General features: G+C 70.3%; 57 protein-coding genes and 1 tRNA gene (2 of these 58 cut by a window edge). 24 read left to right on the top strand and 34 right to left on the bottom strand.

The window, feature by feature from the left end; translation table 11 throughout:
* From purN to P5G46_RS11955, 3 genes are all read right to left on the bottom strand, one after another.
* Positions 1–274 carry the beginning of a phosphoribosylglycinamide formyltransferase gene (gene purN, locus P5G46_RS11965; RefSeq protein WP_408905776.1) on the bottom strand. It extends 326 nt beyond the left edge of the window, so 274 of the gene's 600 nt are visible here — the first part of the coding sequence; it begins with the start codon at positions 272–274; its stop codon lies beyond the left edge, outside the window.
* Positions 275–279: 5 nt separating this feature from the next.
* Positions 280–1,836, bottom strand: a complete 1,557-nt coding sequence (locus tag P5G46_RS11960; RefSeq protein WP_408905775.1) for a cell division protein PerM — start codon at positions 1,834–1,836, stop codon at positions 280–282.
* 162 nt (positions 1,837–1,998) lie between these two features.
* A complete protein-coding gene (locus tag P5G46_RS11955) occupies positions 1,999–2,436 on the bottom strand; it encodes a nitroreductase family deazaflavin-dependent oxidoreductase (RefSeq protein ID WP_239274899.1) in 438 nt (145 codons plus the stop codon).
* Positions 2,437–2,502: 66 nt separating this feature from the next.
* Here P5G46_RS11955 and P5G46_RS11950 point away from each other — a divergent pair, with 66 nt between their 5' ends.
* The gene (locus tag P5G46_RS11950) at positions 2,503–3,954 is read left to right on the top strand and encodes an NCS2 family permease (protein ID WP_408905774.1); all 1,452 of its coding nucleotides are present in this window, start codon (positions 2,503–2,505) and stop codon (positions 3,952–3,954) included.
* Between the two features lie 177 nt (positions 3,955–4,131).
* Here the strand turns inward: P5G46_RS11950 and sucD are convergent, their stop codons facing one another.
* From sucD to P5G46_RS11930, 4 genes are all read right to left on the bottom strand, one after another.
* On the bottom strand, positions 4,132–5,034 hold the full coding sequence (sucD, locus tag P5G46_RS11945; RefSeq protein WP_239274897.1) for a succinate--CoA ligase subunit alpha: 903 nt from the start codon (positions 5,032–5,034) through the stop codon (positions 4,132–4,134).
* Between the two features lie 11 nt (positions 5,035–5,045).
* Positions 5,046–6,209, bottom strand: a complete 1,164-nt coding sequence (gene sucC, locus P5G46_RS11940) for an ADP-forming succinate--CoA ligase subunit beta (RefSeq protein ID WP_228162458.1) — start codon at positions 6,207–6,209, stop codon at positions 5,046–5,048.
* A gap of 116 nt (positions 6,210–6,325) precedes the next feature.
* On the bottom strand, positions 6,326–6,928 hold the full coding sequence (locus tag P5G46_RS11935) for a response regulator transcription factor (RefSeq protein WP_408905773.1): 603 nt from the start codon (positions 6,926–6,928) through the stop codon (positions 6,326–6,328).
* Positions 6,925–8,106, bottom strand: a complete 1,182-nt coding sequence (locus P5G46_RS11930) for a sensor histidine kinase (RefSeq protein WP_239274896.1) — start codon at positions 8,104–8,106, stop codon at positions 6,925–6,927. Before P5G46_RS11930 ends, P5G46_RS11935 begins: the two co-directional genes overlap by 4 nt.
* A 151-nt stretch (positions 8,107–8,257) precedes the next feature.
* Between P5G46_RS11930 and P5G46_RS11925 the strand changes: the two genes are divergently transcribed.
* Positions 8,258–8,758: a small multidrug efflux protein gene (locus tag P5G46_RS11925; RefSeq protein ID WP_239274895.1), complete on the top strand. Its 501-nt coding sequence runs from the start codon at positions 8,258–8,260 to the stop codon at positions 8,756–8,758.
* Between the two features lie 136 nt (positions 8,759–8,894).
* Positions 8,895–9,161 carry a DUF1653 domain-containing protein gene (locus P5G46_RS11920; RefSeq protein WP_408905772.1) on the top strand — a complete coding sequence of 89 codons (267 nt, stop codon included), beginning with the start codon at positions 8,895–8,897 and terminating at the stop codon, positions 9,159–9,161.
* Here the strand turns inward: P5G46_RS11920 and P5G46_RS11915 are convergent.
* Entirely contained in the window at positions 9,109–9,435 is a 327-nt protein-coding gene (locus tag P5G46_RS11915; protein ID WP_239274893.1) for a transcriptional regulator, read from the bottom strand. The two genes, P5G46_RS11920 and P5G46_RS11915, sit on opposite strands and share 53 nt — an antisense overlap.
* Positions 9,436–9,727: 292 nt before the next feature.
* On the opposite strand from P5G46_RS11915, the gene P5G46_RS11910 reads away from it, so the two are divergent.
* From P5G46_RS11910 to P5G46_RS11895, 4 genes are all read left to right on the top strand, one after another.
* On the top strand, positions 9,728–10,396 hold the full coding sequence (locus P5G46_RS11910; protein WP_239274892.1) for a TetR/AcrR family transcriptional regulator: 669 nt from the start codon (positions 9,728–9,730) through the stop codon (positions 10,394–10,396).
* A 370-nt stretch (positions 10,397–10,766) separates the two neighbouring features.
* On the top strand, positions 10,767–12,008 hold the full coding sequence (locus P5G46_RS11905) for an acyl-CoA dehydrogenase family protein (RefSeq protein WP_408905771.1): 1,242 nt from the start codon (positions 10,767–10,769) through the stop codon (positions 12,006–12,008).
* A gap of 91 nt (positions 12,009–12,099) precedes the next feature.
* Complete coding sequence (locus P5G46_RS11900; RefSeq protein ID WP_408905770.1) at positions 12,100–13,281, top strand: AI-2E family transporter; 1,182 nt, start codon at positions 12,100–12,102, stop codon at positions 13,279–13,281.
* Positions 13,282–13,285: 4 nt separating this feature from the next.
* The gene (locus P5G46_RS11895) at positions 13,286–14,329 is read left to right on the top strand and encodes an ATP-dependent DNA ligase (RefSeq protein ID WP_239274889.1); all 1,044 of its coding nucleotides are present in this window, start codon (positions 13,286–13,288) and stop codon (positions 14,327–14,329) included.
* A gap of 16 nt (positions 14,330–14,345) precedes the next feature.
* On the opposite strand, the gene ligD (P5G46_RS11890) is transcribed toward P5G46_RS11895, so the two are convergent.
* Complete coding sequence (gene ligD / locus P5G46_RS11890) at positions 14,346–15,371, bottom strand: non-homologous end-joining DNA ligase (RefSeq protein WP_375094670.1); 1,026 nt, start codon at positions 15,369–15,371, stop codon at positions 14,346–14,348.
* Between the two features lie 152 nt (positions 15,372–15,523).
* Here ligD (P5G46_RS11890) and P5G46_RS11885 point away from each other — a divergent pair, with 152 nt between their 5' ends.
* Complete coding sequence (locus P5G46_RS11885; protein ID WP_408905769.1) at positions 15,524–16,141, top strand: DUF1684 domain-containing protein; 618 nt, start codon at positions 15,524–15,526, stop codon at positions 16,139–16,141.
* A gap of 16 nt (positions 16,142–16,157) precedes the next feature.
* Here P5G46_RS11885 and P5G46_RS11880 read toward each other — a convergent pair whose 3' ends face one another.
* From P5G46_RS11880 to P5G46_RS11870, 3 genes are all read right to left on the bottom strand, one after another.
* Positions 16,158–17,246: an SseB family protein gene (locus P5G46_RS11880; protein WP_408905768.1), complete on the bottom strand. Its 1,089-nt coding sequence runs from the start codon at positions 17,244–17,246 to the stop codon at positions 16,158–16,160.
* A 50-nt stretch (positions 17,247–17,296) separates the two neighbouring features.
* On the bottom strand, positions 17,297–19,732 hold the full coding sequence (locus tag P5G46_RS11875) for an ATP-dependent helicase (RefSeq protein WP_408905767.1): 2,436 nt from the start codon (positions 19,730–19,732) through the stop codon (positions 17,297–17,299).
* Positions 19,733–19,855: 123 nt separating this feature from the next.
* Complete coding sequence (locus tag P5G46_RS11870) at positions 19,856–20,332, bottom strand: YflT domain-containing protein (protein WP_408905766.1); 477 nt, start codon at positions 20,330–20,332, stop codon at positions 19,856–19,858.
* A 133-nt stretch (positions 20,333–20,465) separates the two neighbouring features.
* Here P5G46_RS11870 and P5G46_RS11865 point away from each other — a divergent pair, with 133 nt between their 5' ends.
* The gene (locus P5G46_RS11865) at positions 20,466–20,873 is read left to right on the top strand and encodes a YccF domain-containing protein (RefSeq protein ID WP_239274883.1); all 408 of its coding nucleotides are present in this window, start codon (positions 20,466–20,468) and stop codon (positions 20,871–20,873) included.
* 3 nt (positions 20,874–20,876) lie between these two features.
* Here the strand turns inward: P5G46_RS11865 and P5G46_RS11860 are convergent, their stop codons facing one another.
* Positions 20,877–21,827 (bottom strand): hypothetical protein, encoded by a 951-nt coding sequence (locus tag P5G46_RS11860; RefSeq protein ID WP_239274882.1) that lies wholly within the window; start codon positions 21,825–21,827, stop codon positions 20,877–20,879.
* A gap of 104 nt (positions 21,828–21,931) precedes the next feature.
* On the opposite strand from P5G46_RS11860, the gene P5G46_RS11855 reads away from it, so the two are divergent.
* The 3 genes from P5G46_RS11855 to P5G46_RS11845 all read left to right on the top strand — a co-directional run bounded on the left by P5G46_RS11855 (position 21,932) and on the right by P5G46_RS11845 (position 23,728).
* The gene (locus P5G46_RS11855) at positions 21,932–22,840 is read left to right on the top strand and encodes a DMT family transporter (RefSeq protein ID WP_408905765.1); all 909 of its coding nucleotides are present in this window, start codon (positions 21,932–21,934) and stop codon (positions 22,838–22,840) included.
* Positions 22,821–23,558, top strand: a complete 738-nt coding sequence (locus tag P5G46_RS11850; protein WP_408905764.1) for a GntR family transcriptional regulator — start codon at positions 22,821–22,823, stop codon at positions 23,556–23,558. Before P5G46_RS11855 ends, P5G46_RS11850 begins: the two co-directional genes overlap by 20 nt.
* Before the next feature lie 94 nt (positions 23,559–23,652).
* Positions 23,653–23,728 (top strand) — tRNA-Met (locus P5G46_RS11845).
* A gap of 14 nt (positions 23,729–23,742) precedes the next feature.
* On the opposite strand, the gene P5G46_RS11840 is transcribed toward P5G46_RS11845, so the two are convergent.
* The 4 genes from P5G46_RS11840 to ykgO all read right to left on the bottom strand — a co-directional run bounded on the left by P5G46_RS11840 (position 23,743) and on the right by ykgO (position 26,092).
* Entirely contained in the window at positions 23,743–25,218 is a 1,476-nt protein-coding gene (locus tag P5G46_RS11840; protein WP_408905763.1) for a Fic family protein, read from the bottom strand.
* 79 nt (positions 25,219–25,297) lie between these two features.
* Positions 25,298–25,594 (bottom strand): hypothetical protein, encoded by a 297-nt coding sequence (locus P5G46_RS11835; RefSeq protein WP_239274878.1) that lies wholly within the window; start codon positions 25,592–25,594, stop codon positions 25,298–25,300.
* On the bottom strand, positions 25,591–25,899 hold the full coding sequence (locus P5G46_RS11830) for an ArsR/SmtB family transcription factor (protein WP_239274877.1): 309 nt from the start codon (positions 25,897–25,899) through the stop codon (positions 25,591–25,593). Before P5G46_RS11830 ends, P5G46_RS11835 begins: the two co-directional genes overlap by 4 nt.
* A 70-nt stretch (positions 25,900–25,969) precedes the next feature.
* Positions 25,970–26,092 carry a type B 50S ribosomal protein L36 gene (gene ykgO, locus P5G46_RS11825; protein ID WP_077050572.1) on the bottom strand — a complete coding sequence of 41 codons (123 nt, stop codon included), beginning with the start codon at positions 26,090–26,092 and terminating at the stop codon, positions 25,970–25,972.
* A 78-nt stretch (positions 26,093–26,170) separates the two neighbouring features.
* Between ykgO and P5G46_RS11820 the strand changes: the two genes are divergently transcribed.
* The 3 genes from P5G46_RS11820 to P5G46_RS11810 are packed head-to-tail and all read left to right on the top strand — an operon-like array spanning position 26,171 to position 28,246.
* Positions 26,171–27,172 (top strand): GTP-binding protein, encoded by a 1,002-nt coding sequence (locus P5G46_RS11820; protein ID WP_408905762.1) that lies wholly within the window; start codon positions 26,171–26,173, stop codon positions 27,170–27,172.
* Between the two features lie 58 nt (positions 27,173–27,230).
* Positions 27,231–27,416 carry a hypothetical protein gene (locus tag P5G46_RS11815; protein WP_239274875.1) on the top strand — a complete coding sequence of 62 codons (186 nt, stop codon included), beginning with the start codon at positions 27,231–27,233 and terminating at the stop codon, positions 27,414–27,416.
* Entirely contained in the window at positions 27,413–28,246 is an 834-nt protein-coding gene (locus tag P5G46_RS11810) for a DUF72 domain-containing protein (RefSeq protein ID WP_408905811.1), read from the top strand. Before P5G46_RS11815 ends, P5G46_RS11810 begins: the two co-directional genes overlap by 4 nt.
* A 23-nt stretch (positions 28,247–28,269) precedes the next feature.
* Here the strand turns inward: P5G46_RS11810 and P5G46_RS11805 are convergent, their stop codons facing one another.
* The 4 genes from P5G46_RS11805 to P5G46_RS11790 all read right to left on the bottom strand — a co-directional run bounded on the left by P5G46_RS11805 (position 28,270) and on the right by P5G46_RS11790 (position 32,433).
* A complete protein-coding gene (locus tag P5G46_RS11805) occupies positions 28,270–29,349 on the bottom strand; it encodes an ABC transporter permease (protein WP_408905761.1) in 1,080 nt (359 codons plus the stop codon).
* Positions 29,346–30,311: an ABC transporter ATP-binding protein gene (locus P5G46_RS11800; protein WP_408905760.1), complete on the bottom strand. Its 966-nt coding sequence runs from the start codon at positions 30,309–30,311 to the stop codon at positions 29,346–29,348. Before P5G46_RS11800 ends, P5G46_RS11805 begins: the two co-directional genes overlap by 4 nt.
* A gap of 121 nt (positions 30,312–30,432) precedes the next feature.
* Positions 30,433–31,362: an NAD(P)/FAD-dependent oxidoreductase gene (locus P5G46_RS11795; RefSeq protein WP_408905759.1), complete on the bottom strand. Its 930-nt coding sequence runs from the start codon at positions 31,360–31,362 to the stop codon at positions 30,433–30,435.
* Between the two features lie 81 nt (positions 31,363–31,443).
* Positions 31,444–32,433, bottom strand: coding sequence for a glycerophosphodiester phosphodiesterase family protein (locus tag P5G46_RS11790; protein WP_408905758.1), 990 nt, complete (start codon positions 32,431–32,433; stop codon positions 31,444–31,446).
* A 143-nt stretch (positions 32,434–32,576) separates the two neighbouring features.
* On the opposite strand from P5G46_RS11790, the gene P5G46_RS11785 reads away from it, so the two are divergent.
* Both P5G46_RS11785 and ligD (P5G46_RS11780) read left to right on the top strand, forming a co-directional pair.
* Entirely contained in the window at positions 32,577–33,452 is an 876-nt protein-coding gene (locus P5G46_RS11785) for a Bax inhibitor-1/YccA family protein (RefSeq protein WP_239274870.1), read from the top strand.
* Positions 33,453–33,950: 498 nt separating this feature from the next.
* Positions 33,951–35,174: a non-homologous end-joining DNA ligase gene (gene ligD / locus P5G46_RS11780; RefSeq protein ID WP_408905757.1), complete on the top strand. Its 1,224-nt coding sequence runs from the start codon at positions 33,951–33,953 to the stop codon at positions 35,172–35,174.
* A 216-nt stretch (positions 35,175–35,390) separates the two neighbouring features.
* On the opposite strand, the gene P5G46_RS11775 is transcribed toward ligD (P5G46_RS11780), so the two are convergent.
* The 6 genes from P5G46_RS11775 to P5G46_RS11750 form a co-directional block, all read right to left on the bottom strand.
* Positions 35,391–36,746, bottom strand: a complete 1,356-nt coding sequence (locus tag P5G46_RS11775) for a glycosyltransferase (RefSeq protein WP_408905756.1) — start codon at positions 36,744–36,746, stop codon at positions 35,391–35,393.
* A 92-nt stretch (positions 36,747–36,838) separates the two neighbouring features.
* A complete protein-coding gene (gene guaA, locus P5G46_RS11770) occupies positions 36,839–38,419 on the bottom strand; it encodes a glutamine-hydrolyzing GMP synthase (RefSeq protein WP_408905755.1) in 1,581 nt (526 codons plus the stop codon).
* The gene (locus P5G46_RS11765) at positions 38,416–38,937 is read right to left on the bottom strand and encodes a DUF3817 domain-containing protein (RefSeq protein ID WP_239274866.1); all 522 of its coding nucleotides are present in this window, start codon (positions 38,935–38,937) and stop codon (positions 38,416–38,418) included. Before P5G46_RS11765 ends, guaA begins: the two co-directional genes overlap by 4 nt.
* Before the next feature lie 10 nt (positions 38,938–38,947).
* On the bottom strand, positions 38,948–39,817 hold the full coding sequence (locus tag P5G46_RS11760; protein WP_408905754.1) for an SURF1 family protein: 870 nt from the start codon (positions 39,815–39,817) through the stop codon (positions 38,948–38,950).
* Positions 39,818–39,830: 13 nt separating this feature from the next.
* Entirely contained in the window at positions 39,831–40,946 is a 1,116-nt protein-coding gene (locus P5G46_RS11755) for a GuaB3 family IMP dehydrogenase-related protein (protein WP_375095376.1), read from the bottom strand.
* Positions 40,947–40,992: 46 nt separating this feature from the next.
* Complete coding sequence (locus P5G46_RS11750) at positions 40,993–41,607, bottom strand: TetR/AcrR family transcriptional regulator (RefSeq protein ID WP_239274864.1); 615 nt, start codon at positions 41,605–41,607, stop codon at positions 40,993–40,995.
* Positions 41,608–41,680: 73 nt separating this feature from the next.
* Here P5G46_RS11750 and P5G46_RS11745 point away from each other — a divergent pair, with 73 nt between their 5' ends.
* Positions 41,681–43,114 carry a DHA2 family efflux MFS transporter permease subunit gene (locus P5G46_RS11745; RefSeq protein ID WP_408905753.1) on the top strand — a complete coding sequence of 478 codons (1,434 nt, stop codon included), beginning with the start codon at positions 41,681–41,683 and terminating at the stop codon, positions 43,112–43,114.
* A gap of 21 nt (positions 43,115–43,135) precedes the next feature.
* Here P5G46_RS11745 and P5G46_RS11740 read toward each other — a convergent pair whose 3' ends face one another.
* Positions 43,136–43,810 (bottom strand): TMEM175 family protein, encoded by a 675-nt coding sequence (locus tag P5G46_RS11740; protein WP_239274862.1) that lies wholly within the window; start codon positions 43,808–43,810, stop codon positions 43,136–43,138.
* Between the two features lie 74 nt (positions 43,811–43,884).
* Entirely contained in the window at positions 43,885–45,387 is a 1,503-nt protein-coding gene (gene guaB / locus P5G46_RS11735; protein ID WP_239274861.1) for an IMP dehydrogenase, read from the bottom strand.
* Between the two features lie 250 nt (positions 45,388–45,637).
* On the opposite strand from guaB, the gene P5G46_RS11730 reads away from it, so the two are divergent.
* The 5 genes from P5G46_RS11730 to P5G46_RS11710 are packed head-to-tail and all read left to right on the top strand — an operon-like array spanning position 45,638 to position 50,516.
* A complete protein-coding gene (locus P5G46_RS11730; protein ID WP_408905752.1) occupies positions 45,638–46,978 on the top strand; it encodes a branched-chain amino acid ABC transporter permease in 1,341 nt (446 codons plus the stop codon).
* Positions 46,979–46,989: 11 nt separating this feature from the next.
* Positions 46,990–47,970: a branched-chain amino acid ABC transporter permease gene (locus tag P5G46_RS11725; protein ID WP_239274859.1), complete on the top strand. Its 981-nt coding sequence runs from the start codon at positions 46,990–46,992 to the stop codon at positions 47,968–47,970.
* On the top strand, positions 47,963–48,895 hold the full coding sequence (locus tag P5G46_RS11720; protein WP_239274858.1) for an ABC transporter ATP-binding protein: 933 nt from the start codon (positions 47,963–47,965) through the stop codon (positions 48,893–48,895). Before P5G46_RS11725 ends, P5G46_RS11720 begins: the two co-directional genes overlap by 8 nt.
* A complete protein-coding gene (locus tag P5G46_RS11715; protein ID WP_239274857.1) occupies positions 48,895–49,677 on the top strand; it encodes an ABC transporter ATP-binding protein in 783 nt (260 codons plus the stop codon). Before P5G46_RS11720 ends, P5G46_RS11715 begins: the two co-directional genes overlap by 1 nt.
* Before the next feature lie 35 nt (positions 49,678–49,712).
* Positions 49,713–50,516: a hypothetical protein gene (locus P5G46_RS11710; protein ID WP_408905751.1), complete on the top strand. Its 804-nt coding sequence runs from the start codon at positions 49,713–49,715 to the stop codon at positions 50,514–50,516.
* 144 nt (positions 50,517–50,660) lie between these two features.
* On the opposite strand, the gene P5G46_RS11705 is transcribed toward P5G46_RS11710, so the two are convergent.
* From P5G46_RS11705 to groES, 3 genes are all read right to left on the bottom strand, one after another.
* Complete coding sequence (locus P5G46_RS11705) at positions 50,661–51,944, bottom strand: ABC transporter substrate-binding protein (RefSeq protein ID WP_408905750.1); 1,284 nt, start codon at positions 51,942–51,944, stop codon at positions 50,661–50,663.
* Positions 51,945–52,081: 137 nt separating this feature from the next.
* Positions 52,082–53,020 (bottom strand): EamA family transporter RarD, encoded by a 939-nt coding sequence (rarD, locus tag P5G46_RS11700; protein WP_408905749.1) that lies wholly within the window; start codon positions 53,018–53,020, stop codon positions 52,082–52,084.
* A 116-nt stretch (positions 53,021–53,136) separates the two neighbouring features.
* Positions 53,137–53,433 carry a co-chaperone GroES gene (gene groES, locus P5G46_RS11695; protein WP_239274853.1) on the bottom strand — a complete coding sequence of 99 codons (297 nt, stop codon included), beginning with the start codon at positions 53,431–53,433 and terminating at the stop codon, positions 53,137–53,139.
* A 131-nt stretch (positions 53,434–53,564) separates the two neighbouring features.
* Between groES and P5G46_RS11690 the strand changes: the two genes are divergently transcribed.
* Entirely contained in the window at positions 53,565–54,755 is a 1,191-nt protein-coding gene (locus tag P5G46_RS11690; RefSeq protein WP_408905748.1) for a class I SAM-dependent methyltransferase, read from the top strand.
* 6 nt (positions 54,756–54,761) lie between these two features.
* Here P5G46_RS11690 and P5G46_RS11685 read toward each other — a convergent pair whose 3' ends face one another.
* Both P5G46_RS11685 and tsaD read right to left on the bottom strand, forming a co-directional pair.
* A complete protein-coding gene (locus P5G46_RS11685) occupies positions 54,762–55,196 on the bottom strand; it encodes a hypothetical protein (protein ID WP_408905747.1) in 435 nt (144 codons plus the stop codon).
* Positions 55,193–55,285 carry the end of a tRNA (adenosine(37)-N6)-threonylcarbamoyltransferase complex transferase subunit TsaD gene (tsaD, locus tag P5G46_RS11680; RefSeq protein ID WP_408905746.1) on the bottom strand. It continues 1,008 nt past the right edge of the window, so 93 of the gene's 1,101 nt are visible here — the last part of the coding sequence; its start codon lies beyond the right edge, outside the window; the stop codon is at positions 55,193–55,195. Before tsaD ends, P5G46_RS11685 begins: the two co-directional genes overlap by 4 nt.

Genomic DNA, 55,285 nt, shown 5'->3' with positions numbered 1-55,285 from the left:
GCAGGCGCATGAGTCCGCTCAGCACGACGAGATCGGGCTGCCACACGCGCAGCTGCGCGCCGAGCTCGGCGCCCCACTCGGCCCGCGACCCGAAGGCGTCGAACGGCACCAGGAAGGTCGGGATGCCGAAGTGCTCCGCGTGGGCAAAGCCCTCGGCTTCGCGGTCGGCACCGACCGCGATCACGCGCGCCGGGAAGTCGGAGGCGGCAGCCGCCTCGAGCAGGGCGCGGAGGTTGGAGCCGGTGCCGGAGATGAGAACGGCGACCGTGAGCACGGAGGTCAGTCTACGGGGCGCGGGTCGCGGCCGTCGGTCGCGTCGCTTCCGGAGCCGTCGCCCCACTCGCGGGGAAGCGGCTCCATGCGCGCCCAGGCCTCGCGGATCCGCGCCTGCACGTCGTCGTCGGCGTGCGGGCCCGGGGGTGGATCGGCCTCCGCGGCGTGCGCGAGGTCACCCGCCGGATTGTCCTCGGCGTCGGTGTGTGCGCGGTCATCCGCCGCTTCGACGGCCCAGGCGAACGGTGCCGCGGGCGCGGAGCCGGACCATCGCATCCGCGCCTCGTCGTGGTCGAGCTCCCGCTCGCGCTCGAGCTCGCTCGTGAGTGAGCCGCTGGGGACCTCCGCCGACCCGCGCCACGACCGCGGCGGGCGCGGCGAGAGCAGCAGGATGGAAAGGCCGACCAGCACCTCGAGGCCGAGGGCGAGCGCGAGCGGCCCCGGCTCCGGACCCGTCGCGGCCAGGCGGCCGGGGCCGATCGCCCCGCTCGAGAGAACGGCGATCAGCGCCCCCGCTCCCCCGGTCAGGACGGCGATGGACAGCGCGACCGTGAGCCGCGGCCCGACGGGCGCGTGCCCGTCGCGCTCGGGAAACTGAGACCGCAGGATCCATCCGGTCAGCGCGCCGACGGCGACGGGAAGCAGCGCCAGCATCAGCAACCAGGGCGATGTGGCCTCCGGAATGATGCCCAGGGCGGGAATCGCCGGCATGGCCCCGACCTGCGTCGCCGCGGGGGTCACCGCGGTGCCGACGCCCACGGCGAACCCGGGACCGGCGGCGAACGCCACCGCCCACAGCACCAGCGTCGGAAGGTAGAGGAGCTGGCCGAGGGCGAGCACGGTCGCACCGACCGCGTCGACGTTGCTCGCCTGGAACAGGCCGATGATCTGCTGTCCCCGCGCGAGAAGACCCGCCGCGACGACGATCCCGCCCACCGCCATCAGGCCGAGGGCGACCACCGCGAGGCCTCGCAGGATGAGGGTCGGCACGGGCGCCCAGGATGCCGGCATCCGGTCGCGCCAGCCGCGGAGCCGATCGACCGGACCGTCGTCGCCCACCCGCCAGGCCCCGGTGGCGGCGCCCACGAGCGCCGGGACGGCGAACACGAGTGCGGGGAACAGGATCGCGTGCCAGGCCTCGAACGACACCAGCGGGGCGGACGACGACACCGCGACGAGCGCGGCGAGCCCTGTGAAGACGAGCGACCCGGTCAGCCAGCCGGTCAGCGCCGCGCCCGACTCGGCTGCGCGCGTGCCGGAGCGTGCGGCGAACAGCCCGGTGAAGGCGGCGAAAGCGAGGGGGGCGAGCGACAGCGTGAACGTCGCGAGCGCCGGGTCGACCCCCGTCGCCGCGAGGTACGTGTCAGGCAGGGTCACCGTGACCGGGACGAAGTGCCCCAGGTGCCACACGGCGGCCGCAGCGGGCCACAACGCCGACCAGTCGGCGTCACCCAGCGCGAACACCCACAGGAGCGCCAACGGGGCCAGCACGACGGCGAGGCCGACCGCGGCGGCCAGGAGCGCGTCGAGGGCGGCGAGGAGGGCGACGAGGAGACGATGCATGAGCAGACCGACCCTACCCGCGCCGTCCGACACCGCCCCTCAGGCGCGGCGGGCGGAGCGATTCGCGCGTCTCGCGCGAGTCGCCCGAGTGGCGCGAGTCGCCAAGATTTGTCGCCTACGGGGCTTCCGAGGCGACAAATCCTGGCGACTCACGCGGGGCGGTCAGTCGACGGGCTCGAGGACGAAGATTTCGATGCGGCGCTCGGTCTTGCGCTGGTACTCGTCGTAGTCGGGCCAGACCGCGACCGCCCGCGCCCACCACTCGTCACGTTCGGCGCCCTCGGCCTGGTGCGCCTCGTACTCGCGCTTGACGTCGCCGTCCTGCAGCTCGACGCGCGGGTTCTTCACGAGGTTGTAGAACCAGGCGGGATGCTCGGGGGCTCCTCCTTTGGATGCCACGACGAGATACCGACCGTCATGCTCGACGCGCATGAGGGCGGTCTTGCGCAGGCCCCCCGTTTTTGCTCCGACGGTCGTGAGGACGATGATGGGAACACCCCGCAGCTCCGCGGCCTCTTGGCCACCCGTGGCCTCGAAGGTCTCGGCCTGCGTGCGGGCCCATTCGCTGGTACTGGGCAGATACTCTCCTGAGAGCGGCATGTCCCCCACGATAGGCCCGCTCCCCCTCCCCGGCATCGCCTCTCCCCTCTTTTCCTGGAGCTTTCCATGAGCACGTCCGCTCCCGAGACCACCGCCGCCCCCGCACCGAAGAACGCGCTCGACCGGTTCTTCGAGATCACCGCGCGCGGCTCGTCCGTCGGCGCCGAGGTGCGCGGTGGCGTAGTCACCTTTGTGACGATGGCCTACATCGTCATCCTGAACCCGATCATCCTGTCGGGCACGCCCGACGTCGCCGGCAATGAGCTGGGTTTCCCGCAGGTCGCCGCCGTCACGGCGCTCACCGCGGGCGTGATGACGATGCTGTTCGGCCTGGTCACTCGCCTGCCGTTCGCCTTCGCCGCGGGGCTCGGCATCAACTCGTTCCTCGCGGTCGGCATCGTCGGCGGGGTCACGTGGCCCGAGGCGATGGGCCTGGTCGTCATCAACGGCCTCATCATTGTGCTGCTCGCCGTCACGGGTCTGCGCCGCATGATCTTCGAGGCCGTGCCTCTGGCGCTCAAGACGGCGATCACGGTCGGCATCGGTCTGTTCATCGCGTTCATCGGCTTCGTCGACAGCGGGCTCGTCACCGCCACCGGACTCTCGTCGCCCCCGGTGGGCCTGGGGGTGCAGGGGTCGATCGCGACGATTCCGACCGCGCTGTTCGTGCTCACGCTGCTGATCACGGCCGTCCTCATGGTCCGCAAGGTCAAGGCCGCGCTGCTCATCGGTCTGCTCAGCGGCACCGTGATCGCCGTGGTCGTGGAGGCCATCGCCCAGCTCGGAGCCCGTTCGGAAGACAACCCCGGTGGGTGGGGCCTCAGCGTCCCGACCCTGCCGTCGCAGTGGGTCGGGCTCCCCGACCTCTCGCTGGTCGGTCAGGTCGACCTCGTCGGCTCGTTCGGCCGCATCGGCGTACTGGCCGCGCTCATGCTGGTCTTCACGCTCGTCTTCACGAACTTCTTCGACGCCATGGGCACGATGACGGGGCTTTCCCGCGAAGCGGGACTGGCATCCCCCGACGGCACCTTCCCGCGTCTGCGATCGGCCCTGGTCATCGAGGGCATCGGCGCGGTTGCGGGCGGTGCGACGTCGTCGTCGTCGAACACGGTGTTCATCGAGTCGGGCTCGGGCATCGGCGAGGGCGCGCGGACGGGCCTCGCGAACGTCGTGACGGGCGGACTGTTCCTGCTCGCGATGTTCTTCACGCCGCTGACGAGCATCGTCCCCACCGAGATCGCCGCCGCAGCGCTGGTCATCGTCGGGGCGCTCATGATGGGGCAGATCCGTCACGTCGACCTCAGCGACCTGTCGGTCCTCGTTCCGGTGTTCCTGACCGTGACGGTCATGCCGCTGACCTACTCGATCGCGAACGGCATCGGTGCGGGATTCGTCAGCTGGGTCGTCGTCCAGGCCCTGTCGGGTCGCGCCCGCCGGGTGAGCCCGCTGCTGTGGATCGTGGCCGCCGGCTTCGTCGTCTTCTTCGCGCGCGGCCCTGTGGAGTCGCTGCTCGGCTGACCCGCGCCGTCTCTGGGGCCCGGATGCCATGGCATCCGGGCCCCATTCGCGTCTGGTCGCGGCCCGGTCGGCGGGGCTCCGTCGCCCGCGGCGAACGCACACGTTCGGGTCGAACGCACACGCCGAAACAGCAAAGGGCCCGGATGCCAATGGCATCCGGGCCCGGGAGCGGGAGCGTCAGAGGCTCTCGATGATCTCGCGCATCAGGGCGGCGGTCTCGGACGGCGTCTTGCCGACCTTCACACCGGCGGCCTCGAGGGCCTCCTTCTTCGCCTGGGCGGTGCCGGCGGAGCCGGAGACGATGGCGCCGGCGTGGCCCATGGTCTTGCCTTCGGGGGCGGTGAAGCCGGCGACGTAGCCGACGACCGGCTTCGTGACGTTCGCCTTGATGAAGTCGGCCGCGCGCTCCTCGGCGTCGCCGCCGATCTCGCCGATCATGACGATCGCCTTCGTCTCGGGGTCGGCTTCGAACGCGGCGAGCGCGTCGATGTGCGTGGTGCCGATGACCGGGTCGCCGCCGATGCCGATGGCGGTCGAGAAGCCCAGGTCGCGCAGCTCGAACATCATCTGGTAGGTCAGCGTGCCCGACTTCGACACGAGGCCGATGGGGCCCTTGCCGGTGATGTTCGCGGGCGTGATGCCGACGAGCGCCTCACCGGGGGTGATGATGCCGGGGCAGTTCGGCCCGATGATGCGGGTCTTCTCGCCCTTCGACTTCGCGTAGGCCCACGCCTCGGCGGTGTCGCCGACGGGCACGCCCTCGGTGATGACGACGAGCAGCGGGATCTCGGCGTCGATGGCCTCGACCATCGCGTCCTTCGTGAAGGCCGGGGGCACGAACGCGATCGACACGTCGGCGCCGGTCTCGCGGATGGCCTCTTCGACCGACGCGAAGACGGGGAGTTCGACGTCGTTGCCGGCGGCATCCTTGTGCGCGACCGTTGTGCCGGCCTTGCGGGCGTTCACGCCACCGACGACGTTGGTGCCGGCCTTGAGCATGAGAGCGGTGTGCTTGGTGCCCTCACCGCCGGTGATGCCCTGGACGATGACCTTGGAGTCCTTGTTGAGGTAGATCGACATCTTCGTATCCCTTACGCGTTGGCCAGCTCGGCGGCCTTGTCGGCGCCCTCGTCCATACCGGCGGCGAGGGTCACGAGCGGGTGGTTGGCGGCGGCGAGGATCGCGCGACCCTCTTCGACCTGGTTGCCGTCGAGACGGACCACGAGCGGCTTGGTGGCGGTGTCGCCGAGGATCTCGAGCGCCTTCACGATGCCCTCCGCGACGGCGACGCACGAGGTGATGCCACCGAAGACGTTGACGAACACGCTCTTGACCTGCTCGTCGCCGAGGATGACGTCGAGGCCCGCGGCCATGACGGTCGCCGAGGCGCCGCCACCGATGTCGAGGAAGTTGGCCGGCTTGACTCCGCCGTGGTTCTCCCCGGCGTAGGCGACGACGTCGAGGGTCGACATGACCAGGCCCGCGCCGTTGCCGATGATGCCGACCTGGCCGTCGAGCTTGACGTAGTTGAGGTCGTGCTGCTTGGCCTTGGCCTCGAGCGGGTCGGCGGCATCCTTGTCTTCGAGCTCTTCGTGCTCGGGGTGGCGGAAGCCGGCGTTCTCGTCGAGCGAGACCTTGCCGTCGAGGGCGATGATGTCGCCGTCCTCGGACTGGATGAGCGGGTTCACCTCGACGAGCGTGGCGTCCTCACCCTTGTACACGTTGTAGAGCTTGACGAAGACGTCGGCGACCTTGGGGGCCAGCTCGTCGTCGAACTTCGCGGCCTTGGCGATCTCGAGCGCCTTCTCGGGCGTGATGCCCTCGAGCGGGTCGACCTCGACCCGGGCGAGCGCCTCGGGACGCTCGACGGCGAGCTCTTCGATCTCCATGCCGCCCTCGACGCTGGACAGCGACAGGTAGGAGCGGTTGGCGCGGTCGAGCAGCACCGAGAAGTAGAACTCCTTGGCGATGCGGGCGCCCGCGGCGACCATGACGCGCTTGACGACGTGGCCCTTGATGTCGAGGCCGAGGATGGCCTGCGCGGCCTCGAAGGCCTCGTCGGGGGTCTTGGCGACCTTCACGCCGCCGGCTTTGCCGCGGCCTCCGGTCTTGACCTGAGCCTTGACGACGACGACACCGCCGAGCTTCTCCGCGGCCGCCTTCGCCTCCTCAGGGGTGTCGGCGATGATGCCGGCGAGCACCGGCACCTCGTACTTCTCGAACAGATCACGTGCCTGGTACTCGTACAGATCCACGGACAATCCTTCGCTGGGCGATCGGTGGTGGGAGGAGACGAATCTCTCGATATCAAGAGATCTCGCCAGGGGTCCACCCTACTAGACGGGGCTGAATGGCCCGGACGCGTCCGGCGTCAGATCCACCCGCGCTCGCGCGCGTGAATCGTCGCCTGCTGCCGGCTCGCCAGACCGAGTTTGCCCAGCACCGACGAGACGTGGTTGCGCACGGTGCCGGCCGACAGGTGCAGGGATGCCGCGATCTCGGCGACCGTCTCCCCTCGGGCGCCGGCGCGGAGCACGTCGAGCTCCCGGTCGGTGAGGGGGCTGCGTTCGTCGCTCAGGGCGTCGGCGGCGATCTCGGGGTCGACGTACCGGCGCCCGGCGGCGACCTCGCGGATCACGGCGGCCACGTCATCCGCCGGTCGCGACTTGGGCAGGAACCCGTCGACTCCGGCCCCGAGCGCCCGCCGCAGCACACCGGGCCGGGCGTGGCGCGTCACGATGACGCAGCGCGAGGGGACGCGTCGCAGGATGCGCGCGGCGGTGTCGACCCCGTCCATTCCGGGCATCTCGAGATCGAGCAGGCACACGTCGGGGCGCAGACGCTCCGCTTCGGCGAGCGCGGTCTCGCCGTCGCGGCATTCGGCGACGACGTCGAGGTCGTCTTCCAGCCGCAGGAGCGCGGCGAGCGCCGTGCGGATCATGTCCTCGTCGTCGGCGATGAGCACCCGGATCACGCGCGCACCTCCTCGGGCACCCGCACCGTGACCCGGAACAGGTCGCCCGCGCGGGCGGCATCCATCGATCCTCCGACGGAGCCGACGCGCTCGGCCATTCCAGCCAGGCCCGCTCCTTCGCCCGCGGGCGAGTCGGGTGACGGGAGGTCGTTCTCGACGGTGAGCACCCACTCGCCGCGGTGGCGGGCGAGGGCGAGGGATGCCGAGACTCCCCCGCCGTGCTTGAGCACATTGGTCGTCGCCTCGCGGATCACCGGGCCGAGCACGTCAGCCGGCGCGCGGCCGGCCTCGGCGTCGATCAGCAGCTCGACCGTGAGGCCGGCGGCGCGGAGCAGGTCGGCGGCGTTGGCGAGTTCGTCGGGCAGCGGCACACCCCGGAAACGGGTCGCGAGGTCGCGTGTTCCGCGGCGCGCTTCGTCGACGCTGGCGCGTGCGGCTCGCACCTGCTCGACGGCCGCCTCGGGGTCGCGCCCCATCATCTTCTCGGCCAGTTCCAGCTGCAGCGCGATCACCTGCAGGTGGTGGCCCTGGAGGTCGTGGAGGTCGCTCGCGAGGCGGAGCCGCTCCTGCGCGGCGGCGAGGCGCCCCTCCGCACGGCGCGCGCGGTCGAGCTCGCGCACGATGTCCCACCACCAGAGCGAGGTCGCCGCGATCGTCGGCAGCAGCGCGACGAACAGCACGATCCCGAACAGGGCGGCGGCGTCGCCCGCGGGGGTGACGCGGGTGGCATCCACGATCCAGACGGCGACGATGACGACCATGAGCAGGGTCACCAGGCGCAGACGGATGCCGTTGCGCCACCGCACCAGGCACAGGATGTAGGCCGCGATGCACGTGCCCAGGACCACCGACCCCGTGCCGAACGCCATCGCCGTCGCCGCGGCGACTCCGACGAGGACGAGGACCCAGGGCGGACGGGTTCGGATGTCGTCCCCGCCGTCCACGGGCTCGCGCCGGTACCGCGTGAGGAGAGCGGTCGCCGCGGCGAACGAAGCGGCCGAACCGGCGAAGAACAGGCCGATCGCGAGGGGCGCCGGCAGCAGGGTCGGACGCACGAGCATCGGCACCGACCAGATCCCGATCGCCGTCACATGGAACAGCAGGATCGACCCGGCCGTGTACCACCAGGTCACCCGGACATCGCGGGCGTACGACGTGGTGGCGGCGGGGGTGCTCACCCCGGCCACTGTACGGCCGTGACATTCGTCATGGGTGAGGCGGCACTTCTTCCGGGATGCCGGTGACGCGGCGACACTGCCCCGATCGCAGCGCTGTCGCTGGGATGGAATCACCGCGGAACCCGCCGCGAACCGACCCCCGGAGCACCCCATGACGAACCCCCTGTCCGACCTCATCCTCGGCTTCCAAGATCTCGTCGCCGCCGTGCCCGACCTCGTGCAGCCCCTCATCGTGGCTCTCGCCGGTGCGGTGCCGTTCATCGAGGGCGAGGGGGCCGCAGCGATCGGCATCATCGGCGGCATCCATCCCGTCGTCGCGGCGATCGCCGGCGCGGTCGGCAATCTGCTGTGCGTCGCGGTCGTCGTGCTGGCCACCTCTCGCGTGCGCACCGCCGTCACCACCCGCCGCGGGGGCTCGGCCGAGCCGCAATCCCCGCGTCGGCAGAAGTTCGAGCGGGCCTACCACCGCTACGGCACCGCGGGCGTGAGCCTCCTCGGTCCGCTGCTGCTCCCCACGCAGTTCACGGCCGCCGCCCTCACGTCCACCGGCGTTCCGCCCCTGCGCGTGATCGCGTGGCAGGCCGCGGCGATCGCGCTGTGGACGACGGCGGTGACGCTGGTCATCGCGGGTGTCATCCGATTCGCGGGGTGAGTGGGGTGGCATCCGGCGTTGCATGCATCCCGTTCCGTGCTGGCGTGTCGAGTGTCAGCCGGTACAGCGGCCCATCCGCATGGATGCCATACTCGGCGAGCGAGGCGCGGGAAGCGCCACGGAAGGAGCAGTCCGAGTGGAGGTAGAGCCCGGCATCTACGAGCACTTCAAGGGCCAGCGGTACGAGGTGTTCGGAACGGCGAGGCACTCGGAGACCGAGGAGGTCTTCGTGTCGTACCGCAAGCTCTACGACGACTACTCGCACTGGGTGCGGCCCGTGGAGATGTTCCTGGGGGACGTGGAACGGGACGGGTACTCCGGGCCGCGTTTCCGGCGAGTCCAGGAGAAGATCAGCGACGCCGGGCACCCTCCGCGCGCGACCCCTGCCGCGCCGCGGCGATGAAGGACAGCCCGATACCGATGACCGCCGGTGCGATGAGCAGCACGGGCAGCCCCCACCCGGGGCGGATGTCGAAGCGCCCCAGACGGCGCCCTCCCTCGAACAGCGGCAGGCCGAAGAGGTCCTCGGACACCGTCGCCTCCGCCGTCGTGGCACGCGCCGCGGCGAACGCCTCCGCGTAATTGACGCCCGCGATGATGATCCCGACGACCCAGAGGACGATGCACGCCGTCGCCACCCCCACGAGCGCGAGGCGCGCGATCTGCCCGGTCGTCATGCGGTCCATGCGAGTCGGTCCCTTCTCCTGCGGTGGCGCGAACGCACCGTGACGGGCGCTCATGCCCGGCGGGGTGGCATCCCTCACGAGGCCCGCCGGGCGCCCACGCGGCGCGTTGTCTCACTCAAGCCACGGCGGCACCTCCTGGGCTCACGCCGGCGGAGAAATCGCCACGGCCGACACGGCAAATCACCCTCGCTGGTCTTCGCCGGGACCACATCGACCCTCGACATGCCGTTTCCTCCCGCGTGACGCGGACTGCCGCCCGTGCCCCGGTCGTAGGCTTCCGGTCATGACCGACGCTCCCACCCCGCCCGGCCGCACCGCGGTCGTGGCCGCCGCGATCGCGCTCTTCGCCGAGCGCGGGTACGACCAGACGTCGGTCGAGCAGATCGCGCAGGCTGCGAGGGTGTCGCGGTCGACGTTCTTCCGCCAGTTCGGCGGGAAAGAAGACGTGGTGTTCGCCGACCACGAGGTGCTCCTCGACGAGACGCGCACGTTCCTGGCGCAGCCGCACGACGACCCGTGGGCCGCCGTGTGCGACGCGTCGATGCGGGTGTTCCGGCACTTCGCCGCCGACCCCGAGCTCGCGCGGCGCCGCTACGCCATCGTGCGTGAGGTGCCGGTGCTCCGCGACCGCGAGATCGTGACGGTATTCCGCTACGAGCGCCTGTTCGACGAGTACCTTCGCGAAGCGCTCCCCGGACTCGACCCCCTGGATGCCGTCGGCTTCTCGGCCCTCGTCACCGCCGTGCACAACCACGTGCTGCGCCGGCTCATGCGCGGCGCTCGGGTGCCGGCATCCACTCTCCGCCGTGCTCTCGACGACGTGCTGCGCCGGTACGGCGTGCACCCCGACGGCGACGATGCCGCGGGCGACGACCTCATCGTCGCGGCGTTCCCGCGGCGGATGCCGGCCGCCGAGGTGACGCGCCGCCTGCGCGCGACCCTGCCGCAGTAGCCGGGCGGCGCGCGCGCTGCGCGCTCCCTCGCAGGTTGAGTGTCCACAACACGCGGATGCCACCCGGGCCCGTCCGCGTGTTTTGGACACCGAACCCGGCAGTGACGCCGCGACGCGACGCGCGCCACAGCTGCTCGGGCCCCAGGTCAACTCAGTGTCCACAACACGCGGACGCGACGCCCGCCCATCCGCGTGTCTTGGACACCGAACCCCACGCACCGTCGCCAAGCACCGCCGCCCCCGACCCCACCCCTACTCAGTGTCCACAACACGCGGATGCCACATAGACCCATCCGCGTGTCCTGGACACCGAAGCCCCGCCAGCACGCCCCCCGTGACACCCAGTACCACCATGAGCGATACTGAGTACATGAGCACCGACGCCCAGCCCCGCACGCTCCCCGGCGAGCGCATCGCCTCGTACGACCTTCTCGGCCGCCGCGACACCGACTACTACGCGGTGTTCGCCGACATCCCTGACGCCGATCGCGATGCATGGGACCGCGCCAAGACCTTCATCGACGAGGTCGGCACCCGCATGCAGGTCGAGTGGGATGCCGCGACCTACCCGGTCGAGCTTCTCCGGCGCATGGGCGAGCTCGAGCTGTTCACCGACGGCATCGAGCATCCCGACCTTCCCGCGTCGTCGCCGCTCGCTGCGGGTCTGGTGAACATGGAGGTGTCGCGCGGCGACGGGTCGCTCGCCACCGCCCTCGCGGTGCAGGGCGGTCTCGCGCTGCGGACGCTGGCGATGTTCGGCTCCCCCGACCAGCAGGCGCGCTGGCTGCAGCCCCTCGCCGATGGCTCGGTGCTCGGCGCCTTCGCGCTGACCGAGCCCGATCACGGCTCCGACTCCGTCTCCCTCGAGACCACCGCCACCCGCACCGACGACGGGTGGTCGCTGAGCGGGACGAAGAAATGGATCGGCAACGGCGCCTCCGGCGGCATCACCTTCGTCTGGGCACGAGTGGATGCCGAGGGCGACGACGACCACGACAAGGTCCGCTGCTTCCTCGTCGAGCAGGAGACCCCGGGCTACACGGGCACGGTCATCACGGGCAAGGTGTCGCTGCGCGGCATCCATCAGGCCCACATCGCCCTCGACGGGGTGCGTCTTCCCGCGGATGCCGTGCTCCCGGGCACGCACACCTTCAAAGATGCGTCGGCGGTGCTGTTCGCCACGCGCTCCGGCGTCGCGTGGTCCGCGCTCGGTCACGCGACCGCGTGCTACGAGGCGGCGAGGACGTATGCCACCGAGCGCATTCAGTTCGGCAAACCGCTCGCGAAGTTCCAGATGGTGCAGGAACGCCTCGCGCAGATGCTCGACGAGCTCACCGCGATGCAGCTGTACTGCCGTCGTCTAGCCGACCTCGAGACCTCCGGCGGTTTGCGTCCCACCCAGGCGTCGCTCGCGAAGTACCACAACACCCGCGCCGCCCGCCGCGTGGCCGCGATCGCGCGCGATCTGCTCGGGGGCAACGGCATCCTGCTGGAGAACGGCGTCATGCAGCACATGGCCGACATCGAAGCCATCCACACGTACGAGGGCACCGAGAGCGTGCAGGCGCTCCTCCTCGGCCGCGACATCACGGGCATGAGCGCGTTCGCCTGATCCCGGATGCCACGACCCCGGCGCCTAATCCGCGCCGGGGTCGCGCGCAACCCGCGTCGCCGATGTCGGAGGTCACCGCTACCGTCGTGGCATGAGCCTGTTCTCTCGCCGTCCCGCGCACCGCGACGCCGTCGCGTCGGCGATCACCCACACCGAGCAGACGCCGCCGCGCAGCCTGTGGTCCGACGGGTTCGGACGGCTCGCGGTGCGAGCCGTGCAGATCATCATCGTCGTCATCTTGCTGGCGGGCCTGATCTGGGGGATTCAGCAGGTGACCCTGGTCATCATCCCGCTGATCCTGGCGCTCATCTTCGCCTCCGCGTTCGGCCCCGTCACGATGTGGATGCGCCGCAAGGGTGTGCCGGCCGTGCTGGCTACGTTGCTGACGCTGCTCGCCGTCGTCGTCGTCCTCGGCGCGCTCGGGTGGCTCGTCGTCAATGCCGTCATCGACCAGTGGAGCTACCTCAGCGCGCAGGCCGTGGAGGGCTTCCAGCAGGCGCAGGACTGGTACCACACCCTGCCGTTCTCGATCCCGCCCGACCAGGTCGACGCCGCACTCCAGGGCATCGGTGACTTCGTCACGAGCGCTCAGTTCGGCACGGGCGCTCTCGCCGGTGTGAGCGCGGTGGCCTCGTTCATCACGGGCTTCGTGCTGATGGTCGTGATCCTGTTCTTCTTCCTCAAGGACGGCCCCCGCATGTGGGAGTTCGTGCTCCGTCCGTTCCGCGGCAGCGACTACGACCGCGCCCGCCGCATCGGCGACAAGACCGTGACGGTGCTGGGCTCGTACGTGCGCGGTACAGCGTCGGTCGCGGCCGTCGACGCGATCGGCATCGGCATCGGCCTGGCGATCCTGCAGGTGCCCCTCGCGCTGCCGCTCGCCGTACTCGTCTTCCTGCTCGCGTTCGTGCCGATCGTGGGCGCGGTGACCGCGGGCATCCTCGCCGCCCTCGTGGCCCTCGTCACCAACGGGTGGGTCGTGGCACTGATCGTCGTCGGAATCGTCGTGCTCGTGAACCAGCTGGAGGGCAACTTCCTCCAGCCGGTCCTCATGGGCCGGTCCATGAAGCTGCACGCGTTCGTCGTGCTCGTGGTCCTCGCCGGCGGCACCGCGATCGGCGGCATCCTGGGCACCCTCCTCGCGGTGCCGCTGACCGCGGTGGCGTGGGGCATCATCAGCGTCTGGAACGGCCCCGACGAGCCCGCCGAGTGGGCGCGCCGCAAGAAGCGCCGCAACCCGGTTCCCCTCGCCGGGGGCGAGAGCGAGGACTGACGCGATGCCGTACGACATCCCCGCGCCGATGCTGGCGAAGGCCGTGCCGTCCGTCCCCGAACCCGGCAAGGTCGCGGGCGGGTTGTCGTACGAGCCGAAGTGGGACGGCTTCCGTGCCCTCGTGTCGTGGGACGGCACCGATGTCGAGATCGGCAGCCGCGGTGCGAAACCTCTCACGCGATACTTCCCCGAACTGGTCGACGCCTTCGCCCGGCTGCTCCCCGAGCCGTGCCTGATCGACGGCGAAGTCGTCGTCGCGCGCGGTGAGTCCGGCGCGCAACGCCTGGACTGGGAGGCTCTGTCGCAGCGCATCCACCCCGCCGCTTCGCGCGTGAAGCTGCTGTCCGAGCAGACACCGGCGATGTTCATCGCGTTCGATCTGCTCGCCCGGGGCGACCGCGACCTGCAGGACGAGCCATTCGCAGAGCGCCGCGCGCAGCTGGTCGACCTTCTCGGATCGGTGCCGCACCCCGTCCACGTCACCCGCACCACCGACGACCCTGAGCTGGCGCAGCGCTGGCTCGCCGAGTTCGAGGGTGCGGGTCTGGACGGCGTCGTGGCCAAGCCGCTCGCGCAGCCCTACGCACCGAACAAGCGCACGATGTTCAAGATCAAGCACGCGCGCACCGCCGACGTCGTCGCGCTCGGTTATCGCATCCACAAATCCGGTCAGGGCGTCGGGTCGCTGCTCGTCGGTCTGTACGACGACGCGGGCCGCCTCCACGGCGTCGGCGGGGTGTCCGCATGGACCGACAAACGTCGCCTCGAGCTCATCGACGAACTCGCACCGCTCGTCGAGCGGGATGCCGAGGGCGAAGCCGTCGTGGGCGAGACCGATCGGTCACGCTTCTCGGCATCCAAAGACGTGTCGTTCGTGCGCCTGCGTCCCGAGCGTGTGCTCGAAGTCCGGTACGACCAGCTCGAAGGCATGCGCTTTCGCCACACCGTGCAGTTCGAACGCTGGCGCCCCGACCGCGACGCCCGATCCTGCACGTTCGAGCAGCTCGAGACGGTCGGCGCGTACGACCTCGGCGACGTCCTGGACTGACCGGCGCCGCGAGGGGTTACTCCGCCGGGGTCTTGGCGCGCGACGGCTGCACCCGCGGCGGCTCGCCCGGCATCTTCGGGAACTCGGGCGGAAACGGGAGCTCGCCCAGGCCCGCGTCGAGGTCGCGCTGCCACCACTCCAGGAGCGTGTCGATGCGGCCCGGTTTCGCGGCGAAATCCGCCCACGGGTCGCCGATGGATGCCAGCCGCTCGGGCACCGATCGCACCGTGAAGGCCGCGGGGTCCACGGCATCCAGCTCGTCCCATCCAACCGGCGTCGACACCGTCGCTGACGGCAGAGCCCGAGGAGAGTAGGCGCCGGCCATGGTGCGGTCACGGTTGGCCTGGTTGAAGTCGACGAAGATGCGCTCGCCCCGCTCCTCCTTCCACCAGTGGGTGGTCACGGCCTCCGGCATCCGCCGCTCCAGCTCCCGGGCCGCGGCGATCACCGCGTGCCGGACGTCGAGGAACTCATGGGTCGGCTCGATCGGGCAGAACACGTGCAAGCCGCGGTTGCCGCTCGTCTTCGCCCACGCCTCGAGGCCGGCCTCGCGCAGCACGGCCCGCAGTTCGTGTGCCGCGACGACGGCCTCGGCGAAGCCGGTGCCCGGCTGCGGGTCGAGGTCGATGCGCAACTCGACCGGGTGGTCGGGGTCGCTCGCCAGCGACGCCCACGGGTGGAACACGACGGTGTTCATCTGCGCCGCCCACACCGCCGAGCCGATCTCCGTGAGGACGAGCTGTGGATGCCTCCGACCGCTGTTGTAGGTGACGGTCACGGCCTCGACGAACTCCGGCGCCCCTTTCGGCGGGTTCTTCGAGAAGAAGCTCTCGCCCTCGACCCCGTCGGGGAAGCGTTCGAGCGAAACCGGCCGGCCGCCGTTGGCCGCGAGGAACGGTTCCGCCACCGCGATGAGGTACTCCGCCAGCTCCCGTTTGGTGATCCCGACCTCGGGCCACAGCACACGGTCGGGGTTGGACAGACCGATCTCGCGATCGCCGTCGGGGCCGGGCACGGTGAGCGTGATGCGCGGGGATGCCATGTCCCGACGCTAACGGTCCGGCGGCGCCGTGTCTGCCCCGCCCCGCGCGTGAGGTGCCAGGATTTGTCGCCTCGACGCAGGTCGAGGCGACAAATCTTGGCACCTCACGCGCTGAGCGACCGGTGGTGCGGCGGGACGCCTACAGTCGGAACATGACCTTCCGTACCGCCCTCGATGTCGCCGATTGGCGGCGCCGCATCTTCGCGCTCTACGCGGCCGTACGTGACGCCGATGACCCCGAAGACGCGCACGAGCTGTGGCGCATCGAACGCGATGCCCTGTTCGCCGATCACCCCGCCACTCCCCTGCTGCCGGAGCAGCGCGAGGGTTTCCTGGGGCTGCCGCTCGCACCGTACGACACGGCATGGCGGTTCGAGGTGCCGCTGCAGGAGGCGGAGGAGGCGTCCTTCGTTGCCACGACCGGCACCGACGGCGACGTCGGCTTCGAACGCATCGGCCGTGTCGAACTCCCCGACACCGGCTCGCTCGACGTGTGGAGGCTGACGTCGTACGGGGGCGGACTGTTCGTGCCGGTGCGTGACGCATCGGCCGGTCGCCCCGGGGGAACGTACGGCGGCGGGCGCTACCTGCTCGACACCATCAAGGGCGCCGACCTCGGCCCGGGCGCTACGCCCGACACCCTCGTCATCGACTTCAACTTCGCTTACAACCCGTCGTGCGCGTACGACCCCGCCTGGGCCTGTCCGCTCGCCCCCGTCGGGAACGTCCTGCCGGTCGCCGTTCCCGTCGGCGAGCTGTACGGGGCGTAAAGACCCGACCGGGCGGCTACTGCGCCGCTTCGGCGAGTTCGAGCACGCCCGCGAGGTCGTCGCGGTTCAGTCGGATCCACGGCCCGGCCGGGTCGACGAGAAGGCCGGTCAGCCCGTCGTCACCGGCGATGGCCTTGGCCAGCTGCTCGATCTTGAGGGGCACCGGCTGATCCCCGCGTCCGAGGGCGAGCAGCTCGAGCGGGTGCGAGAACACTTCGAGGTAGCGCTCGCCCGTGGCGGTCCGCGACTCGGCGACGCCGACGCGCCCGTCTTCGGCGGCCTGATTCACGGCGATCCACAGCGGCGCACCGGCGAGGATCGCGTCGACGACCGTGGATGCCGTGGACTCGGTGCGCTTCTCGCTCAGCGCGGTCTTGATGCGCAGGTCGGGGTCGGCCTCGGACACCATGCGCTCGAGCAGGGCGGTGGGAAGCACGGCACGGGCGTCGCCGGACGCGTGGTCGAGCACGACGCCGGCATAGGGGCCGCCGAGGACGTGTCGCAGCAGGGCCATGACGGGCTGCCCCATCGCGGAGGTGTCGCGATCGCCGTCGGCCTGGACGCTCTGCGTGAGCGCCTGACCGCTGCTGTAGGCGAGGACGAGCTGCTCTTCGCCGCGGGTCGCGATGGCGAGCGGGAGGTCCTTGCCCTCGGCGAGGAGGGCTCGCGCATCGCCCTTGACGCGCAGGAAGACGTGTCCCTGCAGCAGCTGGCGCGCGACGTTGAGGAGCTGCGCGGCCTCGGCCTGGCCGCTGATCTCCCCGAGGGCGGTGGCCAGCAACGCGTTGTCGCGCAGACCGGGAATGGACTCGAATCCCTCGGGCGCCTCCATCGGCCCCGGCTGGCGAGCAGAAGGGCGCGCGGCGACCGGGGGCGCCACGTCGGCGGCGGGGGTTGCGTCGACAGCGCCCACGCCCCGGAACGAGGAAGTCGAGATCGTGACGTTCGGCACCGGAGCAGCCTCCGCGTCGGTGCTGTCCGACACGGTCGCGTCGTCCGGGCCGGAGGGATCGACGGGCTGCTCCCCCGGTTCGATCACACCCTCGGGGCGGTCGGCCGATACATCACCGGAATCGGAATTCTTGCGGCGCGAGAAAAGTGCCATTGTTCGACCCTAGCCGTGGCGAGCCCCACACCGGCGTGTCGCCCGCCGCCTCACAGCTTGGAGATCGGCGCGATCTTGACGAGCAGCTTCTTCGCTCCGACGGTGTCGAACCGCACGTGCGCCACACGCTTCGCGCCCTCACCGGTGATGGCATCCACACGCCCTTCGCCGAAGTCGTCGTGGCGGATGCGATCCCCGGCGGCCAGTTCCATGTCGCCGTTGTCGCGCACCTTGGCGGGGATGCGGTTGGGGAACTTGCTCGGGTCGGCCGGCGCGCGCTTCGGTAGGGGGACGAGGTCGTCGCCGTACCGGCTGCCGCTCGTCCCGCCCTGGCCGGGGCGGCGGCCCCGCGCGTTGAGGGCGCGGGACTGGGTACCGCCGCGGCCGTTGACATCGCCCGGCGACTGACGCCAGTCGATGAGGTCGGCGGGGATCTCTTGCAGGAAGCGGCTCGGCATGGCGACCGTGACCTCGCCGAACTGCGCGCGCGTCATCGCCAGCGACACGTGCAGACGCTTACGCGCCCGCGTGATGCCCACGTAGAACAGGCGTCGCTCTTCCTGCGGTCCGCCGGGTTCACCGGCCGAAATGCGGTGCGGCAGCAAATCCTCCTCGACACCGGTGAGGAACACCGCGTCGTACTCGAGGCCCTTCGCCGTGTGCAGGGTCATGAGCGAGACCGAGCCCGACGCGTCGTCAAGGTCGTCGGCATCCGCCACCAGCGCCACCTCGGTGAGGAAGTCGATGATCGTGCCGTCGGGGTTGTTGCGGGCGAACTCTCGCGTGACGGCGACGAGCTCGTCGAGGTTCTCGAGGCGCGCCTCGTCCTGAGGATCACGGCTGGCTCGCAGAGCATCGAAATAACCGCTCTTGTTGAGCAGCAGCGTCAGGCCTTCGGTGACAGCGGTCGAGGGGGCGAGCTCGCCGGATGCCGGGAGCATCAGGGCGGAGGCCTCGCTCAGCACCGCGTCGAGCTGGTCGATTGCCTTCTGCAGCTTGGGACCGACCCCCAGTTGCGGGGAGTTGGCGAGGGCGTCGCGGAAGGTGATGCCGTGCTCGGCGGCGTAGCGGGCGATCGCGGTCTCGGTGACGTCGCCGATCCCGCGGCGGGGCTTGTTCAGGATGCGGCGCAGGGCCATCTCGTCGGCGGGGTTGGCCACGGCCACGAGGTAGGCGAGCGCGTCTTTGATCTCGGCGCGCTCGTAGAACTTGGTGCCGCCCATGATCTTGTACGGCACGGCCGACCGGATGAAGATCTCTTCCAGGGCACGCGACTGCGAGTTCGTGCGGTAGAACACCGCCATCTGCGCGTAGTCGACGCCCTTGCGGTGGAGGGCCTCGATCTCGTCGGCGACGAACTGCGCCTCGTCGTGCTGCGAGTACCCGGTGAACCCGATGATCGGGTCACCGGCGCCCACGTCGGTCCACAGCTTCTTGTCTTTGCGGTCGAAGTTGTTCGAGATCACCGCGTTCGCGGCGGACAGGATGTTCTGCGTCGACCGGTAGTTCTGTTCGAGCAGAACGACCTTCGCACCGGGATAGTCCCGCTCGAACTCGCTGATGTTGCGGATATCGGCGCCGCGGAACGCGTAGATCGACTGGTCGGAGTCACCGACGACGGTGAGCGACGCACCGCTCTCGGCCGCGGGCTCGGCCTCGAAGATCATCATGCCGCCCGCCGACATCGGCTCGGCGTCGCTGCCCGGCGGGCGGGTCAGCTCGTGGATGAGGGCGTACTGCGCGTGGTTGGTGTCTTGGTACTCGTCGACCAGGATGTGGCGGAACCGCTTGCGGTACACGTCGGCCACCTGCGGGAAAGCACGGAAGAGGTAGACCGTCTGAGCGATGAGGTCGTCGAAATCGAACGCGTTCGCGCGCTGCAGCTCGCGCTGATAGGCGGCGAAGATCTCGATGAAGACGCGCTCGGCGGGGTCGCTCGTGTTGGCCTGCCGCGCGTAGGACTCGGCATCGGCCAATTCGTTCTTGAGCTTCGAGATGCGACTCTGCGTGCCGGCGGGGGTCAGACCGAACGCGTCGCCCTCGTGCTCTTTCACGAGGCGCTTGATGAGCGCGCGGGAGTCGCCCGAGTCGTAGATCGTGAACGCCTTGGTGAAGCCGAACTGCTGCGCCTCGCGTCGCAGGATCCGCACGCACGCGGAGTGGAAGGTCGAGATCCACATGCCGTCGGCTCGCTGGCCGATGAGCTGGTGGACCCGCTCGCGCATCTCGCCGGCGGCCTTGTTGGTGAACGTGATCGCCAGGATCTGGCTCGGGTACGCCTCGCGCGTGCGCAGCAGGGACGCGATGCGTCGGGTCAGCACGCTGGTCTTGCCCGACCCGGCACCCGCGACGATGAGCAACGCCTGACCGCGATACGTCACGGCCTCGCGTTGCGGCCCGTTCAGTCCTTCGAGCAGGTCGGCGTCGGGTCGGGCTTCCGAGGGTGCGGAGGCACCGACGATGAGGGGCGTGGAGGCGTCGGTCATGGCGCCACAAGTCTAGGCGTGGCCTCCGACACGGTGGCCCGGCCCTGCGGTCGACCGTCAGGTCGCGGGAGCGGCGGAGGCAGTCGACCGTCAGGTCGCGGGAGCGGCGACGGCGGGGGCGCCTCAGGCCGCGGGATCCGGCGGCGTCGACGACAGCAGCGACTGCGCGCGCCCGAGGTGCTCGGCATCCACCATGACGTCCCACCGCTCGGCCTCGAGACCCTGCACCGACGAGAAGTCCCGGCGGCCGCCGGTCAGGGCGTGCCCGGCGAAACCGAACACCGCGCCCCAGACCGCGCCCAGCACGAGGCCCCACAGCAGGAGCACGAGCCACGACCCGAACGGGACGAGAAGACCCAGGATCAGGCCGATGAGCAGGCCGAACCAGGCGCCGGAGGCCGCCCCGTAGCCCGCCGCCCGTCCGCGGGTCATGCGGCCGGTGATCTGCTCGACGATGCGCACGCCGTGACCGACGATCGAGGTGTGCTCGACCGGGAACCCGGCATCCGCGAGGCGATCGACGGCCGTCTGCGCGCCGGTGTAATCGGTGAAGCTCGACAGCACGCGACGTTCGGGCGTGGCGGCGACGTGATCGCTCATGGGTCTCCTCCGGTTGCGGTTGCCGTCAGAGTACCGCTCACCACGACGCGCGGCAGCCGCTTGCGTCCCGATCTCGCCGCGGTCTTCTTCGCAAGCTCCGGATGCCACAGCCCCGACGCGAGAGAATCGGTGCATGCGCCTGATCCTCAACGTCCTCTGGCTCGTCCTCTCGGGATTCTGGCTGTTCCTCGGCTACCTGGCGGCCGGCGTCGTGCTCTGCATCCTCATCGTCACAATCCCCTGGGGGATCGCGTCCTTCCGCATCGGGCTGTACGCCCTGTGGCCGTTCGGTCGCGAGATCGTGTCCAAACGCACCGCCGGGGTGGGCTCGTTCCTCGGCAACGTGGTGTGGGTCATCCTCGCGGGGTGGTGGCTCGCTCTCGGCCACATCGTCACGGGGCTGGCGCTGTGCCTCACGATCATCGGCATCCCGCTCGGCATCGCGAACTTCAAGCTGGTTCCGGTCTCGCTCATGCCGCTCGGCAAAGAGGTGCGCGACATTCGACGCGGAGGTCCCTTCGACCGCACGCTCGCCGGCTGAGGTTCACACCGACGACGGTCGACGACGGCGCTCGCGCTCGCGCAACGGCAGCGCGAAGATGATGCCGGCGACCATCAGCAGGCTGCCGAGGCCCGCCACGGTGGCGGCGATCACCGTCGGGAACCGCTCCTCGTACATGCCGGAAAGGCTGGCCAGGTGCCACGGCAGGACCCCGACCTGGGCGTTCCACGAGCGCAGCGCATCGCCGGTGCCGATGACGACGGCGGTGATCGCCGGCAGCGCGAAGGCGCTTCCCACGCCGGCGAGCGCGACACCGGCCGCGCGACGTGGGCCCAGCTGCGGGCCGAGCGACCAGCCCGCGACGACGAAGACCCACGCCACGAGGGCGAAGGCGACCGTGAGGTAGACGATCCGGATGGCCGGCAGAGACCACAGGTCGTGCCAGGCGCCGCCCGGGCCAGAGAAGGCCAGGGCCGCGAGCGTGACGATGCACCGCAGAACCAGCGCGCCGCCGACGGCCGCGATGATGGGCCACGGTGACCGCGCACCCAGCAGCAACCGCACCGCCACCGCGAAGACGAGCCATCCCGCGATCGCGAGCACCACGCTTCCGAATCCTTCGCGCGGCGCCTGAACGATTCGGGTGGCCACGAGCAGGCCGCCGGGGATCACGATCATGAACCACCGGTCCAGCGGCAGCACGCCGAGCGTCGACTCGCGCGCGCGCCAGGGCCGTGTCGAGGCGATCCACGTGGCACGGGCTGCGGCGGCACCGGGCCTTCCGACCAGGCGCGTGCGAGCGGCGAGCATTCCGATCACGACCCACGCGACGGCGAGCACCAGCAGCACTCTCGCGACCGTTTCCGCGACCGGATCGACCTCGCGCGGCGTCCGGGCGAAGGGATCGACGAAGAACGCCAGTGCGGCGCCGATCAGGAGGAGCACCGCGACGGCACCGAGGGCCACAACGCCCCGCCCCGCCGTCATCGCCATGACCCCACGTTACCTGGCGTCGTGAGCCGCTTCGGCCACCCCCGGCACGGGCGCAACGCTCTCCCGCGCCACGCTCATCACCGGGATTGTGTAACAATTCATCCATGCTGCCCGCGCTCGCCGTTCTGGCTGCCGCCCTGTGCTTCGCGACGACGGGCACGGCGCAGGCTCTCGCCGGTGTCGACGCCTCTCCGCTGGCCGTCGGCGCCGCGCGCATCGTGGTGGGCGGCGGCATCCTGGGCCTCATCGCACTGTCGCGCGCGCGGTCGTCCCGCCCGCGAAGGGCCCCGTCACGCGGGTCCACGGCAGTGCTCGTCGGCATCGCCGCCGTCGGAGTGCTCGCCTACCAACCCCTGTTCTTCCTCGGCACGCGAGAGAACGGCGTGGCGATCGGCACGGTCGTGGCCCTCGGTTCTGCGCCGATCGCGACGGGGATCGTGGATGCCATCCGCTCGCGCCGCCTGCCATCGGGCCGCTGGATGCTCGCCACCGCGATCGCCCTCACCGGCGTCGTGCTGGTGTCGGGTGTGACCGGTGGCGGTGTCGCTCTCGCCCCGGGGGGCCTGTTCGCGTCGGCGGGTGCGGGCATGTCGTACGCCCTCTATACCGTGTGCGGCAAGGCGCTGATCGAGAGGGGGTGGGATTCCACACGGGTCATGGGCACCGTCTTCGGCGTGGCCGCTGTCGCGAGCGTCCCGGTGCTGCTCACCGCGGGGACGTCGTGGCTGCTCACCCCGAACGGACTCGCGCTCGCGCTGTGGCTCGGGATCGTGACGACCGCGGTCGCGTACCTGCTGTTCGGGTGGGGATTGGCGCGCCTGACCGCTGTGACCGTGTCGACGCTGACCCTCGCCGAACCGCTCGGCGCGACGCTCCTCGGACTCCTCGTGCTGCACGAACAGCTCACGCCCGTGAGCGCCATCGGCCTCGCGCTCATCGCCGCGGGCCTCGCCGTGGTGTCGGCTCCGTCTCGTCGGCGTGAGGGGGTTCCGGATGCCACGACCCCGGCGTGATCCCCCGATGCTGCCGCCCCGCCGGCCCACCGGTCGAGCGGCCGCTTCCGACACCGGCGCGCCCGCGGCGCGCGATGCATCGCGCCCCCACGGCGCCCCGGGTCCGCGCGCGGCGGACGTCGTCGCGGACGCGGTGCGCCGTGGCATCCTGTCGGGCGAGCTCTCCCCCGGTACGCCGCTGCGCGAAGAGGAGCTGAGCGCGACCCACGGCGTCTCCCGCCACACCGCTCGCACCGCGCTCGCGACGCTGACGGCCGAGCGGCTGGTCACCGCCGAGCCGTATCGCGGCGTCCGCGTCTCGCTCCTCGACGACGCCGCGCTCGTCTCCCTGCAGCACCTGCGCTGCGCGCTCGAGACCGAGGCCCTGCGGATCGTGCGCGACCGTGGCATCCGCCCTCCCGACGTCGACGCCGCGCTCGACGCCCTGTCTGCCGCCGAAGCATCCGGAGACTGGCCGGCCACCCTCGAGGCGCACACCCGCGTGCACGGGGCTCTCGTGGATGCCGCCGACTCCCCCCGCATCGCCGAGGAGTACCGCCGCCTCGATTCCGAGATGCACCTGCTGCTCACCCACGTCCGGCCCGCCTACGCACCGGGCGCCCTGACGACGGAGCACCGCGCCTACGTCGAGGAAGCCCTGGCCGACCCGGAGCGGGCGGTGCGGGCACATCTCGAGCACTCGACGCGAGCCATCCTCGAGGGGCGCCGGGCTCACTGACCGTCCCTTCCCTGCGCCACACGGAGACACATCCCGTCATCTCTCGCAACGGTCATTGGCGGCGGCGAGGCACGCGCTTAGCGTGGAGACACATCGCGGCGATCCGGGCGGTCCCGGGCCTCGGCTCATAACCGAAGGCGTGGCGGGTTCGACTCCCGCCGTCGCGTCCACTTCGCCGAGCGATCTACGGCTCGATGCCGCGCAGCCTTCCGACCTGTTCGATGTCCGGCGCCGCCGGCGCGTTGCGCGGTCGGCGTCCAGCAGTGTCGCCCGCTCCGATGCGATTGCTCCGCTCCGTCAGCGCCACGAGGCCGAGGTGCCGGTCGGCGCTCCAGCACACGACGCGGCCGCGCTGATCTTTCGTGCGGGCCAGGATGCCCGCGTCCTGAAGTTCGGACAAGGCCCGGTGCGCCGCCGTCGTCGAAACCCCGTATCTCTCGGCGACGCTGCGAAGTGTGACGACCGGCTCGGCCGCGAGCCGATCCAGAACCTTTCGCACCACCGCATCGCTTCGCGGAACGACCGGAGTCGTCCCGCGTTCCCGGCGGTGGTCGAGCAGCCTGCGGAACGTCCGCTCGTCGAGGTCCGCGACATCCTCCGCGAGGCGAACAGCGTTCTCCGCCGCGAGCTCACTGGCGTGCGCGAAGGATACGATCCATTCGCCGAGTCGCCCCGCGCGGTAGGCGGTCAGCCCGGCGATGTAGGCGCCCGTGTCACCGGCGAAGACCGTACTGATCGGGATCAGGATCGAGCGCAGCGCATCCGACCGGCGGAGCACGGTGTGAATCAGCGCTCTCCCCGTGCGCCCGTTGCCGTCGATGAACGGATGAATCGTCTCGAATTGCGCGTGCGCGATCGCCGCCCTGATGACGGGGTTCCCCTCGGTCCGGGTCACGAAAGCCGCGAGGTCGGCCACGAGCCGGTGCACTTCCGTCTCGGGAGGAGGCACGAACTCGGCGCGGATCGGACTCCAGCCCGAACCTCCCACCCAGTTCTGCTCGGTGCGCAGCCCTCGCGGCAGGGCAGGCTCGATAAGGTGCTGAAGCTTCTCGATGTCGTCGACGGAGATGCGGCGCTTCCGGTCGGCGAGCGCGGCGACGGCATCCTCCGTGGCGCGGACGTTGGCGATGACGTCCAACGCGACGCGCGAACCATGATGGAGAGACTCGGCGATCGCGAGGCGCTTGGGAGTCACGCGATTGCCCTCGATCCACGACGAAGAGATGCTCTCGGAGCGAACGAGCAGATGCGAGAGGTACGCGGCCCGCGTCCGCAAGCGCTCGTCCGCGCGCGCGAGCGCCACGAGCGCGTCAGCGGCGGCGCTCCGCGCCTCCTCCCCCACGTTCGGGAGATGTGCCCCAAGCTCATCGGGGACGTAAGCGAGATAGCGTCCGGGCGCGCGATCACGCCTGCTGAGCTGTCCACCGCCGGAGGGTACCCAGGTTCGCTCCACGTACGTTGCCACCGGCGCCTCCCTTATTAACTTTAACGCTAATAGAGTTATTGACGGCATTTCTGCGTTCACGTTGGAGGCGGTGGTCCCGGACGCCGCGCTGACGAGCGCCGCACGCACGTCGGCGCCCGTACACGAGACCCGGTCACCGTCGACCATCGCGATCTCCTGCGGCACGCGTTCCGCACCATCGAGCCCCGGCGGCACGACCCTTCACGGACGGTGGGAAGGCGAAGGCCCGGTCTCCCCAACGGGAGATCGGACCTTCCTCACCTCTCCGCGAGACTCAGTGCTCGTCGTAGTGGTCGTCGTGCGGGGCGTGGCGGTGCCCGTCGTGCACGTAGTCGACGTGATCGTCGTGCGGGACCGTCTCGTGACCGCAATCGTCGCCGTGTGCGTGCTCGTCGAGTCCGTGTTCGGCCTTGGACTCGTGCTCGTCGTAGTGGTCGCCGTGCAGAGCGTGATGATGGGTGCCGTGCACGTAGTCGACGTGGTCGCCGTGCTCGATCTTCTGGTGGCCGCAGTCGTCGCCGTGCGCGTGCTCGGTGACGGTGTGCTCGGCGTGTGTTTCGGTGGTGCTCATCGCTCGTTCCCCTGATCCTTCGGTTCTTGGACGTGGGCGATCGCATCGAGCACGACGTGAGCGACGTGCTGGTCGGCGAGGGCGTACCGGATTTCTTTCCCCTCGCGTTCCGAACTCACCAAACCCGCCTGGCGCAGCGTCCGCAGGTGTTGCGACACCAGGGGCTGCGACAGGCCGGTTCGAGCGGCGAGCGCACCGACCGTGAGCGGTTCGCGGCTCAGCAGCCAGACGAGCGCGAGACGCGACTCGTTGCCGAGGACCTTGAACAGCTCAGCGGCTTCGTCGAGTCCCGCGATCCTGTCCACACCTCCAGAGCACCATATGCATAAACGAATTGCAATGTGTTCAGGTAATCGGGAACGGTTGTCGTTTCCGTTATCCCTGGCGGCCCTTCCAGCGGGGGTTCAGCTTGTTGATGACGAACACGCGCCCGCGCCGGCGCACCACCTGCGCACCGGGCTGGTTCTTCAGCGACTTGAGCGAGTTGCGGACTTTCATGGCATCCTCCTGTTGATAACCGTTCTCAACAACACGATAGGCTGTGCCTCGATTCCCGACAAACGAGAGGCGGATGCCGTGGAGAAGACGATCGCGACGATGGGTGTGTGCGCACCGGAACGCCAGGCCTACGCCGAGCGGACCGCCGCCACTCTCGCGCGACCGCTGCACCTGCTCCGCTACCGCGACCTCCGCGCCGCACACGCGCTCCCCCACCCGCGCCCCCGCGGCAGCGACGAACACGTCGTGGTCGACCTCGGCACCGACGTCGATCTGATCCACGCGATCAGTGCGCGCGGCGGGGTCGATGTCGAGGCGGTGTGCGTCGTCGACGCGCGCCACATGATCGGCGATCTCCTCGACGACGCTCCCCTGGTGGCATCCGCCCCTCCCGGCGATACACGCGGCGACGTCGGCGCGCGGGCGCGCCAGGCCGCGCTCGCGCTGGAGCTGGCCACCCGCATCGTGTGGGTCAACTGGGAGCAGGTGCCCACGGCCGCCCTCGCCGTGCAGATGGCGCTCGCCTCGCACCTCAACCCCGGCGCCACTCTCCGGCTCACGCGCGACCCGCGCGCCGACCTGCACGTCGGAACTACGCGAGACGAAGAGACGGAGATCCTCGAGCGCGCGGGCTGGGTCCGCGCCCTCAACGACGAACATGACCCGTACATGCGTGACAATCGTGTGAGCACTCTCCGCTACGACCAGGTGCGCCCCTTCCACCCGGCCCGTCTGCAGACGGCGCTCGACCGCCTCGACGACGGAGCCGCGGGACGCCTCATCCGTTCCGCCGGCTTCTGCCGCCTGGCCTCGCGCCCCGGCATCCTGGCACGCTGGGAACACGTCGGGTCGGCGATGTGGATCGAGCCGATCGGCACGGACGACGGCCGGATGGGACTCGGACAGGAGATCGCGTTCACCGGCCTCGACCTCTCGGAACCGCGTCTGCGCCATGTTCTCGATACGGCAGCGCTGACCGACGACGAGCTCGCGGCCGGACCCGAAGCCTGGACGGGTTTCGACGACCCGCTTCCGGCGTGGCCCGCGGCCGACCTGTCGCTTCCGGATGCCACCGACTAGCGGCTCCGCGCCTGTCAAGCGGGTCGCCCGTCGCGCAGCGATGGGGCAGCGTGGCGGCATGAGCACTCCTGATCTCCCCACCCGCCACGCCGACGACGCCCGCGCCGACAGCGGCGCCCCCACCGACGCCGTCACCGACGACGTCCGCGAGGATGCCGCCGAAGCCGAAGAGAACGTCGATCTCGACGACCACACCGGCGACGCTCTGGACGACGACGCTCCCGCAGCGGAAGGTCACGCCTGACCGGCACAGCCTTCGTCGGCACCTCCGGCTGGCGCTACCCGAGGTGGCGGGGAGACTTCTATCCCCGCGGCCTCGTGCAGCGGCGGGAGCTCGAGTACATCGCCGAGCGCCTGCCGAGCGTGGAACTGAACGGATCGTTCTACTCGCTGCAGCGGCCCGAGAGCTACCAGAGGTGGCGTGCCGAGGTGCCGGAAGACTTCGTCTTCGCGGTGAAGGGCTCGCGGTATGTCACGCACATGCTGCGGCTCCGGAACGCGCATGTCGGGCTCGCGAACTTCTTCGCCTCGGGGGTGCTGGCGCTGGGCCCGACGCTCGGCCCCCTCCTGTGGCAGTTACCGGAGCGGATCGAGTTCGACCCCGGCATCCTCGATGACTTCCTCGCCACGCTCCCCCGCACCACGGGTGCGGCACTGACGCTCGCCCGCGACCACGACGTCCGCCTCGATGGACGAGCGTGGCTCGACATCGAGGACGACCGGCCGTTGCGCCACGCGCTCGAACCGCGCTCGCCTTCCTTCGCCGATCCGCGGGTGGCCGACATCCTGCGCGCCCACGACGTCGCGCTCGTGCTCGCCGACACCGCGGGACGCTGGCCCGCGTTCGACGCCGTCAACGCCCATCACGTGTACGTCCGCCTGCACGGGTCGACCGAACTGTACGCCAGCGGCTACACCGACGAAGAGCTCGACGTCTGGGCCGATCGCGTCCGCCGGTGGCAGTCCGGTGCGGGAGGAGACGGGATGCCGCGCGACGTGTACGTGTACTTCGACAATGACGCGCGCGGACGAGCACCGCACGACGCTGTCGCCCTGGACGCGCGGCTGCGCTGAGGGCGCTTCTCCGGCCGGGGGCCTCAGGCGATCCGCGTGCCCGGAGGCAGCCGCCGCGCGGGCGTGCGCGTGCGGGCGATCCCCCATGCGAGGAGCCCGGCACCGAGGAGCAGTTGCACGAACAGCCCCACGAACCAGCTCGGCACTGTGCCTTCGGTGCGGTCCTCCACGGAGTCGTCGCCCTGCGGCGTACTCGCGCAATAGTCGTACTCGAGCTCCGGTTCCGGCGCGATCTGCGCCAGGCGCACTCCCGAGGCGATCTGCGAGAACAGGTCGGACGGGTTGCCGTAGGCGTCGTAGGTCGGCGGGGTCGCGTCGGCGAGAATCACGAACGGGTTGGCGGCGAGGACGCCCCACACGCGATCGAAGCGCGGGACCTCGCTCGTGTACGACGACGTCGTGCAGCCGATCTCCTCCACGGTGGGGCACTGAATGCCATCATCGGGCAGGTAGGGATCGCAGCCGGCGGGCACGGCCTCCCAGTTCACATCGCGCGTGGTGACCGTCTGCTCCGACCGCAGCGCCGCGCCGCCCAGGCCGAACGCGATGAGCGTCCCGACCGTCAGCGCCGCCACCACCAGATACGTCGTGGCCACCGAGAAGACCGGCCGCGCGACGATCGCGCTGACCCCGACGCCGATCGCGGCGACCACGCCCACCTCGAGCACCAGGATGCCGAGAGACGACGCGATCACCGCCGGATTCAGCTCGCCCGCGAGCGTCGCGACGACGACGAACGGCAGAGCGACGACGAGGAATGCGAGCCCCGAGATCCACGCGGCCAGGAACTTGCCGAGCACGATCTCGGCCGTCGTCACCAGCGTCACCTGCACGGGCGCGAGGGTCGCGGCATCCCGATCACCGTTGACGGCGCTGCCGCTCAGCGTCGGCGACACCAACAGCACCAGCAGCAGAACGAACATGATGACGATCGAGTAGAACCAGCCGTTGCCGCCGCTGTTCAACGAGAAGGCCGAGAACGACATCAGCAGGAGCGCCAGGAGGATCACGGCGAAGATGCCGAGGAGCATGTACCAGGCCATCGACCTGACGCGTTGACGCAGATCGATGCCGACGACCGTGGCGAGACGGCGCGCGTTCATTCGGGGCTCCCCTCGGCCGCGGCGTCTCCTCGAAGGTCGAGGAAGGCATGTTCGAGGTCGCCCACGGCGGGCGCGAACTCGACGATCGGGATGCCGGCTCCCACCAGCGCGCGCAGACCGGCGACGGCCGCGGACTCGTCCGCGAAGGGCACGAGCAGGTCGCGGCGATCGACCCCGACGTCGCCGCTCGCGCGCCCCAGCGCCGCGGCGACGGACTCCCGATCGGAGCCGGCGCCGTGGGACGCGTCGGCGGCGACGCGCACGCGCCACGGCCGTACGCGTGTGGTCGCCGCGGCGACGCGATCGCGCCCGACGGTGCGCCCGTCGAGCAGGAACACGGCGTCGTCGACGACCTCTTCGAGCTCGGACAGCACGTGGCTCGAGATGAGAATCGTGCAGCCCTCGTCCGCCAGTCGCCGCAGCAACACCCGAAGCGCGATGCGCGCCTGCGGGTCCAAGCCCGACGCCGGCTCGTCGAGCAGCAGCACGCGCGGCTCGTGGACGAGCGCCCGCGCGAGCGCGAGACGCTGCTTCTGCCCGCGGGACAGGACGCGCGCGGCCGATCCCGCGAGAGCGGTCAGGTCGACGAGATCCAGGAGCCGGTCGGCGCGCTCGCGAGCATCGACACGGGACAGGTCGTACAACTGCGCGGTCGCGATGAGCACCTCGCGCGCCGTCAGGCTCGGCCACGCGCCGAGCGAGTCCGGCATCCATCCGAGCAGTCGCCGCGCCCCCGCCGGGTCGGCCACGGGGTCGACGCCCGCGATCCGCACCTGCCCGTCGTCGGGCCGGAGGAGCGAAGCGAGCATGAGGAGCAGCGTCGTCTTGCCCGAACCGTTCGGTCCGACCAGGCCGGTGACGCGTCCTGGTTCGGCCGTGAACGTCACGTCCGCCACCGCCGTCACGGCGCCGAACGCCCTCTTGACCTGCACTGCCTCGATGCCCGCGCCCCCTGCGTCCATGCCCCCCACCCTACGGGGGCACGCCGACATGCCCCGGGACCATGCCACCGCGGTGCCCGGAAACCGTCTTGCCCACACACCCCTTCCGGTCAGGGTGCGGCGCGGACCCGGTACGCCCGATTCAGGATGCCGCGAGCGCACGCCCGAGCGCGTCGCCCGACGCCCACGCGGTGCGCACCGCCGCGGACTCCCCCCACGCGTCGCCGCACATCGACAGCCCGGGGGAACGGAAGAACGGCTCCCCCGTCGTCCGGACGGGCCGGGCGAAGGTCCACCGGTGCGCGTACGTCGCGACCGGCTCGACATCGATCCGCAGGAGGCCTCGCGTGGCCGCGGTGACGGGGGCGATCGCGGCATCCGGATCGTCGAGGTGCCGCGCTGCGCGTTCGCCCGTGGTGTGCACGACGAGCACCGGCGCGCCGTCGCCGCGACGGTCGCCGTCATCGGCCACGAACGCGACGTCGGGGTCGCCGTTGACGAACGCGCCGTGCAGGTCGGCCGGCCACCGACGCTCTTCCCATCGCAGCGCCACGGCGATCACCGGCTCCCACTCCTGCGGACGCACCGGGATGCCATCGACCAGACGCCGTGCCTGCGGTTCCGGCATCGCGAGCACGACCTCACCGGCATCCGCTCCGTCCACCCGGAACGGCGCGACGCTTTCCACCGCACGCTCCGATTCGATGTCGAGCCCGTCAGCGAGGTCGAGGGCGAGCGAGCGCAGCCCGCCCGGCGCCGCCCACCGCATCGGCCCGGTCTTGCGGGTCTCGGCGCCGTCCGCGTCGATGGCGGAGAACGTGTCGGTCCACGGCCGTGCGATGCCTCGGGCCTCCCAGTCCGCCGTGACCCGCTGGAAGCCGGGGTCATCGCCGACGACGAAGTACGAGGCGCCGAGATCGACCGGACGCCCCTCGATCGTGCGGCTCGCCAGGCGTCCGCCTGGCCGGCGTCCGCGGTCGATCACGCGCACCGAACCACCGGCATCCCGCACCGCCCGCGCGCACGCGAGCCCCGAGATGCCGCCGCCGACCACCGTCACGTCCACCGTCATCCCGCCATCCTCGCCCCGCCGGTCCACAGGAGGCGGGGGCTTGCGGTCATGACCTTCACACGGCGCACGCCCGGGCGGCGTCTATTCCGCGAAGAACGCCACGCCCAGGTCGGGGTGGTCCACGAACACCCCGTCCAGCGCCGCCTCGCGCAGAACGGCCCACTCGCGCTCGTACTCTCCGAAAGCAGCCGGACCGCCGGGGCCGCGGAACGCCGGCAGCAGGAAGCGATTCTCGGGGCGACACGTCCACGTGAACACCCGCAGACCACGCTGATGCGCGTGCCCGACGAACTCCGCCGGCCCGCGGGCGCGGCCGAATCGATCCGGCGCGAGGATCAGCCGCTTGTCGGGGCTGATGCCGTCCACGTCGCGGGCCAGCGCGTCGAGACCCTTCGGGGTGAGCATCGACGCGTAGGACGCCGCCCGAGACCCGTCGCGCTCCCGCAGGTCCCACGGCGCACCCTCGGCCTCGAGCAACTGCACGAGCGGAACCCGGATGCCACGCTCCCGCAGCCGCTGCAGGACGAGGGGCTCGAACGACTCGATGACCAGCGCCGGGTCGTCCCCCCACCCGGCATCCCGCAGCTCGGTCTCGACGAGCGCGGCCATGTCGAAGCCGGCGCGCGCGAAGAACGCGGCGTGCTTGATCTCGAGCACCACCCCCACGCCGCCGGCGCGCGCGAGGTCCAGGACGTCGCGCAGTCGCAGCACCGGGTCTTCGTCGTCGTGCGCCGCGCTGCCCGGACGCAGCTCCGGAATGCGCTCGCGGCAGTGGAGGGTCCGCAGCTCCGCCCAGGTGAAGTCCTCGGTGAACCAGCCGTCGAGCCGCTCCCCGTCGACCACGGCCGTGCGGCGCCGGTCGGCGAACTGCGGACGCGTCGCCACGTCGGTGGTCGAGCCGATCTCGTTCTCGTGCCGGACCACGAGCACCCCGTCTCTCGTCGGCACGACGTCGGGCTCGACGGCATCCACGCCCGCGGCGATCGCGCGCGCGTACGAGGAACGGGAGTGCTCGGGCAGATAGCCGGGAGCACCGCGGTGACCGATGATCAGGGGCCGCTCGGAAGGCACCAGCCCAGGCTAGCCAGGCGCCCGGCGGGCGTGCTCGCTCATAGCAGAATCCCAGTCAGCGCAAGGAAACTCGCGGCCTCCTCGGCTAGTGTTGTGTGACAGCACGGTGCTGTGATCACCAGCAATTTGGAGTGTGAGTCCCTGTGGCCCTCAACAACCCGGCCTTCAACACCCCGGCGTTCCAGGACCCTCGTGCCGGCGCCCAGACCCGTTACAGCCCTCCCCCGGCGAACGCCGCCGCCGCTGCCGCGGAGACCGCGAACATCGAGGGCATGTACGCCGCCCCGTCCGCGGGCGCGGTGCAGACCGACCGCATGACGGTCGAAGACACCGTCTTCAAGACCCTCGGCCTCTTCGCCGTCCTCGTCGTGACCGCCGTCGTCGGCTGGATCTGGACGATGAGCACGGTCTCGGTCGCCAACCCCAGCCCCAACGTGCTGCCGATGATCATCGGTGGTCTCGGCGGCTTCGTGCTGGCGATGGTCGCGATCTTCAAGAAGAAGCCGTCGGTGCCCGTCTTCATCGCCTACGCGGCGTTCGAGGGCCTTTTCGTCGGTGGCATCTCGGCCTTCTTCGAATTCCTCTACCCGGGCATCGTCGTGCAGGCGACCCTCGCGACGCTCTCGGTCGTCGGTGTGACTCTCGCCCTCTTCGCCAGCGGCAAGATCCGCGCCTCTGCCCGCGCCACCAAGATCTTCATGATCGCGATGGTCGGCTACCTCGTGTTCAGCCTGATCAACCTCGGCCTGATGCTCTTCAACGTGCCGCTCGCCGGTGGCGCGTTCGGTCTGCGCAGCGTTGAGATCGCCGGCATCCCGCTCGGTCTCATCATCGGCGTCTTCGTGGTCATCATGGCCGCGTACTCGCTCGTGCTCGATTTCGACCAGATCCAGCGCGGCGTCCGCAACGGCGCCCCGCGGGTCTACGGCTGGGTCGGCGCGTTCGGCATCATGGTCACCGTCGTGTGGCTGTACGTCGAGATCCTGCGCATCCTCGCGATCCTCCGCGGCAACAACTGACGCATCGCCGTTTCGAAGGGCCGTCCCGTTCGGGGCGGCCCTTCGTCGTTGCGCGGGCGTTCGCGGGCTCCGGCCCTGCCCGACTCGGCCCGCCGCGTCCCGTCGTGCCGCAGGTTGAGTGTCCAAGACACGCGGACGCGCCCCCGCGGCATCCGCGTGTCCTGGACACTCAACACCCACCCCGCCCCGCCACACGCGGCAGCACCGCCGTCCCCGCACCGCCGTCCCCGCACCGCCGTCCCGCCCATTCAGTGTCCACAACACGCGGACGCACCCCCGCGGCATCCGCGTGTCCTGGACACTCAATGCCCCGCCCACCCCGACACACGCCGCAGCACCGCCGCCCCCGCACCGCTGTCCCGCCCATTCAGTGTCCACAACACGCGGACGCGCCCCCGCGGCATCCGCGTGTTGTGGACATTCAACGGGGCGAGAGGACGCCGTCCACGCCCGCGCAAGGGATATCTCCGTCGGATGCCAGGGGGCTAGCCTCGCGGCATGAGCCCCGCAAAGACACCCCCGACGGTTCTCGACGTCGACGGTCACGAGGTCCGGGTCACCAGCCCGGATCGCGTCGTGTTTCCCGAGCCAGGGCTCACCAAGCTCGACCTCGTGCGCTACTACCTCGCCGTCGCCGACGGAGCACTGCGCGGTGCCGCCGGGCGCCCCATGGTGCTCAAGCGCTTCGCCAAGGGCCTCGGACAGGAGCCCTTCTTCCAGAAGCGCGTGCCAGAGAACCACCCCGACTTCATCGATACGGCGACGCTGCACTACGCCTCGGGCACGTCCGCGGAGGAGACCGTGATCCGCGACGCCGCCGGCCTTGCCTGGATCGTGAACCTCGGATGCCTCGACCTCAACCCTCACCCCGTGCGGGCCGAAGACCTCGACCACCCGGACGAGCTGCGCATCGACCTCGACCCGATGCCCGGCGTCGACTGGGCGCAGATCGTCGATGTCGCGTTCATCGCCCGCGACGTGCTGGACGACCACGGGCTCGTCGGCTGGCCGAAGACCTCGGGATCGCGCGGACTGCACATCCTCGTCCGGATCCGACCCGAATGGGAGTACTCCGATGTGCGCCTGGCCGCCGAGACCCTCGCCCGCGAGGTCGAGAACCGGGCACCGGGGCTCGCCACCGCCCGCTGGTGGAAGGAGGAGCGCGGCGAGAGCGTGTTCGTCGACTTCAACCAGAACGCGAAGGACCGCACAGTGGCATCCGCGTACTCGATTCGCCCGCTGCCCGACGCGCGGGTGTCGACGCCTCTGACGTGGGACGAGGTCCGCCATCGACGCCCGGAGGAGTTCACGGTGCTCACGGTGCCCGAGCGCTTCACAGCAATCGGCGACCCGCACGAAGGCATCGACGCCGCCGCGGGCTCGCTGACGGGTCTGCTCGCTCTCGCCGAAGAGATGGGCCCGGCCGAGAAACCGCCGCGGGGCTCGGACGGATCGGGCCGCCGCGCCTCGACGATGCCCCTCATCGAGGTCGCACGCGCCAAGACGAAGCCCGAAGCCCTCGACGCTCTCGAGGAGTGGAAACGGCGGTACCCCGATGCGACCGCAGCCCTCCACCCGGCCGATGTGCTCGTCGACGGCATGCGCGGCTCGAGCTCGCTCTGGTACCGCGTGCGGGTCAACCTCCAGCACGTCCCGGATGCCAAACGGCCCCCGCAGGAGCCCCTGATCGCCGATTACGACCCCTGGGCGGGCCGCTCCTGACGCCGTGTCGTTCGCGGCGGCGCCCGTGTTCTGATTCCAGTGTCCAGGACACGCGGACCGGGTTCGTTCGCATCCGCGTGTCTTGGACACTGAGCTTGTGCAGCACCGAACGCGTGCGTTCAGTGTCCAGGACACGCGGACCGGGTTCATTCGCATCCGCGTGTCTTGGACACTGAACGCGTGCAGCACCGGCCGCGCGCAGGCCCGCCGCCGCGACTAACGCCGGGCCGGACGCGACAGCGCGTCGACGCACGCGGCCGCGACGGTCTGCATCGCCCGCGCGGGGCTCAGCGCCGCAGCGGCCGCGCGGGCCTCGGCGGAGAGCCGCTGCCGGAGCGCCGTGTCGCCGAGGAGGCCAGCGAGGGCCTCGACGAGCGCGCCCTCGTCGCCGTCGGGCACCAGGATGCCGCCACCCGTGGCCAGCATGTCGCGCGGACCGTAGCGGATGTCGTACGCCACCACCGGGACTCCGTGCGCGAGAGCCTCGGCGAGCGCGAGCCCCTGCCCCTCGAACGCCGAGGTCGTGAGGTAGACCGACGCGGAGTCGAGCACCGCGCCCGGGTCGAGCGTGAGACCGGGGAGCGTGACGAGTCCCTCGAGGCCGAGGTCGCGGACGAGCGCGGCGAGCCGGTCGTGCTCGGCGCCGGCGCCCCACAGTTCTAGGCGCGCATCCGGGAGGTCGGCGACCACGCGCGCGAACGCCCGGATCGCGTGATCGAGGCGCTTACCCGCGGCCAGACGCCCCAGCACGACGACCGGTCCGCTCTCCGCCCGGGACCCGCCCGAGGGGACTGGCACCCCGTGGGGTGCCACGACGTCGATCCGGTCGTCGCCGAAGCGCGCCCGAACGTCGTCTCTTTGCGACGCGGTCGGCCACAGCACCGCGTCGAACCGGGATGCCACCGACAGCCACCGTTCCCACAGGGCGTTGACGGGCGCATCCGCGGTGAAGGGCGGCTCGAGGTGGATGGTGTGCACAGTGTGGAGGATGCGGACACCGGGGTCGTCCCACTCGACGAGGAGCTCGCCGAGCTGCCGCGACTCGCAGATCAGCACGACGGGGCGATCGACCCGCTCCCGTAGTTCCGCGACGACGTGTGCGAGCCACGCGCGGTACAGCGCGCCGAAGCCTCCGACGACGCCCGCAGCGACACCCTTCGCGTCCCGCACCACGATCGGCGCTGACGACAGGTGCCAGTGCGGGTCGACGACGTTCGGCAGATCGACGGCTCCGCCGGCGACGCTCCGGTACTCCAAGGTCGGATCGGGCCCACCGGGCCGAGCCGCCGCGCGCAGCCACTCGGCGGCTCCCCCGTCGGCGCCCACCGCCTCGTCGAACAGATTCCGGAAGACCTCGGATGCCGTCGCCGCCCCACGGGCGACGAATTCGGCGCGATGAGCGGCGTGCGCGTCCGCCGTGCCCGGGTCGACCGTGAGCAGCAGCGGCGGGGCACCGGCATCCGCCATCTGCCGCGCCCGCGCGAGGGTGGAGATCGTGTAGCCGCCGTCGAGGTCGGGGACGAGCCTGCTCGACAGGATCAGGTACCACGCGTCGGGGAACAGCTCCGCCATGCCCCCATCCTCCCCCATGCGCCTTCGCGCGGTCGGCCCGCGCGCCCTCCTTCGCCGCTGACGACAGAGGGGGAGCCGGTGTCAGACCCGGCTCACTCCCATTCGATGGTCCCCGGCGGCTTCGACGTCACGTCGAGCACGACGCGGTTCACCTCGCGCACCTCGTTGGTGATGCGGTTGCTGATCTTCGACAGCACGTCGTAGGGCAGGCGGGTCCAGTCGGCGGTCATCGCGTCTTCCGACGAGACCGGGCGCAGCACGATCGGGTGGCCGTAGGTGCGGCCGTCGCCCTGCACGCCGACCGAGCGCACGTCGGCGAGCAGCACCACGGGGCACTGCCAGATCTCGGCATCCAGTCCGGCCTTCGTCAGCTCGGCGCGGGCGATGGCGTCGGCCTCACGCAGGATCTCGAGACGGTCAGCGGTGACCTCGCCCACGATGCGGATGCCAAGACCGGGCCCCGGAAACGGCTGGCGGCCCACGATCGCCTCGGGGAGGCCGAGCTCGCGACCGATCGCGCGGACCTCGTCCTTGAACAGGGTGCGCAGCGGCTCCACGAGCTCGAACTGCAGGTCTTCGGGAAGGCCCCCGACGTTGTGGTGGCTCTTGATGTTCGCGGTGCCCGCACCGCCGCCGGACTCGACGACGTCGGGGTACAGCGTCCCCTGCACCAGGAAGCGGATCGGTTCGCCCTCGGCCTCGGCCTCGGCGACGAGGTCGGCCTGGACCTTCTCGAACGCACGGATGAACTCGCGGCCGATGATCTTGCGCTTCTCTTCGGGGTCGCTCACCCCGGCGAGGGCGTTCAGGAACGTCTCGCGCGCATCGACGGTGATGAGGCGCACGCCGGTCGAGGCGACGTAGTCGTTCTCGACTTGCTCGCGCTCGCCCTTGCGGAGGAGACCGTGGTCGACGAACACCGCGACGAGCTGGTCGCCCACGGCCTCGTGCACGAGGGCGGTCGAGACGGCCGAATCGACGCCGCCCGAGAGAGCCGAGAGCACCCGGCCGGTGCCGACCTGCTCGCGGATCCGGGCGATCTGCTCGGCAATCACGTTGCCGCTGTTCCAGTCAGCCGGGAGCCCCGCGGCCTTGTGCAGGAAGTTCTCGAGCACGTTCTGGCCGTGATCGGAGTGCTTGACCTCGGGATGCCACTGCACCCCGTACATCCGACGGGTGTCGTTCGCGAACGCGGCGACGGGCGTGTGGGCGGTGCGGGCGAGCACCTCAAAGCCTTCGGGTGCGCGGGAGACCTGATCGCCGTGGCTCATCCAGACGTTCTGCTCGGCCGGCTGCCCCTCGAGCAGCGTGCCCTCGGTGACGACCGTGGCATCCGTCGCGCCGTACTCACGGAGACCGGTGTTGGCGACCTCGCCGCCGAGCGCCTGCGCCATGACCTGGAAGCCGTAGCAGATGCCGAGCGTGGGGACGTTGAGGTCGAAGACCCCTTCGTCCAGGCGGGGAGCCCCTTCTTCGTACACCGACGACGGGCCGCCCGAGAGGATGATCCCCACCGGATTCTTCGCGGCGATGTCTGCCGCGGACGCGGTGTGCGGCACGATCTCGCTGTAGACGCCCGCCTCGCGCACGCGCCGAGCGATGAGCTGGGCGTACTGGGCGCCGAAGTCGACGACGAGGACGGGACGCTGCGACGTTTCGGTCTGTTCGGTCACCGGGGTCCTTCCGGGGCGGGGACGGGAGCGGGGGCCTCTGCGGCCTCGCGCTCGGCGAGGTAGGCGCGCACGCCGTGAGCGGTGCGCACCTCGAGGAAGAAGGAGAGGAAGGGCACGACGCCGCCGAGCGCCAGGAAGACGAAGCGGCGGAAGGGCCACCGCATCAGACTCCACACGCGGAAGCACGAGAACAGGTACACGACGTAGAACCAGCCGTGAGCGACGAGGATCGCGAGCGAGATGTTGATGCCGTCGCCGGTCGAGACGATGTCGCACCCGCTGCCCCCCGGGACGAACAGCGAGAACCACTGGCATCCGGGGCCGGGGATGGCATCCGCGAACCACAGGAAGCCCCCGGATCCGCCCAGGAACAACTCCTTGTGGATGGGCGTGTACTTCAGGATCATCTCGGCGACCAGCAGAAGCAGGCCGACACCCGTGATGACCGAGCAGATCTGGTAGAACTTCAGGGCTCCGCGGATCGCCGGAAAAGAGGCGAGCTTCGGGGCACGGGGCATGGATGCCAGTCTAGTCGCGGGATTCTGGCGTGCCCGCCGCCAGAGCTTCGGATCGTTCGTCCTCGAGATCTTCCACTTCCTTCTCCCACGCGTCGCGCGCGAGCCGGTACCAGAGGTACAGAGCGAAACCGGCGAAGATCGCCCACTCGGCGGCGTAGAAGATGTTGAGCCAGTTGACCCGCGAGCGCTCCTCCGGGGCGGGCGAGTCGATGGCATCCAGCGGCCCGATCGCCGTCTGCGAGGCGAGGTAGGGCCGGTAGACCGCCACTCCGTCGACGTCGTGCCAGCGGCCGAGCAGCATCGCCGGCGACATGCGCGTCATCTCCTGCGGGTCGGCTCCTGCGGCAGGACGGCCGGGACCCTCGTCCGAGATGAGTCTGCCCGTGACGCTCACGACCGCATCGGGATCGTCCGCGACCTGGGCGTTGAGCGCCTCGACAGCCCGCTCGGCGGAAGCGGCGTCGCGGGTCCACCCCAGGGCGACGGCGATCGACGTGGGCGTGGTCACCTCGTCGAGCCGCAACTGACCGGTGACCCAGTAGCCCTCGACACCGTCGTTGAAGCGCGACGAGACCACGAGGAAGTCATCGGCGATCCAGCGACCTGCCGCCTCGACGCGTTGCCCCACGAGCGGCTCGGGCAGGTACTCGCCCGGCAGGGCGACATCGGCGAGGGGTTGGACGATCTCGGTCCGGCCCGGCTCGGGCGGCGCGGTGTCGACGGCACGGCCGAGCTGCCACTGGCCGAGCCACGCCAAGACCCCCGCGACGAGGAGCGAGAAGGCCAGGAGCGCCAACCACCGGGGGCGAAGCATCACTTCGCGCAGGGTCGGCGGAAAGACCTGCGGCGGATCCTGCTCGATCGCGGGAGGAGTAGTCACACGCGCACCCGCATCAGTGTCCGTACGGCGCGACGACGACCTCGACGCGCTGGAACTCCTTGAGGTCGGAGTACCCCGTCGTGGCCATCGACTTCTTCAGGGCGCCGATCAGGTTCGCCGTCCCGTCCGCGACCGGCGCGGGGCCGTACAACACCTGCTCGAGCGGCCCCACCCGGTCGACGGCGACGCGGTGACCGCGGGGCAGCTTCGCGTGGTGCGCCTCGGGGCCCCAGTGGAAACCACGCCCGGGGGCGTCGGTGGCGCGCGCGAGCGCCACCCCGAGCATCACGGCGTCGGCACCCATGGCGAGCGCCTTCACGATGTCGCCCGAGGTACCCACGCCTCCGTCGGCGATGACATGGACGTAGCGTCCGCCGGACTCGTCGAGGTAGTCGCGGCGAGCGCCGGCGACGTCGGCGACCGCGGTGGCCATGGGCGCGTGCAGCCCCAGAGTCGCCCGCGTGGTCGAGGCCGCACCGCCACCGAAGCCGACGAGGACTCCCGCCGCGCCCGTGCGCATGAGGTGGAGGGCCGCGGTGTAGGTGGCGGCACCGCCGACGATGACGGGGACGTCGAGGTCGTAGATGAACTTCTTGAGGTTGAGCGGCTCGGCGACGCTCGACACGTGCTCGGCGGACACCGTGGTGCCGCGGATGACGAAGAGGTCGACGCCGGCGGCGACCACGGTTTCGTACAGGTCGTGCGTGCGCTGGGGGGTGAGCGCCCCCGCCACGGTGACACCCGCAGCGCGGATCTCGGCGAGCCGGTCGCGCACGAGCTCGGGCTTGATCGGCTCGGAGTACAGCTGCTGCATCCGCCGCGTCGCCTCGGAGTCGGGCAGACCGGCGATCTCGGCGAGATGCGGCTCAGGGTCGTCGTACCGCGTCCAGAGGCCCTCGAGGTCGAGAACGCCGAGCCCGCCCAGTCGGCCGAGCTCGATGGCGGTGCGCGGGCTCACGACCGAGTCCATCGGCGCACCGAGCACCGGGATCTCGAACGGGAACGCGTCGATGGTCCACGCCGTCGACACGTCTTCCGGGTTGCGCGTGCGCCGCGACGGGACGACGGCGATGTCGTCGAAGGTGTAGGCGCGGCGGGCCCGCTTGGCACGGCCGAGATCGATCTCCATGGTCACTCCCCCAGCCTACCCGCCCGCCTTTTGGCGGTCCGCGTCGTCACCAGGGTTCGTCCGCGCGCGGCGCCATCGACAGCACCCGCACCTTGTCGGTCGGGAAGCACGCGTCGAAGAGTTCGTGGACGCGCGGATCGGAGTCGTAGTCGTCGGCGAGCCGCAGCCCGAACAGCGAGTTGATCATCATGCCCTGCGCGAGGAACGCCTGCGCCGACGCGACGTCGAACCCGACGCCGCGCAGGAACTCCCAGACGCGGGCGAAGCCGTCGCGAGCGCGGGGCCCGATGACCGGGTGGGCACCCAGGAGGAAGGCGTGCGACAGCGTCTGGTGCAACCCACGCACCTGCAGGAGATCGATGTAGGCGTGACCCACCCGTGCGGCCAGTTCGTCGGCCGACGCGCCCTGGGCCGCCGCCCCGAACGCGGCCAGGAGCCGGTCCATCGCGTCGTCGAGCGCGGCGATGAAGAGGTTTTCCTTCGTCCCGAAGAGGCGGACGACGTAGGGCTGCGACACGCCCGCCGTGCGCGCGACATCGTCGGTGGTGGTCCCGACATAGCCTTTCGCCCCGAAGACGGCGAGCGCGGCCGCAAGGATCTGCTCTCGCCGCTCCTCCGAACTCATCCGGCGGGCGGGTGCGGATTCCGTCGATGGCGCCATGTTGACAGGTTATCAGTCGATTACTACAGTGCCCCATATCTTGTTATCAGTCGATTACAACAAAGGAGCTCTCATGAATCGCATCATCCGCTCCCGCCCCTTTGCCTGGGTGGTGGTCGCCGCCTCGCTGCCGATGTTCATGGCGACCCTCGACAACCTCGTCATGACCAACGCGCTTCCGGTGCTGCATGCGGAGCTCGGCGCGAGCATCGAACAGCTCCAGTGGTTCGTCAACGCCTACACCCTCGTCTTCGCCAGCCTGATCCTCGTGGCCTCAGCGCTCGGCGACCGCTTCGGTCGGCGGACGGTCTTCGTCGCCGGAATTGTTCTCTTCGGCGTGGGGTCGGCGCTCGCGGCACTCAGCACCGACCCGGCCCAGCTGATTGCCGCGCGCGCGGTCCAGGGGCTCGGGGCAGCCGGCGTGAGGCCCCTGTCACTGGCCCTCATCAGCGGCGCCGTCCCTCCCCATCGTCGGCCCCTGGCGATCGGGATCTGGGGCGGCATCTCCGGTCTCGGCGTCGCCGTCGGCCCCCTCGTGGGCGGCGCCGTGATGGAGGGATGGAACTGGCAGGCGATCTTCTGGCTTAACGTCCCCGTCGCGATCGTCGCCCTCCCCCTCGCCCTGTGGGCGCTCCCCAACACCTTCGGAGATCGGGCACGTCTCGACGTCCTCGGCGCGCTTCTCGCCGGGGTGGGCGTGCTCGCCCTCGTCCACGCGATCGTGCGCGGCAACGACGACGGCTGGGGGTCGGCATCCGTCGTTCTGGAGCTGGTCGCCGGCGGGCTGCTGGTGATCGCTTTCCTCGGCTGGCAGGTGCGCACCTCGGCACCGCTCGTCCCGTTGCGATTGTTCCGCGATCGGTCGTTCTCGGTCACGAACGTGGTCGGGTTCGCCTTCAGCTTCGGGACCTTCGGGGCGGTTTTCCTCCTGATCCAGTTCCTGCAGGTCGTTCAGGGATCGAGCCCCCTGGAGGCGGCGGTGCAGACGACGCCGTGGACACTCGCTCCGATGATCGTCGCGCCGCTCGCGGGCATCATCGCCCCGCGTGTCGGAACGCGCCCCCTCCTCGTGGTCGGTCTGCTGCTGCAGTCCATCGCCCTGGGCTGGATCGCCGCGACGATGTCCGTCGACATCGACTACGCCGCCCTCGTCGCCCCGTTCGTGTTCGCCGGTGTCGGCATGGGTCTCGTGTTCGCCCCGTCCGCGACGGCGCTTCTGGCGACGCTCGGGGTGATCGACCACGCCAAGGCGTCGGGCGTGAACTCGACCGTGCGCGAGATCGGACTGGCGCTCGGCACGGCCGTCATGACGGCGATCTTCGTGGGCGCCGGTGGTGAGCTGGTCCCCGACCTCTACGTGGATGCCGCCCGCCCGGCGATCCTCGTCGGTTCGGCGGTGCTTCTGGTCGCTGCGGGCCTGGCCCTCCTCCTGCCCGCCGGGCGTTCGCCCCGCTCGGCGGCCGAGGAGGACTCCGCACCGGCGGAATCCTCGCTGGCCGGCCGATGAGGAGGACGAGCGTCGCGGGGGTCAGTCGCTGCGCGGAGCCCGCCCCGACGAATCCGCCGCGGGCCCGACCGGATCGACGGGCGCGTCCGTGCCGCGCAGCGCACGGGTGAGCGGACCGTCGAGCAGGAACAGGAGGAAGGCCACCGATCCCACGAGCGGGCTGAACAACACGGCGGCGGCGCTGATCAGCACCGCGCTCAGGCTCGCCCGACCCAACCGGCGCGCGTCGCCCGTGCTGAGGTCGGGGATGGCTCCCGAGCGCACGGCCCAGCCCCACTGCATCCAGCCCGCGACGATCGCGAGGAAGAAGTTGACCGGCAGCACCACCCGGCCGATCAGGTAGTCCGAGTAGTCCGTCGCGAGTGACGACGTGAAGGGCACCAGGACGATCAAGAGCAGACGCAGGTTGTTGATCCACATTCCCGCGTTGTCGATCCGCACGATCCATTCGAACTGCCGGACGTGCGTCATCCACATCACGCACAGGATGAAGAAGCTGATGACGAACGTGAAGACGGGGTGCAGCAGGTTCCCCAGCGCGGCGGCGAGATCGGCCTCGGAGTCGACCCGGCCGAGGGATTGCGACGTCAGCCCCAGGACGAGCAGCGTGGCGGCGATTGCGAAGACCCCGTCGGTGAAGGCCTCGGTGCGTCGCGCCGAAACGGTCGCCTCGGGATGGCTGGTGCGCCGGATCATGCGCACAGCGTAACGGCGGCACCGCCGAACGCCGAAGGGCCGGGCAGTTCCCTGCCCGGCCCTTCGTGCGACGCCTACTTCTTGTAGTTCGGTGCCTCGACGACGATCTGCACGTCGTGGGGGTGGGATTCCTTGAGGCCCGCGGAGGTGATCCGCACGAACTTGCCCTTGCTCTTGAGTTCCTCGACCGTGCGCGCGCCGACGTAGAACATGGACTGCCGCAGGCCGCCGATCAACTGGTAGGCGACCGCCGCCACCGGACCGCGGTAGGGCACCTGACCCTCGATGCCCTCGGGGATGAGCTTGTCGTCGCTGGGCACGTCGGCCTGGAAGTAGCGGTCCTTCGAGTAGGAGGTCTTCTTCCCGCGGGTCTGCAGGGCGCCGAGGGACCCCATGCCGCGGTACTGCTTGAACTGCTTGCCGCCCTGGAAGACGATCTCGCCCGGCGACTCGTCGGTGCCGGCGAGGAGCGAGCCCAGCATCACCGTGTCGGCACCGGCGACGAGGGCCTTCGCGATGTCGCCCGAGTACTGCAGACCACCGTCGGCGATCACGGGAACGCCCGCCGGGATCGCCGCCTGCGCGGCCTCGTAGATGGCGGTGACCTGAGGGACGCCGACACCGGCGACGACGCGGGTGGTGCAGATCGACCCCGGCCCGACGCCGACCTTGACGGCATCCACGCCCGCGTCGATGAGCGCCTGAGCACCTTCCCGTGTGGCGACGTTGCCGCCGATGACGTCGACGTGAGCGAACGACTCGTCGGCCTTGAGGCGACGGACGATGTCGATGACACCCGCGGACTGGCCGTTGGCGGTGTCGACGACGAGCACGTCGACACCCGCATCGCGCAGGGCCTCGGCGCGCTGCCACGCGTCGCCGAAGAATCCGATGGCCGCGCCGACCCGAAGGCGACCCTGGTCGTCCTTGGTCGCGAGCGGGTACTTCTCGCTCTTGTCGAAGTCCTTGATGGTGATGAGTCCGGCGAGCTTGCCGTCTTCGTCGACGAGGGGCAGCTTCTCGACGCGGTGCTTCGCGAACGTCGCGATCACGTCGTTGGCGTGGATGCCGACGGGCCCGGTGATCAGGCCCTCCTTCGTCATCACGTCCTTCACCTTCGTCGTCTGGCGCTCGAAGCCCGAGACGAAGCGCATGTCGCGGTTGGTGATGATGCCCACGAGGACGCCGTCGGGGTCGACCACGGGCAGGCCCGAGATGCGGTACTGCGCGCACATCGCGTCGACCTCGGCGATCGTGGCATCCGGGGTCGTGGTGATCGGGTCGGAGACCATGCCCGACTCGCTGCGCTTGACCTGGTCGACGATCGCGGCCTGGTCCTCGATCGAGAGATTGCGGTGCACGATGCCGATGCCGCCCTGGCGGGCGATCGCGATCGCCATGCGCGCCTCGGTCACCGTGTCCATCGCAGACGACAGCAGCGGCGTGGCCACGGTGATCCGGCGGGTGAGCCGCGACGACGTGTCGGCCTCGCTCGGGATGACGTCGGTGTGTCCGGGGAGGAGGAGGACGTCGTCATACGTCAATCCGACGAAACCGAAGGGGTCGTGCTGCTCCATGGATCCTCCTGCGCGCGCGGCGCCTGCTCGAAAAGGACGTCGTCGGCCGGTGGCGCGTCGCGCCCCGCCTCCCGATTCTAAGCGCCGAGGGTGTCCGAATCATTCCCGGATGACGGGCCGCGGAGCGCAGTCGGCACGATACGGTTCGCTAACGGCGTCGCGCCGAAACACGAACGACACATTACGCTCGTAGCGTCGATCGTCGAAGCTGACGAAACGACCTCGTCAGCGCTGCCGAACTGGAGACTCCGTGGGTCATTCCTCCCCCACCGCGATACGATCGCGCACCCTTCCCCGTCTTGCCGTCCTCGTCGCGCTCTTCGCGAGCGCCGTGGCCGTGCTGAGTCTGCTGTTGGCGTCGCCGGCCAGCGCGCAGACGACGCCGTCCCCCGCCGCCACACCCGGCACGGGCGACGTGTCGACGCAATACACGATCGGCGGCATCATCCGCTCGGACGACGAACCGCTTGAGGGCGTCGAGGTGGCCGTCGAAGGGTCCGGCTTCTCGGAGATCGGCACGACCGGCGCCGACGGCCGGTGGGCGGTGTCGGTCCCCGGCCCGGGCGCGTACACCGCGACACTGCAGGTGGACACCCTCCCCGAGGGCGTCGCGCCCCGCGATCCCGACAACGTCACGCGTGACGTCACGATCGGCACCACCAACACTGTCAACGTGCTCTTCCCGACCGGTGAAGGCACGACGGCGACGGGCTCGATCTGGGACACGCTGTTCTCGCGCTTCATCTACGGCTTGAACTTCGGTCTGCTGCTCGCGCTGGCGGCGATCGGCATCTCCCTGATCTTCGGCACGACGGGGGTCAACAACTTCGCGCACGGCGAGATGCTGACCTTCGGCGCGATCATCTTCTACGTCTTCACCTCGCTGGGCTGGAATCTGCTCCTGGCGATCCTGATCACGGTGGCGCTCTCGGCGGCCCTGGGGTGGTCTCAGGATGCCGTGCTGTTCAAGCCCCTCCGACGACGGGGCGTGGGGCTGGTCCAGGTCCTCATCGTGACGATCGGTCTGTCGATCGTGCTCCGCTACCTGTACCTCTACTTCTTCGACGGCGGTACGCGGAACATCGACACCGGGATCACCGACAACGTCACGATCGGTCCGGTCACGATCACGCTCACCTCGCTCATCAGCATGGGCGTCAGCGTCGTCATGCTCGCGGCGGTGGCGTACTTCCTGACGCGCACCCGCATCGGCAAGGCCACGCGAGCGGTGAGCGACAACGCCTCCCTCGCCGCGGCATCCGGCATCAACGTCGATCGGGTCATCCGGATCGTCTGGGTCCTGGCCGGAGCCCTCACGGGCCTCTCCGGTGTGCTGTACGGCCTCTACCGCGGAGTGACGTGGGACATGGGCTTCGCGATCCTCCTGCTCCTGTTCGCCGCCGTCACCCTCGGCGGCCTGGGCAGCGCCTTCGGCGCCCTCGTCGGCTCGCTCATCATCGGCATCATCACGGAACTGTCCACCATCGTCATCCCGCCCGACCTCCGGTATGCGGTGGCGTTGATCGTGCTCATCGGCGTGCTGCTGTTCCGGCCGCAGGGCGTCTTGGGTCGTAAAGAGCGGATCGGCTGAGGAAGAACGACATGGACTGGCTTTCGATTCTCAACAACGCCGCGGGCGAGCTCATCAGCCCGACCACCGCGGCCTACGCCCTCGCCGCGATCGGCCTGAGCGTCCACTTCGGCTACGCGGGCCTGCTCAACTTCGGTCAGGCGGGCTTCATGGCGGTGGGCGCCTACGCCTTCGCCATCGCGACGCTGTCGCTCTCGGCGCCCGTGTGGCTGGCGATCCTCATCGCGATCGTCGCCTCGGTGCTGTTCGCCTTCATCCTCGGCATCCCGACGCTCCGTCTCCGGGCGGACTACCTCGCCATCGTCACCATCGCCGCGGCCGAGATCGTGCGCTACGTGGTCTCGACCGTCGGGCTCACCGACATCACCGGCGGCTCGCAGGGCCTGAACGGCTACAACCGCGAGTTCCAGAGCCTGAACCCTCTGCCCGAGGGCACGTACGGCATCGGGCCGTGGACGTACTCCGCGAACGACTGGTGGGTCCGTCTGTTCGGGTGGGGTCTGGTGATCCTGGCGACGCTGCTGGTGTGGATCCTCATGCGCAGCCCGTGGGGCCGCGTCGTCAAGGGCATCCGTGAAGACGAGGATGCCGTGCGCAGCCTCGGCAAGAACGTGTACTCGTACAAGATGCAGGCGCTCGTGCTCGGCGGCGTCATGGGCGGCCTCGCGGGTGTGGTGTTCATCCTCCCCCGCGCCGTCCAGCCCGGAAACTACGGCACGGCCCTGACGTTCTTCATCTGGACCGCCCTCCTCCTCGGTGGCGCGGCCACCCTCCTCGGCCCGATCGTGGGCGCCGCGCTCTTCTGGGTGCTGCTGTCGCTGTCGAACGGCATCATCGTGGGACTGCGCGACATCGGCATCCTGGGCTTCATGAGCAGCACCCAGACCGGTCAGGTGCGCTTCATCCTCGTCGGGATCGGGCTGATGCTCCTGGTCATCTTCCGACCACAGGGCATCTTCGGCAACAAGAAGGAGCTGTCGTTCAATGTCTGACACGACCGTCACCCACCCCCTGGTGAAGGGCGAGGTCGGCCCCGGCTGCGCGAAGGTCGATCCGATCGTCGTCGCCGACGGTGTCACACGGCAGTTCGGTGGCCTCAAGGCCGTCGACGTCGAGCACCTCGAGATCCCCCGCGGGCAGATCACCGCTCTGATCGGCCCGAACGGCGCCGGCAAGACGACGCTGTTCAACCTGCTCACGGGCTTCGACAAGCCCAACACCGGCCGCTGGAGCTTCGAGGGCTCGAACCTCGCAGGAGTCCCCGCGTTCAAGGTGTCCCGCAAGGGCATGGTCCGCACGTTCCAGCTCACCAAGTCGCTCGGACGGCTGTCGGTGCTGCAGAACATGCTGCTCGGCGCCCGCGGGCAGAAGGGCGAGAACATCTTCCGCGCCATGATCCCGTCGATCTGGCGCGGGCAGGAGAAGTCGAACACCGAGCGTGCCGACGACCTGCTGCGCCGGTTCAAGCTGGATGCCAAGCGCGAGGACTTCGCGGCCTCGCTGTCCGGCGGTCAGCGGAAGCTCCTCGAGATGGCGCGCGCCCTCATGAGCGACCCGACGCTGGTGATGCTCGACGAGCCCATGGCCGGCGTCAACCCGGCGCTGACGCAGAGCCTCCTCGGTCACATCCTCGACCTCAAGAAGGAGGGGATGACGGTGCTCTTCGTCGAGCACGACATGCACATGGTCCGACACATCTCGGACTGGGTCGTCGTGATGGCCGAGGGTCGCGTCGTGGCCGAGGGGCCGCCCGAGACCGTGATGAGCGACCAGGCCGTCATCGACGCCTACCTCGGCGCTCACCACGACACCGACCTCGGCGACATGACGACCTCCCAGCTGGAGACGATCCAGGCCGAGGCCGCGGCCGAAGCCGAGGCCGAGCTCGCCGCCGATGAGAAGGACGGAAAGCTCTGATGACCGACACCGCCACCGCCACCCGCACCGCGGTGCTGCGCACCGACGACCTCGTCGCCGGCTACCTGCCGGGGGTCAACATCCTCAACGGCTGCACCGTGGATGCCTACCAGGGCGACCTCATTGGCATCATCGGTCCCAACGGGGCCGGGAAGTCGACGCTGCTCAAGGCCATCTTCGGACAGGTCAAGATCCGCGGCGGAGCCGTGCTGCTCAACGGTGAGGACATCACCGCGCTCAAGGCCGACAAGCTCGTCGGCAAGGGTGTGGGCATGGTCCCGCAGAACAACAACGTGTTCCCGAGCCTGTCGATCGAGGAGAACCTCCAGATGGGGCTCTTCCAGCGCCCCAAGGTCTTCTCCGAGCGGTTCGAGTTCGTGACGGGCCTCTTCCCCGAGCTCGCGAAGCGGCGGCGCCAGCGCGCCGGCTCGCTCTCGGGCGGCGAGCGGCAGATGGTCGCGATGGGGCGCGCGCTCATGATGGATCCGTCGGTTCTGCTGCTCGACGAGCCCTCGGCCGGCCTGTCGCCCGTGCGGCAGGATGAGACGTTCCTGCGCGTCGCCGAGATCAACCGCGCCGGCGTGACCATCATCATGGTCGAGCAGAACGCGCGACGGTGCCTGCAGATCTGCCACCGGGCGTACGTGCTCGACCAGGGGAAGGACGCCTACACCGGCACCGGACGAGAGCTGCTCACCGATCCCCGCGTCATCGAGCTGTACCTGGGCACCCTGGCGGCCGACGAGGACGCCAAGCGCGACGCACGGGAGACCGAAGCCTGACCCGCGGGCGTCCCGTGGGGGCGACGCTCACCCTCGTGGGTGTCGCCCTCGCGGGATGCTCCGCGGCTCCTCCGCCCGCACCCGAGGACCTCAGCGTTTCGGTGATCCAACAACGCGGCGACATCGCGCCCGGGCGCGTCCAGCTGCGCGTGGACAACGGCTCCGCGCAGGCCCTCACCGTCACCGGCGCCACCCTCACCTGGGCCGCGCTGTCGGCCCCCGCCGCCTGGGCCGCGGGGCGCGCCGAGACGATCGGCCCGGGCCGCGTCGTCGACCTGCCGGTTCCGCTCCCCGACCTCCGCTGTACACCCGACGGCGACACGGCTTCCGCGACGCTCGAGATCGAGACCGCCGACGGCGCGACGACCGCGGAGATCGCCGCCGATGACCCGCTCGGCATCCTGCCGCGCGTGAGCGCGGCGCAGTGCGACCGCGAAGCGGTGGCGGCCGTGGCCGAGATCGAAGCGAGCACGGTTTCTCCGCGCGGTGGTGGGGCGGCCGACCTGACACTCTCGATCACGCCCGCCCCCGCGGGGGCGGGCCGTGTCGACCTCGTCGCCGTGCGCGGGACGCCCCTGCTCCACTTCGTGCAGGGTGAAGAAGCGCCGCTCGGCACGACGATCTCCGCGGGCGATGCCCCGTCGACGATCACCGTCGCGGTGACGCCCCGTCGCTGCGACCCGCACGCGATCGCCGAGGACAAGGTCGGCACCCTGTTCGACCTCGTCACCCGCGTCGACGGCCGCGAGGTTGTCGTGTCGCTCCCGCGGTCGCAACCGGTCGCCGACGCGCTGCTGGCGTTCACCGCCGCCGCGTGCGGCCTCACGCCCTCCCCCTGACTCTTTCCCTCCTGCGCCCCTGTTCGCGCTCATCGCACGTCGAGACGGCCTTCCGCCGCCGACGGATGCGGATTCACGGTGCGGAACGAACGAACGAAGAGGGGCCCGGATGCCATGGCATCCGGGCCCCTCTCGACCGTCAGGTCACTCGTTCAGCGAGCCGAACTCCGTGTTGAGAAGGGTGTACTTGTTGTCGGCACCGTACTGGTAGATGCCGATGTACGCCTCGGTCGGGTCACCGTTCTCGTCGAACGTGATCGGGCCGGAGACACCGTCGTAGTCGACGTCGGTGCCCTCGTTGATCAGCGCGAGGCAGTCGGCGAAGGTGGTGCACTTCTCGCCGCCCTCGGTCACCGACTGCAGGTTGTCACGGATCGCCGTGCCCGAGTCGTCCTTGGCCTGCGCCGCGGCGAGCGCCGCGACGATCACGGCGTCGTACGACTCCGGCGCGTAGCTGAAGTCGGTGAGCGCCGGGTCGACCTCGAGGAGGCGGCTCTGGAACTCGGTGTCAGCCGGGTTGCCGGGGAGCGTTCCCTTGGCGCCCTCGAGCGTGCCCGCCTGGAACTCGTACGAGTTGGACAGGTTGCCGTCGACGAAGTAGACCTTCGAGCCCGGGTAGCCCTGGGTGTTCACCAGCTGCGGGATGATCGACGAGGTCTCCTCGAACGCGATCACCGCGATGGCGTCGGGCTGAGCGGCCAGGAGCTCGTCGACCTGCGACGTGAACACGGTGTCGCCCGGGTTGTAGGGAACCGCGACCGAGACCTCGCCGCCGGCGGCCTCGATGGCCGTCGTGGCGTTGTCCTTGAGGCCGATGCCGTACGGGTCGTTGATGTAGATGATGCCCACGTTGGCCGCACCGTCGCCGACCATGAGGTTACCGAGCACGCGACCCTGGAGCACGTCCGAGGGAGCGGTGCGCCAGTAGTAGCCGTCGTCGGCGTACGTCGTGAAGTCGGGCGAGGTGTTCGCCGGCGAGATCTGGACGATGCCCGCGTCGACCAGCTGGTCGACGAACGTGAACGACACACCCGAGGAGGCCGCGCCGATGACGACGTCGGCACCGGCGTCGACGAGCTCGGTGGCCGACTGCGTCGCGATGTCGGTCGTCGTGTCACCGGAGTCGCGCTCGGTGAGCTCGACGCTGAACGGGAACGCGTCGCCCGTGGCCTCGATGTCCTGGATCGCGAGCTTCACACCCGCGACCTCGGGCGGTCCGAGGAAGGCGAGGTTTCCGGTGGCGGGCAGGATGGTGCCGACGTGGAAGGTCCCGTCGGCCTCGGACACGGCGCCTCCGCCGGAGGATGCGCTGGGCGCGGCGGCGTCGCCGCCACCACCCGAGCAACCGGCGAGGACGAGCGCGCTGGCACCGACCAGGGCGAGACCGCCCAGGGCCTTGCCGGCACGCGTACGCGTGAAGACGCTCATAGTGCTCCTTGCTGTGAATGAACGTTCGGCGGCACAGCAGTGCCGCCTGGTGTCCTAAACCTAGTGGCCCCCACGTTTTCGCCGTGTTGCCGTTCGTTAACGATGTGCGTCGGCGAGGTCACGGCGCCATAACGCTCCTAGACGGGCTCGCTCACATCCGATATGGACGTGCGGCGACGTCGCGCCGCGACAAGAGAATCCACGCTGAGAACGACCAAGGCGAGCCACACCAACGCGAACCCGATCCAGCGCTCCACCGTCATCGGCTCGTTCAGCACCCAGACGCCGATGATGAACTGCAGAATGGGCGCAACGAACTGAATGAGGCCGAGCAGGCTGAGCGGTGCACGGCGGGCACCGGCCGCGAAAAGCAGCAGGGGGATCGCGGTGATCACACCGGCCGCGGCCAGGAGCGCCGTGTGCGCGATGCCGTGGCCCCCCATCGTCAGCCCCGTGGTGGCCGCGACGAGGACCAGCTGCACGGCGGCGACCGGGAGGAGCCAGAAGGACTCGAGCGTCAGACCACTGACGGCATCCACCGACGGACCGATCTGCTTCTTCACCAAGCCGTAGAACCCGAACGAGGTCGCCAGGGTCAACGCGATCCACGGGAAACTGCCGTAGCCCACCACGATGACCAGCACCGCGACCACCGACAGGCCGATGGCCACCCACTGCACCAGACGCAGTCGCTCGCGCAGCACGGTCACCCCGAGCAGCACTGTCACGATCGGGTTGATGAAGTACCCCAGGCTCGTCTCGATGACGTGGCCGGTGAGGGTGCCGATGAGGTAGGTCTGCCAGTTGACGTAGATCAGCACGCCCGCCAGCGCCGTCAGTCCGAGCAGACGCGGCTGGCGAAGGATCGTGAGGAAGGGCCCCCACGCACGCAGCACCGTCAGCAGCACGAGGCAGAAGACGAAGGACAGCGCGATACGCCAGGCGACGACCTCCCACGGACCGGTCGGCTCGAGCTGCAGAAAGTACAGCGGAAGGAAGCCCCAGAGCAGGTAGGCGGCGAAGGCGAACAGGCCGCCCCGCAGAGCTCCGGACGAGGAAGGTGGAGCAACGGTCACCTGCTCAGCCTAGGCCGGTACGGAGTCAGGGATCCCTCGGTGCGCGCGCCGCTGCCGCGGATGAAGAGAACCCCGGATGCCGAGGCATCCGGGGTTCTCGAGAAATCGCTGTGCGATCAGCGCACGACCACCGCGAGGACGTCGCGGGCCGAGAGCACCAGGTACTCGTCGGCGCCGAACTTGACCTCGGTGCCGCCGTACTTGCTGTACAGCACGCGGTCGCCGACGCTGACGTCGAGGGGGACACGGTTGCCGTTGTCGTCGATACGGCCGGGACCGACGGCGACGACCTCGCCCTCCTGCGGCTTCTCCTTGGCGGTGTCGGGGATGACGAGACCACTCGCGGTGGTCTGCTCAGCCTCGACCTGCTTGATGACGATGCGGTCCTCGAGCGGCTTGATGGAAACCGACACGGTCTACCTCTTCTTTCTCGTTACAGAAGACTCGTTAGCACCCACACCAGGAGAGTGCTAATCCGAGTGTAGAGAAGTGCTGGCACTCACGCAACGCGAGTGCCAGCACTTTCGCCACCTAGGCTGGCCCGGTGGAGATCGCCGAGCTGACCGCACTGCTCACGCCCGCGGGCCTGACCTTGCTCGACGAGGTGGGTCCACTGACGACCACCGACGAGGCCGCGCGCACGGTCTCCCGCCTGCGGGCCGCGGGCCACTCCCCGGATCTCGTCGCTGCGGTCGTCGGCCAGGCCCGTCTGCGCGTCCGGGCCACGGCGAAATTCGGCCCGTTCGCGGACCGCATGCTGTTCACCCGCGCGGGTCTCGAGCAGGCGACGCGGCTGTCGATCGCGGCGCGGCACGCAGGCCGCTTCCGGGCCGCGGGCATCACGACCGTGGCAGACCTGGGGTGCGGGGTCGGCGGAGACGCGCTCGGACTGGCGGGTCTCGGCATCCGGGTGCACGCGGTCGACGCCGACGAGGTGACCGCCGCGATCGCCGCCTACAACCTCGCACCCTTCGGCGATGTCGCCACCGTGACGCACGGGCGAGCGGAAGAGGCGGACCTGGGCGGAGTGGATGCCGTGTGGCTCGACCCCGCGCGACGCACCGGCGGCCACGCCGAAACGCGACGCGTGTCCTCGGATCAGTGGTCCCCCTCGCTGGAGTGGGTGTTCGCACTGCTGGAGCGCATGCCGGGCGGAGTGAAGCTCGGTCCGGCCTTCGACCGCGAGGCGATCCCGGACGGACTCGAGGCGCAGTGGATCAGCGCCGACGGGTCGACGATCGAGCTCGTGCTGTGGTCGGGGAGGCTCGCCCGCGATGGTGTGCGACGGGCGGCCCTCGTCGTGCGCGGCGACGACGCCTGGGAGCTGACCGCACCCGCCGATGCACCCGACGCCGAGCCCCACGCGCTGGGCGCGTTCGTGCACGAGCCGGACGGCGCCGTGATCCGCGCCCGCCTCATCGGCGAGGTGGCGCGCTCCCTCGAGGCGGGAATGCTGGCTCCGGGCATCGCGTACCTCACCTCCGACGCGCCCCTCACGAGCCCCTTCGTCTCATCGTTCCGCGTGCGCGAAGAGCTCCCGGCAGACACCAAGAAGCTGTCCCGAGCGCTCCGCGAAAGGGGCATCGGAACGCTGGAGATCAAGAAGCGCGGGGTGGACGTCGATCCCGCGGCGCTGCGCACCCGACTGTCGCTGCGCGGTGATGCGTCCGCAACGCTCATCCTCACCCGCGTCGAGGGTCGTCGCGTCGCGCTCCTGGCCGACCGCGTGGGATGACGCGAATCAGACCGTCGAGAGCTGCGGCAGCGCCCAGAACAGCCAGCCGGCGCTGAAGACGATCGAGACGACGGAAAGGCCGAGGGCCCACGAGGCGACACGGCGACTGTCGTGCGCGCGTCGCAACGAGATGATCGACATGACCAGCCCGATGACGCCGAGAGGGAGCAGCACGCCGACGAACAGCGAGACCACCAGCGCGATGATCGCCACAACCAGAGCCCACGGTGCGACCGAGGGCGGGACGACGGGCGCCGGCGGACTCCACGGCAGGACGTGCTCACCGAACGCGGCCCGCTCCAACTGGGCGGTGGGCAGCCGTTCGTCGTCCATCGCGTCGCCGGCGGCGAGCTGTTCCGCCACCGTGGGTGCGGCGGCCGGTGCCTCGGCGTTCGTCGCCAGCTTGCGCGCACGGCGGCTGGGCGGCGGTGACGCGCTCACCGAGAGGCCCCGACCGGATCGGCGGGCCGGGAGGCATCCGGATCTTCGGCGACCTGGATCTCGGTCACCGGCAGGGTGGAGTCCGCCCC

The sequence above is a fragment of the Microbacterium mcarthurae genome (assembly GCF_046064585.1).
GTDB lineage: Bacteria > Actinomycetota > Actinomycetes > Actinomycetales > Microbacteriaceae > Microbacterium > Microbacterium mcarthurae.
Note: the sequence above shows the minus strand (reverse complement) of the source record. Positions and strands in the feature narration are given on the sequence as shown.

What these genes read in the sequence shown, in the direction of transcription:
- P5G46_RS11815 (WP_239274875.1), top strand. Translation starts at nt 27,231, where the DNA reads ATGAGCACTCCTGATCTCCCCACCCGCCACGCCGACGACGCCCGCGCC.
- ligD (WP_375094670.1), bottom strand. Translation starts at nt 15,371, where the DNA reads ATGGCATCCCCGCGCATCACGCTCACCGTGCCCGGCCCCGACGGCGAT.
- P5G46_RS11855 (WP_408905765.1), top strand. Translation starts at nt 21,932, where the DNA reads ATGCTGCCCGCGCTCGCCGTTCTGGCTGCCGCCCTGTGCTTCGCGACG.
- P5G46_RS11725 (WP_239274859.1), top strand. Translation starts at nt 46,990, where the DNA reads ATGGACTGGCTTTCGATTCTCAACAACGCCGCGGGCGAGCTCATCAGC.
- P5G46_RS11850 (WP_408905764.1), top strand. Translation starts at nt 22,821, where the DNA reads ATGCCACGACCCCGGCGTGATCCCCCGATGCTGCCGCCCCGCCGGCCC.
- P5G46_RS11925 (WP_239274895.1), top strand. Translation starts at nt 8,258, where the DNA reads ATGACGAACCCCCTGTCCGACCTCATCCTCGGCTTCCAAGATCTCGTC.
- P5G46_RS11875 (WP_408905767.1), bottom strand. Translation starts at nt 19,732, where the DNA reads ATGACCGACGCCTCCACGCCCCTCATCGTCGGTGCCTCCGCACCCTCG.
- P5G46_RS11860 (WP_239274882.1), bottom strand. Translation starts at nt 21,827, where the DNA reads ATGGCGATGACGGCGGGGCGGGGCGTTGTGGCCCTCGGTGCCGTCGCG.
- sucD (WP_239274897.1), bottom strand. Translation starts at nt 5,034, where the DNA reads ATGTCGATCTACCTCAACAAGGACTCCAAGGTCATCGTCCAGGGCATC.
- P5G46_RS11880 (WP_408905768.1), bottom strand. Translation starts at nt 17,246, where the DNA reads ATGGCACTTTTCTCGCGCCGCAAGAATTCCGATTCCGGTGATGTATCG.
- P5G46_RS11895 (WP_239274889.1), top strand. Translation starts at nt 13,286, where the DNA reads ATGCCGTACGACATCCCCGCGCCGATGCTGGCGAAGGCCGTGCCGTCC.
- P5G46_RS11905 (WP_408905771.1), top strand. Translation starts at nt 10,767, where the DNA reads ATGAGCACCGACGCCCAGCCCCGCACGCTCCCCGGCGAGCGCATCGCC.
- P5G46_RS11910 (WP_239274892.1), top strand. Translation starts at nt 9,728, where the DNA reads ATGACCGACGCTCCCACCCCGCCCGGCCGCACCGCGGTCGTGGCCGCC.
- P5G46_RS11775 (WP_408905756.1), bottom strand. Translation starts at nt 36,746, where the DNA reads ATGGCGGAGCTGTTCCCCGACGCGTGGTACCTGATCCTGTCGAGCAGG.
- P5G46_RS11715 (WP_239274857.1), top strand. Translation starts at nt 48,895, where the DNA reads ATGACCGACACCGCCACCGCCACCCGCACCGCGGTGCTGCGCACCGAC.
- P5G46_RS11755 (WP_375095376.1), bottom strand. Translation starts at nt 40,946, where the DNA reads ATGGAGATCGATCTCGGCCGTGCCAAGCGGGCCCGCCGCGCCTACACC.
- P5G46_RS11915 (WP_239274893.1), bottom strand. Translation starts at nt 9,435, where the DNA reads ATGACGACCGGGCAGATCGCGCGCCTCGCGCTCGTGGGGGTGGCGACG.
- P5G46_RS11805 (WP_408905761.1), bottom strand. Translation starts at nt 29,349, where the DNA reads ATGAACGCGCGCCGTCTCGCCACGGTCGTCGGCATCGATCTGCGTCAA.
- P5G46_RS11745 (WP_408905753.1), top strand. Translation starts at nt 41,681, where the DNA reads ATGAATCGCATCATCCGCTCCCGCCCCTTTGCCTGGGTGGTGGTCGCC.
- P5G46_RS11750 (WP_239274864.1), bottom strand. Translation starts at nt 41,607, where the DNA reads ATGGCGCCATCGACGGAATCCGCACCCGCCCGCCGGATGAGTTCGGAG.
- P5G46_RS11950 (WP_408905774.1), top strand. Translation starts at nt 2,503, where the DNA reads ATGAGCACGTCCGCTCCCGAGACCACCGCCGCCCCCGCACCGAAGAAC.
- P5G46_RS11800 (WP_408905760.1), bottom strand. Translation starts at nt 30,311, where the DNA reads ATGGACGCAGGGGGCGCGGGCATCGAGGCAGTGCAGGTCAAGAGGGCG.
- P5G46_RS11885 (WP_408905769.1), top strand. Translation starts at nt 15,524, where the DNA reads ATGACCTTCCGTACCGCCCTCGATGTCGCCGATTGGCGGCGCCGCATC.
- P5G46_RS11900 (WP_408905770.1), top strand. Translation starts at nt 12,100, where the DNA reads ATGAGCCTGTTCTCTCGCCGTCCCGCGCACCGCGACGCCGTCGCGTCG.
- ykgO (WP_077050572.1), bottom strand. Translation starts at nt 26,092, where the DNA reads ATGAAAGTCCGCAACTCGCTCAAGTCGCTGAAGAACCAGCCCGGTGCG.
- P5G46_RS11795 (WP_408905759.1), bottom strand. Translation starts at nt 31,362, where the DNA reads ATGACGGTGGACGTGACGGTGGTCGGCGGCGGCATCTCGGGGCTCGCG.
- ligD (WP_408905757.1), top strand. Translation starts at nt 33,951, where the DNA reads ATGAGCCCCGCAAAGACACCCCCGACGGTTCTCGACGTCGACGGTCAC.
- P5G46_RS11720 (WP_239274858.1), top strand. Translation starts at nt 47,963, where the DNA reads ATGTCTGACACGACCGTCACCCACCCCCTGGTGAAGGGCGAGGTCGGC.
- P5G46_RS11960 (WP_408905775.1), bottom strand. Translation starts at nt 1,836, where the DNA reads ATGCATCGTCTCCTCGTCGCCCTCCTCGCCGCCCTCGACGCGCTCCTG.
- P5G46_RS11955 (WP_239274899.1), bottom strand. Translation starts at nt 2,436, where the DNA reads ATGCCGCTCTCAGGAGAGTATCTGCCCAGTACCAGCGAATGGGCCCGC.
- P5G46_RS11705 (WP_408905750.1), bottom strand. Translation starts at nt 51,944, where the DNA reads ATGAGCGTCTTCACGCGTACGCGTGCCGGCAAGGCCCTGGGCGGTCTC.
- P5G46_RS11740 (WP_239274862.1), bottom strand. Translation starts at nt 43,810, where the DNA reads ATGATCCGGCGCACCAGCCATCCCGAGGCGACCGTTTCGGCGCGACGC.
- P5G46_RS11865 (WP_239274883.1), top strand. Translation starts at nt 20,466, where the DNA reads ATGCGCCTGATCCTCAACGTCCTCTGGCTCGTCCTCTCGGGATTCTGG.
- guaB (WP_239274861.1), bottom strand. Translation starts at nt 45,387, where the DNA reads ATGGAGCAGCACGACCCCTTCGGTTTCGTCGGATTGACGTATGACGAC.
- P5G46_RS11870 (WP_408905766.1), bottom strand. Translation starts at nt 20,332, where the DNA reads ATGAGCGATCACGTCGCCGCCACGCCCGAACGTCGCGTGCTGTCGAGC.
- P5G46_RS11765 (WP_239274866.1), bottom strand. Translation starts at nt 38,937, where the DNA reads ATGCCCCGTGCCCCGAAGCTCGCCTCTTTTCCGGCGATCCGCGGAGCC.
- P5G46_RS11835 (WP_239274878.1), bottom strand. Translation starts at nt 25,594, where the DNA reads ATGAGCACCACCGAAACACACGCCGAGCACACCGTCACCGAGCACGCG.